General features: G+C 65.3%; 60 protein-coding genes. 13 read left to right on the top strand and 47 right to left on the bottom strand.

The features are described 5' to 3' along the window. The first annotated feature begins 167 nt into the window (after window positions 1–167). On the top strand, window positions 168–512 hold the full coding sequence (locus tag F6X53_RS11290) for a hypothetical protein (protein ID WP_151000113.1): 345 nt from the start codon (window positions 168–170) through the stop codon (window positions 510–512). A 105-nt stretch (window positions 513–617) separates the two neighbouring features. Here F6X53_RS11290 and F6X53_RS11295 read toward each other — a convergent pair whose 3' ends face one another. After that, on the bottom strand, window positions 618–2,276 hold the full coding sequence (locus F6X53_RS11295) for an OFA family MFS transporter (protein ID WP_151000114.1): 1,659 nt from the start codon (window positions 2,274–2,276) through the stop codon (window positions 618–620). Window positions 2,277–3,509: 1,233 nt separating this feature from the next. On the opposite strand from F6X53_RS11295, the gene F6X53_RS11300 reads away from it, so the two are divergent. Continuing rightward, complete coding sequence (locus tag F6X53_RS11300) at window positions 3,510–8,591, top strand: tandem-95 repeat protein (protein ID WP_151000115.1); 5,082 nt, start codon at window positions 3,510–3,512, stop codon at window positions 8,589–8,591. Window positions 8,592–8,658: 67 nt separating this feature from the next. On the opposite strand, the gene F6X53_RS11305 is transcribed toward F6X53_RS11300, so the two are convergent. Continuing rightward, window positions 8,659–9,951 (bottom strand): Y-family DNA polymerase, encoded by a 1,293-nt coding sequence (locus tag F6X53_RS11305; RefSeq protein ID WP_151000116.1) that lies wholly within the window; start codon window positions 9,949–9,951, stop codon window positions 8,659–8,661. Next, window positions 9,948–10,403 carry a LexA family protein gene (locus F6X53_RS11310; RefSeq protein WP_151000117.1) on the bottom strand — a complete coding sequence of 152 codons (456 nt, stop codon included), beginning with the start codon at window positions 10,401–10,403 and terminating at the stop codon, window positions 9,948–9,950. Before F6X53_RS11310 ends, F6X53_RS11305 begins: the two co-directional genes overlap by 4 nt. 120 nt (window positions 10,404–10,523) lie before the next feature. On the opposite strand from F6X53_RS11310, the gene F6X53_RS11315 reads away from it, so the two are divergent. The 5 genes from F6X53_RS11315 (at window position 10,524) to F6X53_RS33660 (ending at window position 12,590) form a co-directional block, all read left to right on the top strand. Then, entirely contained in the window at window positions 10,524–10,772 is a 249-nt protein-coding gene (locus F6X53_RS11315; protein WP_151000118.1) for a DUF6894 family protein, read from the top strand. 11 nt (window positions 10,773–10,783) lie between these two features. After that, window positions 10,784–11,038, top strand: a complete 255-nt coding sequence (locus F6X53_RS11320) for a hypothetical protein (protein ID WP_151000119.1) — start codon at window positions 10,784–10,786, stop codon at window positions 11,036–11,038. Window positions 11,039–11,165: 127 nt separating this feature from the next. Further along, window positions 11,166–11,810 carry an SOS response-associated peptidase gene (locus tag F6X53_RS11325; protein ID WP_151000120.1) on the top strand — a complete coding sequence of 215 codons (645 nt, stop codon included), beginning with the start codon at window positions 11,166–11,168 and terminating at the stop codon, window positions 11,808–11,810. Window positions 11,811–11,873: 63 nt separating this feature from the next. Continuing rightward, window positions 11,874–12,116 (top strand): DUF2171 domain-containing protein, encoded by a 243-nt coding sequence (locus F6X53_RS11330; protein ID WP_151000121.1) that lies wholly within the window; start codon window positions 11,874–11,876, stop codon window positions 12,114–12,116. A gap of 339 nt (window positions 12,117–12,455) precedes the next feature. Then, window positions 12,456–12,590 carry a hypothetical protein gene (locus tag F6X53_RS33660; protein WP_280526022.1) on the top strand — a complete coding sequence of 45 codons (135 nt, stop codon included), beginning with the start codon at window positions 12,456–12,458 and terminating at the stop codon, window positions 12,588–12,590. 628 nt (window positions 12,591–13,218) lie between these two features. Here F6X53_RS33660 and F6X53_RS11335 read toward each other — a convergent pair. From F6X53_RS11335 to F6X53_RS11395, 13 genes are all read right to left on the bottom strand, one after another. Continuing rightward, window positions 13,219–13,653 (bottom strand): helix-turn-helix domain-containing protein, encoded by a 435-nt coding sequence (locus tag F6X53_RS11335; protein ID WP_151000122.1) that lies wholly within the window; start codon window positions 13,651–13,653, stop codon window positions 13,219–13,221. Continuing rightward, window positions 13,634–14,119 carry a hypothetical protein gene (locus tag F6X53_RS11340; RefSeq protein WP_151000123.1) on the bottom strand — a complete coding sequence of 162 codons (486 nt, stop codon included), beginning with the start codon at window positions 14,117–14,119 and terminating at the stop codon, window positions 13,634–13,636. The genes F6X53_RS11335 and F6X53_RS11340 overlap by 20 nt, the downstream gene beginning before the upstream one ends. A gap of 447 nt (window positions 14,120–14,566) precedes the next feature. After that, window positions 14,567–15,862, bottom strand: coding sequence for a DUF4214 domain-containing protein (locus F6X53_RS11345; RefSeq protein ID WP_151000124.1), 1,296 nt, complete (start codon window positions 15,860–15,862; stop codon window positions 14,567–14,569). Window positions 15,863–16,398: 536 nt separating this feature from the next. Beyond that, the gene (locus F6X53_RS11350; protein WP_151000125.1) at window positions 16,399–16,707 is read right to left on the bottom strand and encodes a hypothetical protein; all 309 of its coding nucleotides are present in this window, start codon (window positions 16,705–16,707) and stop codon (window positions 16,399–16,401) included. A 306-nt stretch (window positions 16,708–17,013) separates the two neighbouring features. Then, window positions 17,014–17,574 carry a hypothetical protein gene (locus F6X53_RS11355; protein WP_151000126.1) on the bottom strand — a complete coding sequence of 187 codons (561 nt, stop codon included), beginning with the start codon at window positions 17,572–17,574 and terminating at the stop codon, window positions 17,014–17,016. Further along, entirely contained in the window at window positions 17,574–17,852 is a 279-nt protein-coding gene (locus tag F6X53_RS11360; RefSeq protein ID WP_151000127.1) for a hypothetical protein, read from the bottom strand. The genes F6X53_RS11355 and F6X53_RS11360 overlap by 1 nt, the downstream gene beginning before the upstream one ends. A gap of 79 nt (window positions 17,853–17,931) precedes the next feature. Further along, window positions 17,932–19,194 (bottom strand): peptidoglycan-binding protein, encoded by a 1,263-nt coding sequence (locus F6X53_RS11365; protein ID WP_151000128.1) that lies wholly within the window; start codon window positions 19,192–19,194, stop codon window positions 17,932–17,934. 50 nt (window positions 19,195–19,244) lie between these two features. After that, window positions 19,245–19,430, bottom strand: coding sequence for a hypothetical protein (locus tag F6X53_RS11370; protein WP_151000129.1), 186 nt, complete (start codon window positions 19,428–19,430; stop codon window positions 19,245–19,247). A 271-nt stretch (window positions 19,431–19,701) separates the two neighbouring features. Beyond that, window positions 19,702–19,911, bottom strand: a complete 210-nt coding sequence (locus F6X53_RS11375; RefSeq protein ID WP_151000130.1) for a hypothetical protein — start codon at window positions 19,909–19,911, stop codon at window positions 19,702–19,704. A gap of 39 nt (window positions 19,912–19,950) precedes the next feature. Then, window positions 19,951–20,295 (bottom strand): hypothetical protein, encoded by a 345-nt coding sequence (locus tag F6X53_RS11380; protein WP_151000131.1) that lies wholly within the window; start codon window positions 20,293–20,295, stop codon window positions 19,951–19,953. A gap of 9 nt (window positions 20,296–20,304) precedes the next feature. Next, on the bottom strand, window positions 20,305–20,793 hold the full coding sequence (locus F6X53_RS11385) for a hypothetical protein (RefSeq protein WP_151000132.1): 489 nt from the start codon (window positions 20,791–20,793) through the stop codon (window positions 20,305–20,307). Window positions 20,794–20,805: 12 nt separating this feature from the next. After that, window positions 20,806–21,432 (bottom strand): hypothetical protein, encoded by a 627-nt coding sequence (locus F6X53_RS11390; protein WP_151000133.1) that lies wholly within the window; start codon window positions 21,430–21,432, stop codon window positions 20,806–20,808. Continuing rightward, a complete protein-coding gene (locus F6X53_RS11395) occupies window positions 21,429–21,965 on the bottom strand; it encodes a hypothetical protein (RefSeq protein WP_151000134.1) in 537 nt (178 codons plus the stop codon). Before F6X53_RS11395 ends, F6X53_RS11390 begins: the two co-directional genes overlap by 4 nt. 111 nt (window positions 21,966–22,076) lie before the next feature. On the opposite strand from F6X53_RS11395, the gene F6X53_RS11400 reads away from it, so the two are divergent. Beyond that, the gene (locus F6X53_RS11400) at window positions 22,077–22,328 is read left to right on the top strand and encodes a hypothetical protein (RefSeq protein WP_151000135.1); all 252 of its coding nucleotides are present in this window, start codon (window positions 22,077–22,079) and stop codon (window positions 22,326–22,328) included. Between the two features lie 167 nt (window positions 22,329–22,495). Here F6X53_RS11400 and F6X53_RS11405 read toward each other — a convergent pair whose 3' ends face one another. The 15 genes from F6X53_RS11405 to F6X53_RS11475 all read right to left on the bottom strand — a co-directional run bounded on the left by F6X53_RS11405 (window position 22,496) and on the right by F6X53_RS11475 (window position 35,751). Next, window positions 22,496–23,041 (bottom strand): hypothetical protein, encoded by a 546-nt coding sequence (locus tag F6X53_RS11405; protein ID WP_151000136.1) that lies wholly within the window; start codon window positions 23,039–23,041, stop codon window positions 22,496–22,498. Further along, the gene (locus F6X53_RS11410) at window positions 23,038–23,520 is read right to left on the bottom strand and encodes a DUF4376 domain-containing protein (RefSeq protein ID WP_151000137.1); all 483 of its coding nucleotides are present in this window, start codon (window positions 23,518–23,520) and stop codon (window positions 23,038–23,040) included. Before F6X53_RS11410 ends, F6X53_RS11405 begins: the two co-directional genes overlap by 4 nt. Beyond that, window positions 23,505–25,382 (bottom strand): glycine-rich domain-containing protein, encoded by a 1,878-nt coding sequence (locus F6X53_RS11415; RefSeq protein ID WP_151000138.1) that lies wholly within the window; start codon window positions 25,380–25,382, stop codon window positions 23,505–23,507. The genes F6X53_RS11410 and F6X53_RS11415 overlap by 16 nt, the downstream gene beginning before the upstream one ends. Continuing rightward, window positions 25,379–25,960 carry a hypothetical protein gene (locus tag F6X53_RS11420; protein ID WP_151000139.1) on the bottom strand — a complete coding sequence of 194 codons (582 nt, stop codon included), beginning with the start codon at window positions 25,958–25,960 and terminating at the stop codon, window positions 25,379–25,381. Before F6X53_RS11420 ends, F6X53_RS11415 begins: the two co-directional genes overlap by 4 nt. Window positions 25,961–25,978: 18 nt before the next feature. Beyond that, the gene (locus F6X53_RS11425) at window positions 25,979–26,542 is read right to left on the bottom strand and encodes a DUF4376 domain-containing protein (protein WP_151000140.1); all 564 of its coding nucleotides are present in this window, start codon (window positions 26,540–26,542) and stop codon (window positions 25,979–25,981) included. 10 nt (window positions 26,543–26,552) lie between these two features. After that, the gene (locus F6X53_RS11430; RefSeq protein ID WP_151000141.1) at window positions 26,553–27,842 is read right to left on the bottom strand and encodes a hypothetical protein; all 1,290 of its coding nucleotides are present in this window, start codon (window positions 27,840–27,842) and stop codon (window positions 26,553–26,555) included. Window positions 27,843–27,926: 84 nt separating this feature from the next. Further along, window positions 27,927–28,856, bottom strand: a complete 930-nt coding sequence (locus F6X53_RS11435) for a YmfQ family protein (protein WP_151000142.1) — start codon at window positions 28,854–28,856, stop codon at window positions 27,927–27,929. A 110-nt stretch (window positions 28,857–28,966) separates the two neighbouring features. Beyond that, window positions 28,967–29,359: a hypothetical protein gene (locus tag F6X53_RS11440; protein ID WP_151000143.1), complete on the bottom strand. Its 393-nt coding sequence runs from the start codon at window positions 29,357–29,359 to the stop codon at window positions 28,967–28,969. Next, window positions 29,359–31,113 (bottom strand): hypothetical protein, encoded by a 1,755-nt coding sequence (locus F6X53_RS11445; protein ID WP_151000144.1) that lies wholly within the window; start codon window positions 31,111–31,113, stop codon window positions 29,359–29,361. The genes F6X53_RS11440 and F6X53_RS11445 overlap by 1 nt, the downstream gene beginning before the upstream one ends. Before the next feature lie 19 nt (window positions 31,114–31,132). Continuing rightward, a complete protein-coding gene (locus F6X53_RS11450; protein ID WP_151000145.1) occupies window positions 31,133–32,227 on the bottom strand; it encodes a baseplate J/gp47 family protein in 1,095 nt (364 codons plus the stop codon). A gap of 3 nt (window positions 32,228–32,230) precedes the next feature. Beyond that, window positions 32,231–32,722 (bottom strand): phage GP46 family protein, encoded by a 492-nt coding sequence (locus F6X53_RS11455; protein ID WP_151000146.1) that lies wholly within the window; start codon window positions 32,720–32,722, stop codon window positions 32,231–32,233. Continuing rightward, window positions 32,719–33,483, bottom strand: coding sequence for a phage baseplate assembly protein domain-containing protein (locus tag F6X53_RS11460; protein ID WP_151000147.1), 765 nt, complete (start codon window positions 33,481–33,483; stop codon window positions 32,719–32,721). The genes F6X53_RS11455 and F6X53_RS11460 overlap by 4 nt, the downstream gene beginning before the upstream one ends. Window position 33,484: 1 nt before the next feature. Next, entirely contained in the window at window positions 33,485–34,579 is a 1,095-nt protein-coding gene (locus F6X53_RS11465; RefSeq protein WP_151000148.1) for a phage baseplate assembly protein, read from the bottom strand. A gap of 2 nt (window positions 34,580–34,581) precedes the next feature. After that, a complete protein-coding gene (locus F6X53_RS11470; RefSeq protein WP_151000149.1) occupies window positions 34,582–35,253 on the bottom strand; it encodes a hypothetical protein in 672 nt (223 codons plus the stop codon). A gap of 3 nt (window positions 35,254–35,256) precedes the next feature. Further along, entirely contained in the window at window positions 35,257–35,751 is a 495-nt protein-coding gene (locus tag F6X53_RS11475) for a DNA circularization N-terminal domain-containing protein (RefSeq protein ID WP_151000150.1), read from the bottom strand. A 103-nt stretch (window positions 35,752–35,854) separates the two neighbouring features. Here F6X53_RS11475 and F6X53_RS11480 point away from each other — a divergent pair, with 103 nt between their 5' ends. Both F6X53_RS11480 and F6X53_RS11485 read left to right on the top strand, forming a co-directional pair. Beyond that, complete coding sequence (locus F6X53_RS11480) at window positions 35,855–36,916, top strand: type I restriction endonuclease (protein WP_151000151.1); 1,062 nt, start codon at window positions 35,855–35,857, stop codon at window positions 36,914–36,916. A gap of 41 nt (window positions 36,917–36,957) precedes the next feature. Then, entirely contained in the window at window positions 36,958–37,347 is a 390-nt protein-coding gene (locus F6X53_RS11485) for a hypothetical protein (protein ID WP_151000152.1), read from the top strand. Here F6X53_RS11485 and F6X53_RS11490 read toward each other — a convergent pair. The 15 genes from F6X53_RS11490 to F6X53_RS11560 form a co-directional block, all read right to left on the bottom strand. Continuing rightward, window positions 37,344–39,779, bottom strand: a complete 2,436-nt coding sequence (locus F6X53_RS11490; protein WP_151000153.1) for an erythromycin esterase family protein — start codon at window positions 39,777–39,779, stop codon at window positions 37,344–37,346. The genes F6X53_RS11485 and F6X53_RS11490 overlap by 4 nt on opposite strands. Before the next feature lie 145 nt (window positions 39,780–39,924). Continuing rightward, window positions 39,925–40,221: a phage tail assembly protein gene (locus tag F6X53_RS11495; protein WP_151000154.1), complete on the bottom strand. Its 297-nt coding sequence runs from the start codon at window positions 40,219–40,221 to the stop codon at window positions 39,925–39,927. A 4-nt stretch (window positions 40,222–40,225) separates the two neighbouring features. Further along, window positions 40,226–40,591, bottom strand: a complete 366-nt coding sequence (locus F6X53_RS11500; RefSeq protein ID WP_151000155.1) for a phage tail tube protein — start codon at window positions 40,589–40,591, stop codon at window positions 40,226–40,228. Between the two features lie 29 nt (window positions 40,592–40,620). Further along, complete coding sequence (locus tag F6X53_RS11505; protein ID WP_151000156.1) at window positions 40,621–42,147, bottom strand: phage tail sheath C-terminal domain-containing protein; 1,527 nt, start codon at window positions 42,145–42,147, stop codon at window positions 40,621–40,623. A gap of 6 nt (window positions 42,148–42,153) precedes the next feature. Further along, a complete protein-coding gene (locus F6X53_RS11510) occupies window positions 42,154–42,384 on the bottom strand; it encodes a hypothetical protein (RefSeq protein ID WP_151000157.1) in 231 nt (76 codons plus the stop codon). 11 nt (window positions 42,385–42,395) lie between these two features. Next, the gene (locus F6X53_RS11515) at window positions 42,396–42,938 is read right to left on the bottom strand and encodes a hypothetical protein (protein ID WP_151000158.1); all 543 of its coding nucleotides are present in this window, start codon (window positions 42,936–42,938) and stop codon (window positions 42,396–42,398) included. After that, complete coding sequence (locus tag F6X53_RS11520; RefSeq protein WP_151000159.1) at window positions 42,935–43,303, bottom strand: hypothetical protein; 369 nt, start codon at window positions 43,301–43,303, stop codon at window positions 42,935–42,937. Before F6X53_RS11520 ends, F6X53_RS11515 begins: the two co-directional genes overlap by 4 nt. Window positions 43,304–43,309: 6 nt before the next feature. After that, window positions 43,310–43,573: a hypothetical protein gene (locus F6X53_RS11525; RefSeq protein WP_151000160.1), complete on the bottom strand. Its 264-nt coding sequence runs from the start codon at window positions 43,571–43,573 to the stop codon at window positions 43,310–43,312. Between the two features lie 2 nt (window positions 43,574–43,575). Next, the gene (locus F6X53_RS11530) at window positions 43,576–44,607 is read right to left on the bottom strand and encodes a major capsid protein (protein ID WP_151000161.1); all 1,032 of its coding nucleotides are present in this window, start codon (window positions 44,605–44,607) and stop codon (window positions 43,576–43,578) included. A gap of 5 nt (window positions 44,608–44,612) precedes the next feature. Further along, entirely contained in the window at window positions 44,613–44,981 is a 369-nt protein-coding gene (locus tag F6X53_RS11535) for a head decoration protein (protein WP_151000162.1), read from the bottom strand. A gap of 2 nt (window positions 44,982–44,983) precedes the next feature. Further along, on the bottom strand, window positions 44,984–46,249 hold the full coding sequence (locus tag F6X53_RS11540; protein ID WP_151000163.1) for a S49 family peptidase: 1,266 nt from the start codon (window positions 46,247–46,249) through the stop codon (window positions 44,984–44,986). 12 nt (window positions 46,250–46,261) lie between these two features. Further along, a complete protein-coding gene (locus tag F6X53_RS11545; protein ID WP_151000164.1) occupies window positions 46,262–47,908 on the bottom strand; it encodes a phage portal protein in 1,647 nt (548 codons plus the stop codon). Further along, window positions 47,908–48,150 (bottom strand): gpW family head-tail joining protein, encoded by a 243-nt coding sequence (gene gpW, locus F6X53_RS11550; RefSeq protein ID WP_151000165.1) that lies wholly within the window; start codon window positions 48,148–48,150, stop codon window positions 47,908–47,910. Before gpW ends, F6X53_RS11545 begins: the two co-directional genes overlap by 1 nt. 14 nt (window positions 48,151–48,164) lie before the next feature. Then, window positions 48,165–50,228 (bottom strand): terminase gpA endonuclease subunit, encoded by a 2,064-nt coding sequence (locus F6X53_RS11555; protein WP_151000166.1) that lies wholly within the window; start codon window positions 50,226–50,228, stop codon window positions 48,165–48,167. After that, entirely contained in the window at window positions 50,188–50,751 is a 564-nt protein-coding gene (locus F6X53_RS11560) for a terminase small subunit (protein ID WP_151000167.1), read from the bottom strand. Before F6X53_RS11560 ends, F6X53_RS11555 begins: the two co-directional genes overlap by 41 nt. A gap of 194 nt (window positions 50,752–50,945) precedes the next feature. On the opposite strand from F6X53_RS11560, the gene F6X53_RS33970 reads away from it, so the two are divergent. Continuing rightward, window positions 50,946–51,350, top strand: a complete 405-nt coding sequence (locus F6X53_RS33970) for a 4-fold beta flower protein (protein ID WP_373876002.1) — start codon at window positions 50,946–50,948, stop codon at window positions 51,348–51,350. A 119-nt stretch (window positions 51,351–51,469) separates the two neighbouring features. Here F6X53_RS33970 and F6X53_RS11565 read toward each other — a convergent pair whose 3' ends face one another. Beyond that, complete coding sequence (locus F6X53_RS11565; protein ID WP_151000168.1) at window positions 51,470–52,048, bottom strand: hypothetical protein; 579 nt, start codon at window positions 52,046–52,048, stop codon at window positions 51,470–51,472. Window positions 52,049–52,277: 229 nt separating this feature from the next. On the opposite strand from F6X53_RS11565, the gene F6X53_RS11570 reads away from it, so the two are divergent. Further along, a complete protein-coding gene (locus tag F6X53_RS11570) occupies window positions 52,278–52,580 on the top strand; it encodes a PilZ domain-containing protein (protein ID WP_151000169.1) in 303 nt (100 codons plus the stop codon). Window positions 52,581–52,811: 231 nt separating this feature from the next. Then, window positions 52,812–53,048, top strand: coding sequence for a hypothetical protein (locus tag F6X53_RS11575; RefSeq protein ID WP_151000170.1), 237 nt, complete (start codon window positions 52,812–52,814; stop codon window positions 53,046–53,048). The last annotated feature ends 184 nt before the right edge of the window (window positions 53,049–53,232 follow it).

The raw sequence follows: 53,232 nt of genomic DNA on the forward strand, positions 1-53,232 counted from the left end.
CCCCGGGAGCGCGGCCTCGGCGATGCCCCAGCCATGTCGGGGAATGGTTAACGCGGCGTTAACCACGCCGGAGCGTACGGCACCGTCCGGGCCAGGCGGGCGCTCCGGAACTCCGCCGAGGCCTCGCACGTCGTCTCGCAGGATCGACACGAGCCCGGAGAACCGCCATGCGCGCATCAATCCTGTCCTGCCTCCCCATCCTGGTCGGCATGAGCGCGCCGGCCCTGGCCCAGGGCCTTCCCAGCGCGAACCTCAACAGCATCAACGATTCCCTGGCCGCGATGGGGCAGGCCAACGCCGTCCGGCAGCAGCAGATCACGAATGTCGACACCCTGCGGATGGACGCGCAGCGCAACGTGCTGTTCCAGCCCCAGGACGGCGCCGCCGCCCCGGTCATCCTGCGGAACGGGCGCGGCTTCGGCCCGGCGGGGCCGCGCCACAACGGGGGCGTTCGGGCCGGCCGCACCGGGATCGACCCGGGATTGGACCGGGGCATCTGCATCGGATGCTGAGGCCGGGCGCCGCCCGGCCGGCGGCCTGCGAATTGCCGCGATCGACGGCTCGATCGCGGCAAGGTCGGTCACGGCAAGATCGGTCACGGCAAGATCGGTCACGGCCTATCGGAACAGGATCAGCGCCTTCGAGAGCGTGATCCAGATGCCCCACAGGATGGGAAGGCCGACGACCGCCCAGGCGAGCATCGCGGGGGCGCTCAGCCCGCCGCGCCCGATCCCGAACGAGCCGGACGCAATCGCGCCGGCCGCGGCACTCTTCGTCTCCAGGGCCGCCACGTCGGCCTCCTCCATGAACCAGTGGCGGGCGAGGGGCCGGATCAGCAGGTTCGCCACGAAGCCCACGGCCAGGAAGCCGGCCAGGATGTAGAGGGTGCGCCCGTAGAGATCCGCCCCCTGCACGCCCGCCGCGGCCTGCACCTCGCGGATCTTCGTCACCACGAAGGGGCCGACGATGCCGGCGGTGGACCAGGCGGTGAGGAGCCGCCCGTGGATGGCGCCGACGAACTGCGTGCCGAAGACATCCGCCAGATAGGCCGGGATCGTCGCGAAGCCGCCCCCGTACATCGACAGGATGATGCAGAAGAAGCCCACGAACAGGGCCTGCGAGCCGATGCCGGCGGCCCAGGGCGCGGCGGCGTAGAGCAGGCCCCCGAGGGCGAAGAAGGTCGCGTAGGTGACCTTCCGGCCGATCCTGTCGGAGAGGGAGGCCCAGAAGAAGCGGCCCAGGATGTTGAACAGGGACAGGAGGCCCACGAAGCCGGCCGCGATGGCGGCGATCTGGGCCTTCTGGCCGGCATCGAGCGCGCCGAAGCCGACGCCCGGCAGGCCGATCAGCACGCCGCCGAAGATCTCCTGGAGCATCGGCGAGGCCAGGGCCAGCACCCCGATCCCGGCCGAGACGTTGAGGCAGAGCACCAGCCAGATCAGCCAGAACTGCACGGTCTTGTGGGCGTCGTCGAGATGGACGTGGCCGGAGGCGATCATCGCGTTGCGGGCGGCCGGCGGCGTCCAGCCGTCGGGGCGCCAGCCCGCCGGCGGGACCCGGTAGCCGAAGGCGCCGCCCAGCATGAACACGATGTAGCCCAGGCCCATCAGCGCGAGGGTCTGCCACACGCCCGCGGTGTCGGCGGTCTTGAAGGTCTTGATCAGGCTGTCGGCCAGGGGCGAGCCGATCATGGCCCCGCCGCCGAACCCCATGATCGCCATGCCGGTGGCCATGCCGCGCCGGTCCGGGAACCACTTGATCAGGGTGGAGACGGGCGAGATGTAGCCGAGCCCGAGGCCGATGCCGCCGATCAGGCCCATGCCGAGCCAGATCAGCCAGAGCTGGTGGACGTAGACGCCGGCCGCCCCGATCAGGAAGCCGCCGCCCCAGCACAGGGCCGCGACGATTCCGGCCTTGCGCGGGCCCGCCCGCTCGAGCCAGCCCCCGAAGAGGGCCGCCGAGAGGCCGAGCATCACGATTCCGATGGAGAAGACCGTGACGAGGTCGCTGACGCGCCAGTCGCAGGTGGTGGTCACGAGGGCCGTCATCACGCCCATGTCCGGGCAGGACGCGGCGCTCGGGCGGCCGACGCTCAGCGCCCGCGAGAGGGGTAGCCAGAACACCGAGAGGCCGTAGGCCATGCCGATGCAGAGATGGATGGCCAGGGCGGCCGGCGGCACGAGCCAGCGGTTGAAGCCGGGCTTGGCGACGATGTTCTCGCGCGACAGCCAACCCGGCGGTGCAACCGCGCTCCCGTGTGAAGCAGCAAGATCCATTCAATCCTCCCACGCCGACCTGTCCCGGTCGTGGGGGATCCATAGCAATTCAATTGCGCGCGGCCCAGCTTCGAATACGATCTGGGTGAGGATTTAATCCGCCGATACCGAGATCGACAGAATATTTTTGTCGGATACGATCCGGCGCCCGATCAGCGGGGAGGCTCAACCTTGTCGGATCGCCGTGACATCGTGCCTTGCAGCGCCAGGACAAAAGACGCCCGGGCGTCGCGCGCCATCCTGCGCGCCGCTGGCGACGGCGATGCTCTCAGGTTGGGCAAAGGCGAAACTTCTGCGCGGAATTTTGGCGGGCCCGTCATGCGGGCCGCCCGGAGGGCAGAAGCGCCTCGGAGAAAAACGCTCGATGCCGAGGTTCGATCGACGCCTCGACTGTTCATCGAGGGGAACGAACTGAGCGCTTGAAGGTATTTGGCTCCCCGAGCAGGACTCGAACCTGCGACAAAGCGATTAACAGTCGGAGCGATGTCCTTGAAATATCTTGGCTCTGTTACCGCTCGAGCCGAGCATCAAGGTGCGCATGCACGCGGCCTCGTTACAGGCGGCAACGGTGGTGCTCATCGTCGCCGAGGTCCAACACGTAGCTTACGGACCATCCCGCAGCAGTTCGCAGGGCACCGGTGCGCCGCGGATTGACTCGATATCTCCAGTGCCCGATCCGCCCTGTCGCGCGACGGCCACACTCAACTTTTTTTGACAAGTTTAGTACTAATCCGTACCGGATTTTCAACCATAGGTGGTACGAAGCTGCCCGTATTACAGCGCCCGTCTTGGTTATCGGGTCTGAGGGGAGTCCACAACGTGGCAGCCGGCACCAGTTTTCAAATTCCGACAAGCGATGCCGGCGATAGTCGGGATCGTTCCGGGAGTCTAGCTCATCTTCCCAATGGATATACTGTAGCCGCCTACTCACATGACAGCGACGACAGGCAGGGAAACCCAAGTGGACTTGGCATTCGCATTATTGGTTCGGACGGATCTCCTATAGGCGCCGAGTTCATCGATGCAGTGGGCGGCGGAAGTGTTTATGATCCTCAGGTGGCGGCGATTGACAGTAGCCACTTCGCTGTGGTTTGGTGTGATTATTCAGGTAGCACCCCTCAACAGTATGGCGCGATCTATACAGTAACTGGCTCGACGGTAACAGCAGGCGCTGTGCGTCAGATCAGCGCTAGTCCCTTGTCGGACAATGGTTCTGCCGCGTCAGTTGCTAGTTTGCCGAACGGCAATCTTGTCGTCGCGTGGACGCAGTATGCTTCTGACTTCACAAGCGCGCAGGTTGTTGCTCGAACCTTCGATCCCGGCCTCAACCCGCTTTCAGCAGAGGTGCAAGTCAGCGAAACGGCGCAGCCGAGCCCGACAGGAGTGCAGGTTGCAACCCAAGGTAACAATGTCGTCGTGGCATGGTCCCAGAACCAGCTCGATAGTAAAGTTCATACACTGGCATACGAATTTTCAGTCAACAATGATGGAACAGTTCCAGCATTAGCTCCAAATGATAAAGACATAAGTGTTGGTTCCAGTCTCCGCGATGTGGCTTTCCTTGCCAACGGCGACGTCCTGGTAGTCTATAATGGCGACGGTCCCACCTCGGGCGGGCTTGATGCCAGCGATACTCTATCGGCCAAAATTTATGGGCCGGGGCTAAGTGGAAGTCCGTCCGCATTTGCAGTGTCCGCCAACGTCGGCAATACGGGAACATCAACGGCGCAGGCTGTTGCGTTCGCAAATGGTGGCTTTGGTGTCTACTGGGCCCAGGGAACGTCTGGCGATCCGCAGAATCTAGACTTGTACCACCGTGTATATGATAATGATTATGTAGCGACATCTGCGCCGCTTCTCGTTCATCCGACCACTCCGAATGACGACGAGCGAAGCCCGCAGGCTTCTGTCGACGAGAATGGTAATGTGATTGTGCTTTGGGAGCCGAACAGTAATACTTTGTACGGTATTTATCTCGCCAATCAAGATCCAGACATGGTAGTCAATGTAGCGCCGACTGCCGAAAATGACACTCTCACGGTAGACGAAGATAGTGGTGTCACGATCGTCGACGTGTTGGCCAACGACAGCTCGGCGCCGGACACTGGCGAGACCCTGACGGTCACCACCGTCACGCAGCCAGCCAGCGGTGGGAGCGTGACGCTTACGGGCGGCGTGGTACGTTTTACGCCGGGCACCGACTTCAACGGCACGACGAGCTTCGGATACACTGTCTCGGACGGGAATGGCGGCACTGACACAGCGACAGTCAACGTCACCGTCAACGCGGTGAACGATGCGCCGACGCTCAGCCTATCACAGACCAGCGACACGCTGGCTGAGAACGCCGACACCTCAGCCCGCATGAAGCTTGCCGACATCACCGTGTTGGATGCCGACTCCGGCACCAATACCGTCGCGCTCACAGGTGAAAGCTCCGACCGTTTCGAGATCTACGATGGCGCCCTCTACCTGAAGGCTGGTGCCAGTCTCGACTTCGAGACGGCCCAGAGCCTCAGCGTCACCGTCAGCGTCGACGATGCCACCATCAACGGCACGACGCCTGAGGATAGCGAGACCTTCACGCTTACCGTCACGGACGCGAACGATGTGCCTGTGACAACCGGACTGACCAGCACCCTAACCCTGAACGAGGACGGGCCGGCGACCGCACTGTTCACAACGCCACCCACCGTTTCGGACGGCGACAGTGAAGGTCTGGACGTAACCCTGACCCTCGCCGACCCGAGTGCAGGCAGACTTACTGGTCCCGGCCTCTCGGCGCCCGGAATTCCCGGCGTTTACTACCTCTCTGGCTCGCCGGCGGGGACCGCAGCATTGTTGGCTGCGGTGCGGTTCGAAGCGGCTGCCAACTTCAACGGTGAGACCAGCGTGCAGGTTGTGGTCAGTGACCGCGACTCCACCGTGTCCCAGCCCAGCGGCACCGTCAGTATCACTGTCAACGCGGTCAACGATGCGCCGACCGCTACGAACCTGACGCAGCCGCTCACCGTCCAGGAGGATGCGGCAGCCACCCCACTGTTCACCGATGCGCCCACTATCGTGGACATCGACAGCGCCGTCGTTACCGCCACCCTGACGCTTGCCGATACGGCCGCCGGCAGCCTCACGGGCGCAGGCGTCGACGTGAACGGCGCCTACACCATCACCGGTGCACCGGCGGCGGTCGCGGCGGCGCTGGCCAACGTCAGCTTCCTTGCGGAAGCAAACTACAGCGGCAGCACCTCGGTGGCGGTCGCCATCGACGACAGCCAGAACGGCCCGCAGGGCACCAACCCGACCGGCACCATCAGCGTCACCGTCAACGCCGTCAACGACGCGCCGACGTTGAGCCTGTCGCAGAACAGTGACACGTTGGCCGAGAACGCCGACACGTCAGCCCGCATGAAGCTTGCCGACATCACTGTGTTGGATGCCGACTCCGGCACCAATACCGTCGCGCTCACAGGTGAAAGCTCCGACCGTTTCGAGATCTACGATGGCGCCCTCTACCTGAAGGCTGGTGCCAGTCTCGACTTCGAGACGGACCAAAGCCTCACCGTCACCGTCTCCGTCGACGATGCCACCATCAACGGTACAACGCCCGAGGATAGCAAGACCTTCACGCTCACCCTCACGGACGTCAATGACGCGCCCACAGCCACGAGCAACCTGACCCAGACCGTGACCTACACGGAAGGGGATGCGAGTGTGGCGATCGATGACATCGTGGTCACCGATTTGGACGCAGGTGAGGTGGTTACTGCCACCCTCACCCTGGCTAACCCGGCCGCTGGCACGCTTAGCGGCGTGGGCACAGGCGTAGAGGGTGTCTACACGGTCTCCGGCAGCGTCGCCCAGGTCAACACCGCCCTGGCTGCTCTCGCTTTCGCGCCCGCGACCAACAACGATCTCGACACCACGATCAGCGTGTCGATCAGCGACGGTGAGGCTCCGGCGATCACCGGCACGATCACCCTCGATGTCACGCCGGTCAACGATGCACCCACGGCTACGAACAGCCTGACCCAGACCGTGACCTACACGGAAGGGGACGCGAGCGTGGCGATCGATGACATCGTGGTCACCGATTTGGACGCAGGTGAGGTGGTTACTGCCACCCTCACCCTGGCTAACCCGGCCGCTGGCAGCCTCAGCGGCGTGGGCACGGGCACTGACGGCGTCTACACGGTCTCCGGCAGCGTCGCCCAGGTCAACACGGCCCTGGCTGCTCTCGCTTTCGCGCCCGCGACCAACAACGACCTCGACACCACAATCGGCGTATCGATCAGCGACGGTGAAGCCCCGGCGATTACCGGCACGATCACCCTCGATGTCACCCCCGTCAACGACGCGCCGGCGCTCACCTTGGCGACGACGGGCACGGCTATCGAGGGGCAAGCAACGGTCATCGACGCCAACGCTGCAATCAGCGACGTGGAGCTTGACGCGCTGGCTGATACCAACGGCAACTACAACGGCACAACGCTCACAGTGAGCCGCCAGGGTGGCGCCGATCCGCAAGATGTGTTCGGCGTCGGCGGCGGCTACTACATCGCAGATGGACAGCTCCTCAACCCTGAGGGCGATCCGATCGCCAACGTCACCAACGGCAACGGAACGCTCACGATCGCGTTCGGCGGCCACGCGACTATGGTCACAAACGCGACCGTCAACGCCGTTCTGCGCGGTCTGACCTACGAGAACACCGACCCCGCCCCACCCAACACGGTGACGCTTGCCTACACCTTCTCGGACGGCAACGATGGCACAGCCGCAGAGCAGGGCGCAGGCGGTCCGCAGACCGCGACCGCGACCACCACGCTCACTATCGGCGAGATCAATGACGTGCCGGTGGTCACTGGCGAGACGCTAACACCGATTGCCGAAGACTCGGGTGTGCGCACGATTTCGTTCGCTAGCCTGCTAGCCAACGACACGGCCGGTCCCGCGAACGAGAGCGACCAGAGTTTGACCATCACGGCCCTCAGCAATGTGGTGGGCGGTACCGCCGCGATCCGCGGCACTGATGTTTTGTTCACTCCAGACACCGACTTCAACGGTCGAGCCAGCTTCACCTATACCGTCACCGATAACGGTACGACGAACGGGGTGGACGATCCGCTGTCCAGCACTGCCATCGCCTCCTTCGCCATCGAGGCAGTCAACGACGTTCCAGTGCTCAGCGGCGACAGGACGCTCTCGGTTCAGCGTGCGGGCACGGTCGTGCTCACCCAAGCTGACTTGACCGCAAGCGATCCCGACACCCTTGATGGCCAGCTCATCTACACGGTCATCGGCACCACTCGCGGCAGCGTGCTCCTGGACGGCAACGTGGCCTCACGCTTCACACAGGCCGATCTGGACGGTGGCGACGTTAGTTTCCAGCAGGACGGCAGCTCGGACACGGCTGCTGGTTTCACCGTCACGCTCAGCGACGGTTTCGCGACCCTCGATCCTGCGACGGTGAGCGCCATCGTAGCTCTCGATCCCCCCGATGAAGGAGGGCCTTCGCCGAAGCCCGATCCCACGCAATTTGGCGCTGTCGAGACTAACGCAGCTAGCCAGCCGGGCGGCGTGTACGCACTCTACGAGGCTCTGCTCGACCGCGCTCCCGACCCGCTCGGGTTGGAGGGCTTCACCGCCGCGTTGGAAGCCGGAGCGAGCCTCAAGGACGTGGCGAACGTGATATTGCTGTCGCCCGAGTACGGCGAAGCTGCAGCAAGCACCGACACCTTCATCTATGATCTCTACAGTAATCTGCTGAACCGTTCCCCTGAAGCTGCTGGGTTGGAATTCTTCACCAGCGAGCTCAACGCAGGCGTCAGCCGAGCAGAAGTGGCGGTGCAGATTGCCACCTCGACCGAGGCACAATCCGTTCTTCGGCCAATCTTCGAAGCTGGTGTGTTCGTGCCGGATGCAGACGAGGCAGCGGTCGCGCGGTTGTACTACGGCATCCTCGGGCGGACGCCGGAGGCGGGCGGGCTTCAAAGCTTCACGGCTGGTGTGGAGCAGGCCGGAGCGACGGGTGGCTCGGCGGGAGCAGGGCAGGCGCTCTCAGCGGTGGCGAGTGCGATGCTGTCGTCTGGTGAATACCTGTTCGGACACGCTGGCCAGTCCGATGCGGATTTTGTGAACTCGCTTTATGAGCAAGCGCTTGGGCGTGATGCGGAGGCAAGCGGTTTGCAGGGCTGGACGGACGCGCTGACGCATGGCGCGAGTCGAGCGGACGTTGCTCTCAGCATTGCGCAGAGTCCCGAAGCTCAGGTGCACCTGAGCAGTCAGATCGAGTCTGGGTACTTGATCTTCGGGTAGAGCCGAGGCTGTTACATTCTTCAACGTGGAAGGCTGCGAAAAATCGCAGCCTTCCCTCACCTAAATCTTAGTAGGCCTGTGCTGTTGGTAGCTCAGCAAGTTGGGTCGTGTAGCGCGGCGTGCGCATCTCAAACTTCGTGCTCCAGGCGCGCTTCTCCTCCAGGCCGGCTCTGGCAGGAACCACGCTGCCGCGCCCAAATCGCACGTTGCAGGTGTCGATCGCAGCCATCAGCGGACCGGAGCGCTCCCGGTCGAGCTGTCCGATCAGCGCCCGCGGGCTGGTCTCCAACAACATGAGGTCCGTCGTCACCACGCCGGCCTTGCTGTAGCGCCAGGGCCGCTCGCCAGGCTCGCGCCACGTCTTCTCGACACCAAGCCGCGCCGCCTTGATCAGCGCCAGCGTGTCGTTCGTCGCTTCGGGCAGCGTGACGGTGGTCGAGACCGAGCGCATCGGCTCGCCGCGATCATGCTCGCTCGTGTGATAGAAGACGCTGACGTGGTTGGTGCCGAGCCCTCCCCGCCGCAGCTTCTCGCCGAGCCGCGTCGCGTGCGCCGCGACTGCCTGTTCCAGCGTAGCGCGATCCTCAATGCGCTTGGAGAACGAGCGGGTGACCGCACAACCCTTGCGCTGAGCCGGCAGCAGTTCGAGCGGCAGGCAGGCGAGGCCGCGCAGCTCATGGATGATGCGCTCGCCCACCACCGTCATCGCCTTGCGGACCGGGCGCGGGTCGAGATCGCGCAGGTCTGCCACCGTATCGACGCCCATGGCTTCAAGCTTCGCGAGCGAGGCGCGCCCGATGCCCCAGACTTCGCCGACATGGACGCGACAGAGCCAGGCCGCCCGCTCATCCTCGTCCGAGAGGTCGCAGACGCCGCCGAGCTCGGGGATGCTCTTGGCGATGTGGTTGGCGAGCTTGGCCAGCGTCTTGGTCGGGCCGATGCCGACGCAGGTCGGGATGCCGGTCCAGGCTCTCACCGTGGCGCGCAGATCGCGGGCGAGTTCCAGGCGCTCACGCTCGCGCACGTCCGAGAGGTCGAGGAAGCTCTCGTCGATCGAGTAGATTTCCACCCGCGGTGAAAAGTCCCGGTAGACCGCGTTGGTGCGGGCCGACATGTCGCCATACAGCGTGTAGTTCGAGGAAAATACGCGCACGCCCTGGCGCCGGCATAGGTCGCGGATCTTGAAGTAGGGCTCGCCCATGCGGATCCCGAGCGCCTTGGCCTCGGCCGTTCGGGCGATGGCACAGCCATCGTTGTTGGACAGCACGATCACCGGCACGGCCGCGAGCTTCGGATCGAACACCCGCTCGCAGGAGCAGTAGAAGCTGTTGCCGTCGATCAGCGCGATGGCGCGGCTCATCGCACGAGCCCGGCGCGGGCGATGTGCCAGCGGATCGAGAAGCGCACGACGCCCCAGATCTCGCCGTCGGCCATCTCCTCGACCGCGAAGGCGGGCAGGTCTGGGTTGTCGAAGGCGAGGCGTGCGACGTTGCCGTCGATGACGAGGCGCTTGATCGACATCTCACCGTCGATCGCCGCGACCACGACGCTGCCGTGCCCGGCCTTGAGGCTACGGTCCACTACGGCGAGGTCACGGTCGAAGATGCCGGCGCCGCGCATACTGTCGCCGGAGATGTTCCAGGCGAAGGTTGCGGGTGGGTTCGGCGCGAGCCAGCGCGGCAGCTCCAGCGCGCCTTCCAGGAAGTCGTCGGCCGGCGAGGGAAAGCCGGCGCAGAGGCACTGGCCCAGGATGGGGATGTGGACAAGCGCTCCCGAGCCCGCGGCCAATTCGCCGATCCGATAGACGTCCACGCCTCGCCCCGGTACGAGAACAGACAAAGAACAAACACTATGGGCCTGCCAGCTTCAATCCGGCCCAGCGAGCGATCGCGCGAGCCTGTGCATGCCTGTGGACAGCGTTGAGGAAAGCGAATGCCTGCCGATCGTTACCGCTTTCACTGCACCGATGGTCGGCACGCGGTTTTTGATCGGACCGGCAAGCGGGTGGCCGATCCGCTGCTAATCTGGGGTCACGCCGAGCGCGTCGCGCGCGAGGTCATTCAGAGCTGCGGCGGCCGCCTCGATTGGGCGGGTTGGATCGTCGACGTTCACGACAGCAAGGGCCGACACGTCGGCACGCTGGATTTCAAGGATGTGCGCGACGAGCGCCAAGCGGCTTAGGGACAGCGATCATGGGTATGAAGACGACTTTCCTGGTGCAGACGTTCGTGATCAAACGGAAGAGGCTCGGTCCGGGCGAGCGGCAGCTCGCACCGACGGAGAGCGGAGCGCTGAAGCGCGCCGAGGCCATGGCCGGCCGGAACCCCGGCACCGCCGCGCTCCGGATCGTAGCCGACGACGAGACGGGCGAGCTGGAGAGCGCGACGATCCTCGGTCAGTTCGGAGAGGTGCCGGATGATTTCGCGGAGGGGCTAACCGGCGGCTGAGGGCGGCAGCAGGCAGGGCGACAGGATGGCCTTCAGGCCGAAATCCGCAGCGAAGACAAAGGGCGCGAAGTTGGTATCGGCTGCTCATGCACTTGAACCTTAACCACTGTCCCGCGACGATGGCCGCATGTGCAACCTCTACAGCCTGAACAAAGGCCAGGACGCCATCCGCAAGGCGTTCGGCCTTACGGAGGACCGAACCGGCAACTTGCCGCCGCTACCCGGGATCTTTCCCGATCAGATGGCGCCGGTGGTGCGCCGGCGCGATGCCGGACGTGAGCTTAGCATGATGCGCTGGGGCTTCCCGCCTCCGCCGAAGGTCGGCACGCAGCCGGTCACGAACGTCCGCAACGTCGCCTCGCCCTACTGGCGGCCGTGGCTGAAGCCGGAGCACCGCTGCCTCGTGCCGGTCTCAGCCTTCAGCGAGTACGCCGACACCAAGCCGAAGAAGACGCCGGTGTGGTTCGCTCTCGACGATGATCGCCCGCTATTCGCCTTTGCCGGCATCTGGCGCCCGTGGACGGGCGTGCGCGGGCCGAAGCGCGACGAGCCGGTCGAGGAGGAGCACCGGCTTTACAGCTTCCTTACGACCGAGGCGAACGGCGTGGTTGGCCCGGTGCACCCCAAGGCCATGCCGGTGCTGCTGACCACCGAGGACGAGTGGAGCGCGTGGCTCGAGGCGCCGGCCGAGGAGGCGCTGAAGCTGCAGCGGCCGTTGCCCGATGCGATGATGAAGGTCGTCGCGCGGGGTGAGCGGCGGGACGTGGGCTGACCCGAGCTACCGGAACATCATCTCCGGCGCCTCGTTGAGGCCGCACGGAAAGGGAGATGAGACATGGTAGACGCCGACCAGATTCGGGAACATGCGACCGTCGTTGGTTCGGACGGCGAGCACGTCGGCACCGTCGATCACGTCAACGGTGGCGAGATCAAGCTGACGAAGAGCGATGCGGAGGCGGGCGGGCTGCACCACTACATACCCCTGGACTTCGTGCAGTCGGTCGAGGGCGATCAGGTCCGCCTTAGCAAGCCGGCTGACGAGGTGAAGCGGGAGTGGAGCACTTCCGGCGCGGCATAGCCTGCACCGCCCACTCTGCTTGCCATCAGCAAGCGCGGTTGGCGCCAAGAAGCGGACCGAGCCAACGTTCGAGGAAGACCCGGCCCGCCTGTCCGACCGCAAGGGGGAAGGATTCGCGGGCAGACGCTGGATGATGGGAGCGGCGCAGTTAGCGGGTCGTTACCGCCGCCGGGTTCAGTACCAGCACCCCAGGCATGACGAAGCCCACGCGGCGAGGCCGGCCGGATGAGGCGGCAAGCGGATTGCGACCTATCCGGGTTGATCGGCACAGTGGGGAACCGGAACTACGCCCTGGCCGGAGGGATAGCAGGATGAGTGCATAGGACCCTGCTTGACGCCATGGCCCCCTACCTCCGCGCTGTCATCGCCGTCGCCCTCGTTGCGGTCATCCTCGCGCTCCTGGCCACGTATCTCCGCACCGGACCGATGAAGAGCACCTTGGAAGATCCGCCCGCGAAGACGGGGACACCCTGAGGTGCGGCTGGCTGTCCTCCGCTCAGATGCCAGCCCAGACGTGACGAAGCCCGCGCGGTGGGTGCCGATAGGGCTAAAGGGTGAGCACGGCGGATATTAGAAGCGACAACAGCGCGAATAACTGAGGGAAAAAGCGCGAATGAGCCTCATGCCACTATTTTTTCCTCAAATATCCTGACTAGGCGCTCCATTCGATGCGGATGTCATTATCTGTAGTGCGCCTAATCTTATTGTCCCGTCTTCAGTTTCGCAACGAACGCGTAGCAAACCAGGCGAGCTAATGACGAATGGAGAAAGAACGAACTGCGCTTGAGTACTTATTACTCTATTACTGTCTTTTACGACCGGTTGACTGTTGACATAGGTAGCCTGCTCTTCAGGCGACGGGAGCCCGGGACTCATTTCCGCAATAACGTCTTCATTCATAAAGATTTTGAAATTCGTTTTTTCTATTGGCCTTGTGGATACTCTTATCAAGAAAGCGCTAATGCACAATCTGACTAAAGTAACTGGAAATTGATCCGCAACGACCATCCCGCCTTGATAGCACCCAACATACGTGAGTTTGTTTCCAACTTCATGCCGGATGTCATCGGAAAAAATTGAGTATCCAAATGTTTCCATTTGCCTAGTCCACTCCGACGCTCACACTCGCTGCGGGCCTGCCTGTTGTGGACTCGCCACTAGCCACACTAGAAAAAGCAGATGTCCCACTTGAGTTGAGGCCTTTTACAAGCACAGGCCTTGCAGGCCCCGTTGACATCGCGCCGGTAAAATAGTTAACTTCTTTAGTTTGCTCAGGCTTTGATAATGAAAACTCAATATCTCGATCAAGGGCCCATGCAAGCTCCGCCACCGACCTCAGCGTTAAATTCGCTTCGCCGCTCAATTGACGATTAATCACGGATCGATTAACGCCAAGTTTGGTCGCGAGCTTTTGTTGGTTAAGGCCAGAGCTCTCCCTCTCCTCAACAACAGCTTTCTGCAGCTCATTTCTAACTCGCGTGATGAAGCGCGCGGCTTTGCGGCCGCGGCTGCCTACATCAAATCGAAATGACGTCATTGGGATCTATCCCGGTGATACAAAGCGCTTCTTGTAGGCCCATGGCTTGCCGGATGCGGGCAACCTCATTGAGATAGCCGTGATAGAGATCGTGATCTTTGACACGATCCGCCCACGCGCCAAAGACTGCAAGGAAGCAGTCCCTTTGCAGAAACCAACCAAAGATCCTCAGATCGGGGGTCTTGAGTTCCCAAACAGACGATCGAGAGGGCCGAAGGATGCGGAACTGTCGGGTATGATTGAGCGGCGCTCCGCTAATATAGTCAGCGAACAGGGCGTCAAGCTGCTCCGCAGGGGAGAGCTCGAGGCCGAGTGGCGACGGGTCTGGAGACCCTAAAAGCTCTGTTAGCCATTCCAAGAATCCCGGCGTTCCGAACAGCATGCGCTGAGGTTGATCGCGTCGATCAAGCTCCACCTCGATGGAGACGATCTGCCCGCCTTCACGCAATTTGGCTACTGTTGCCATATAAGTCAACGGGCTGGGAGGGGCCGACGCTCTCAGGATGAAGCGTCCGTTTCCAACATAGCGGCCAATCTACCCGATGCTAGGTGGCCACGCTTCCAGCGCGAAGTGCGGCGCCTCCCTTGCTCATTCGGCCGCTGCCTCTCCTCCTTTTTCCCTGCTGAAGAAGAGCTCGCATGCTGAGCGGCCACCAACGAAAAGCCCCGCGAGCCGTGAGGCTGCGGGGCAAGTTGGCGATTGAGCTGGCCTCAGGAGAGGGTCCGAAACAGCTCGGTCTCTGCGGAGCCAGAAAATTGCCTCCGCCGCCGCAGGTTGGCACGGCATGGCATCCGTGCAAATTGCCCTGCTAAGCTCGTTGGTCGTAGTTGTTGAGGCGCAAGCGGAGTAAGTCCATCAGAAAAGCCCCGCGAGCCTGAGGCTGCGGGGCTGGTTGAGTGTTCCAGATGGTGATCAGATCAAGTGCCAACCCAACTCGATCTGACTGACGTGGACAGTATGCGCCTCGGCGCTGTCCGAGAGTTGCACCGCCAGATCAGCCCGTGAGGTGCCGCTGTCGAGGCGTGCCGTCCAGAACTGCAGGCCGTCCGCATCGGCATGCCGGCCCAATGCGTTCCCGTAGAGCGCGTCCACATAGGCGTTGTTGGCCAGAGAGCCGTACTTCGCTTGGCTCTCCGGGGTGGCGAGGAAGGCCTGAGCGAGGCCGCTCAGCGCGCCGCCTTGCTCAAGCTGATGAGCCCAGAACTCCAGGCCGCCCGCATCCGGGGCTCGATCGAGCATGGTATAATACAGCCGTGCTACATCGGCAGCCTGCGCGTCCGGCACGAACAGGCCAGCGCCGAACACCGGCTGCAAATTGCTTAAATGCTCTTCGGAAAAGACGAAGCCGTTCGCCACGTCGATGCGCGCGGCATTGTTATTGAGCTGCTCGGTCCAAAAGGAGAGACCCGCGCTGTCGGCATCCCGATGCAATGTGGCTTGGTAGAGCTGCTGTACGAAGGCCGCATTATCGAGCGCGCCAGCCCGTGCTTGCCCCTCTGCCGAGAACAAAAACTGCTGGCCTACATCGCGCACGGTGGTGCCGTGCTCAAGTTTATCAGCCCAGTACTCTAGCCCAAGCGCATCCGGCGCGCGCCCGAGCAATCCGTCGTATAGCGCATAGACCTGACCGCCCAAACTATGCGCATCAGTCGTAACCGTCCCAAAATAAGCTTGGTTTTGTAGATTTGGAGAATTAAAATCAGGCGTCAGCGTGTACTTATAAATGGAATAATCGATAGGTAAAAAGACGCTGTCATTGACATCTATTTTGAGGTCAAAGCCGGTGCTCACATTTCCAAGCTGCGATGTAGAAACCGAGAACTCGACAATTTTTCCGTCAGCGCTAAAGACTGCAGGCAGTGGACCTGCCAGAAAGGCCCCGAAATCAGTTCCGCTGTATAAGTAAGGCTTCCCGTCTGCTGCAAAATTGATGAAATACTCTGCGCCAGTGCCCGAGCCATCGTAGGCTTGGCCGCCGGTCGTATCGGTGTGATCGGTGTTCAACCAGAAGGTTGTGTTTGGCCCAATAGCGACAGCTGATTGAAGTCCAAAAATGTAGTTGTCGCCCTGCAGAGTGCCATAGAGCGCGTAATTTGCAACGCCAGTTCCGGGCGTATCAAGACGCTGCGTGGCCTGCCAATCTGCGAGAGATCCGTCAGCTACGATAGGCATTGGAATCACTCCACGCACATCGATCTCCGCACTCACGGCCAGGTCGAGCTTTAGCCTACAAAATCGACATTTCTTGCCGATCTGACACGAGCGCTTGTATGAAGATATATGCCCGTTTTTTCGGATCCAAGGGTTCTAAATTGTGAGTATATGAACAGTAAACAGTACTAACATGTAGTCCATTTGGTGTAGCCATATTTACAGAATCGGAAGGAACAATTTGCGTTTGTCGCGACTGGAATAGGAAAGCCGGACGATTTGAGTGTGCCGGGCTGCCCGAGGTTGCGTCACCGTAGTAAGCCGGGCGGTCAGTCTGCCGGCGCCCAGGAATGAGCGCAACAAAAAGCCCGCGCCGGCGATGGAGTGCCGGGCGGGCTGAGGTTGTGTCGGAACGAGATGCAAGGGAATGATCTCGCGAGATGATGCTGCGCCTTGGGCGCCTCGTCGGCAATACGGCGACGCTGCTCATGAGGAGCTATGGTGAGCGCAAAGGTACTAACAGTGACGAAAAAACCCGCCGCGGCGAACCGGGCGGGCTGAAGGCGATCACGGCTCGAAGCCAGGTAAGAGAACTAGGATTCAAACACCTTCGTGCTGTGCCATGTCGCCTGACTATCGGGTTGGTTTCTGTCGAACGTGATGCCAGTTAAGCGGCCGTCCAACCCGAAACTACCATTGTATTCTCCCTTTGATCCATTACTCCAATCAATCACAAACAAAAAACCGGTATCTGATACGCTGCCGTTTCCTGTTCCGCTGACGCTTCCGTTGCTATGAGTTCCAACGCCTTGCAGCCTATCATCATTTTGTTGCAGTCTAAAATTGACAATTGGTCCATTGCTCTGAACCGCGTTCCAATTGCCGCCGACGTTTTTCGACATGACATGCCTCCTACAAGGGCGAGATCAGACTGGATCGATCAAACGGATATGACTTCAGCGTGATTATAAGTGCTGTTATATTCTGGAGGCTAATCAATATTCAAAAGGATATATGTGACGTGGATCACAGACATGAGGATGCCTTGATCACGCTCAAGCGCAGCGCCGATCCCTGCTTTGAAAATTGTTTGGTTCGACTGAGCGGCCAATTTGCAGATCACCCCCACCGATCCCGCATCACCGCTGCGACCGCGAGGCCGATGAGGATGCCGGCGAGGAGCGCCACGGCGAGGTGGCCCGAGTTGGTCATTGCTCACTCGTCCGGCGCGGCAGAATCTCGAACTCCAGTGGCGGCAGCACGCTGACGATCGACCAGCCCAGTGCCCGCTGCAGTGGGTTGCAGTCGTAGGCCAGGACGCCATAGAGCCGCCCGCGTCCCGGCATTGCGTCGAGCGGGATGAAGGGACCGATCGTCTCCTCCTCACGGCCCATCTCGCCATAGGCGTCGAAGCGCTCGGCCTCGTAGTCCAGGCGCCGGCCGCCGCCGTCGATCATCCACCAGCGCCGGGTCAGTTCGCACTGGCGGTCACGCTGACGGATGCCGTGGATCAAGATACGCTCGCCGACATGCACCTGCCGGTTCGGGTTCACCACCTCGCGCACGATCTGCCGCACCGGAACAGCACGGTCGACCACCATGGAGAAGATCCAGGCCAGCGCAATGAGGATGGCGCCGTAGTAGATGACGTTGAGCACCCGCTGCACGTTGGCCTGGCGGCGGGACGGACCGTAGGCGAGTTCGATGGCGCGGGCGTAGATCTCGTCGGTGCGGTCGAGTTCGGGCATCGGAGGCTTGTTGCTGTCCATCAGTGCGGCACCCCGCCCTTCACCAGCACGAGGCCGAGCGCCGCCGTCAGGACCGCGCCGAGGATCGCCTTCACCAGCCAGCTCACGTTGTTCTTGAGGCCGGCCACGTCCTCGGCAACCTCCCGCAGCTCGGTCTTGGTGGCGTAGACGTTGCGCAGGTCCTCGCGGATGCCCCGGACGTCGCCCAGGACGGCGTCGACCTTCTCCTTGGTCACCGCCATGTCGATCTGCATCTTGACCCAGGCCGCGTCGTCCGAGGTCGGCTGTTGATCCCCCATCAGCTTTTCTCTCGGCGCTTGAAGACGCAGGAAGGCAGGGCGGTGAACACCTGCGTCGGAAGGTGCGAGCGCATCCATCTCACCGCGACGCCGGGCGACCGAACAGGCTGCCGAGGATCCCGCCGAGGCGCGGACCGTCCGGCGCCATCGCCACCGGCGGGCTCGGTGCCGGGTCGGGCTCGCCGTTGTGCAGGCCGGTTCGCTCGGCCACCACGCGCGCCTTGACGATGCCCTGGGCGGCAAGCGCGTTGTAGATGTTCAGCAGGATGATCAGGACCGGCGCCACCCAGGGCGGGAGGAAGCCAAGGATCAGGCTCGCCGGGAACGGCAGGCTCGACAAATCGCCCTGCCAGTTCTGCGCGAGGTACTGAAAGACGCCCATCGCGCCGAGCACGATCTGCCAGACCGAGGACCAGGTCACGCGGCTGCCCTGGATCGCGATGATGGAGCCCTGAGCGCGGAGGTCGGCAGCAGTGGTGCTGGCGCGGGCCGCCGCGATCTTGCGGGCGTTCGCGTCGTCGTCGAGCGCGGCCTTCGATTGCGGGCCCCAGTGCCCATCGGCGGTGATACCGGATTGGGTCTGCAGCGCGATCAGAGCGCCGGCCGTGGACGGCCCCCAGATGCCATCGACCTTGCCGACCATGTAGTAGCCGAGATCGCGCAGGCGCTTCTGGATCGCCTCGATCTCGTAACGGGCGAGCGACTTTTCGGCCCAGTTGCCGGTGGTGACGGACATGCGGTCGCTCTTCGGTTTGGCGGGCGTGGCTGGGGTCGGAGTGGCCGTGACGCCGAGCTCGGTCTTCGCCCGCTTCAGCGCGGCCTTGCGGTCGGCCAGCCCGTTCGTGCCGCCGTTGATCTTCTTCGTGACCGCGACGACATCATCGGCATCGGCCAGCGCGTTCAGCCCGCGCGTGTCCCAGAACCAGAACGCCGCCATCAGCGCCCAGGGGAACTCCTCGAGCTTCTCGGGCTCGGCCTCGAAGTCGGGAGCCTCGGGGTAGCGGCGCTGGATCCAGGCCGTGAAGGCGCGATAGTTGTCCCGACCGGTGATCTGGATGGGGCCGCGCCCGCGGTAGCGGCTGCCGTCGCCGGGCTGCGTGTTCCCGAGGTCCTTCCGGCCCTCGTAGCGCTTCTGCGCTGCGGTCGGCCCCCAGATCTCCCGGACGTACTTGAATCCGGCGCTCTCGTGCGCGAGCTGCGCGAAGAAGTGCGCCTGCCGCAGCGGAGTCGTGAGCCCGAAGGCGGCGGCCAACGGGTTGAAGCTCTCCGCGATCTTGGCGGCGAACGGCGCAGTGCCGCCCGCGATCGCGCGCAGCTGCGCGGCCGTGATGGTCCCGGTCATCGGGTTCTCGCATTGTCAGGAGACGCGCGGCGACCGGCCGGCTCGGGTGTTCAGAAGTCGCCGAGTGCCGTGGCAAGCGTCAGAGCCACCGCAGTGAGCGCGAAGCACACGCCAAAGAGTATCGCGAGATCGCCGGCCGCTCTCTCGGCGTTCGACTGGCCGCGCTCGCCGAGAATGGCGCCCCAGACGAGCAGGAGGGCCGCGAAACCTGCAAAGAGGGCGGCCGGGATCAGCATAGGGCACCGCCGAGCGAACGCAGGATTATGCGCCCTGCGACGCCCGTTTGACTATGTGTCGCGTCACTCTCCGACCCCTGAGCGGTGCGACAGGCGGGCCGGTCGTTTGCCAACCGATCGCGGCCGGCCCGCTGCCTTCAAGGCCGGGTCTCAGCCGGGCAGGTTCAGCCACATCACGGCGACGGCGATCAGGAGCGCCGTACCGGCCGCGAGGGCATGCGTGATCAGCTCGCGGCGGCGCGCGGCTTCGAGCTCGTCGGGCATGGCCGGATCACCTCTTGCGCCGCTCGCACACCGTCTTGGCGTAGCGGCCTTCGATCTCGTCCGGAGACCGCGCCAGGGTCGCCATCCCACCCATCAGGCAGGGGAACGGCGTCGGCATCGTGCCCAGCACCCGGACGTCGAGCGCGGTGTCGCGGGAGCAGTCCTGCGCCGCGACGGAGGGCGCGCAGATCAGGACGACGGCGAGGATGAGAGGCATGCGGTCAGTCGCTCTCTTCGGCGCTGAGGTGCGGCGCCGCTACCGATGCGCCACGATCGTCCAGGCCATGGCCGTGCCGGCGATCGCGATGGCGGCCGTGAAGCCGATCTGGACCGTGTTCGGCGCCGTGACGGTGGCGTAGGCGATGTTGAGCCCGGCCGGCAGCGGCAAGGCCGGCGTCGCCGTGATGCACTCGCCAACCGCGAGCACGTCGCCCGCGATTTTCGGCGTGACGGTCACCGTCGAGGTGCCCTGCCCAATGAGCAGGAGCGCCGGCAGGTTGGCAGTTCCTGTGAAGAAGGCGTTCGCGTTGATCGTGTCGCCGGGCTGCAACCGCTGCGGAAGGCCGTCACTGCCAAGGACAAGCGGGGGCCGCGCGGCCATGGCGCCACCTCAGAGCAGGATCGGCAGCTCGACGTCGACCTCGAGCTCCGTGCTCGACAAGGCCGAGCCGATGCAGACGTTGACCTGGCCGGCCGTGGTCGGCGGGGTGGCCGTCAACTTCCCGGGGTTGGCCGCGTCGAGGAAGTAGTAAGCGCCGACCGCGAGGCCGCCCGTGGTGCCCGCGACCGCATCCCACTGCGCCGTGGTGCCGGCCAGGATGCCGCTCTGCGCGATCGATCCTGTGGCGCCGGCCGCGATCGAGGCGTCGTAGACGAGGCCCACGAGCTTCGCGCTCGCCTTGGCGTTGGCTTGGCCGCGCTTCACCGCCGTGCCGGACGAGGCAAAGACCGGCGTGCCGAAGGGCAGCACGGTGGCTGTCTCGCCGTTCGCCGCCACGCGCAGCGAGGGCGCGTTCGTCGGCACCGAGACGGCATCGCCCGGCTGCAGGACCTGCGGGAGGCCGTCGTCGCCGAGGACCAGGGGCTTGCGAAGTGCCATGACGTGTCTCCTTCAGAGCAGGATCGGATCGGCTTGGATGAAGGCGAGGGTCTGCGCCGCGATGGCGTTGCCGACGCGGACGGAGCACTGGCCGGGCAGGATCGGCGGCATGACTGCGATGCCGCCCTCGGGCGCGAGGAAGTAGGTCTGGCCGACGGCGAGCGACGGTGTGCCGGCCACCTCGGTCCAGTCCGGCAGGGTGACGTAGGTGCGGACACCGCGGCCCGCGAAGCCGGTCCCGACGTCCACGGCAGCAAGCCCGACGACGAAAGCGAGCGGGTAGGTGTCGGCCCGGGCAATCCGCAGCGTGCTGTCGGCGCGGGAGAGCGCGACCGGCATCCCGGCGGCGATGTCCTCGCCTGCGGCCGCCGTCACGGTCGGCATGCGAGCCGGGGCGCGATTGCACTCGTCGGAGACGTAGGCGAAGGCCTCGTCCGGGCCCTCGAAGCCGCTGCCGTCACGCCGGGCGTAGTCGGTCCAGAGCGCCGCCACGAGGGTCTGATCGGCGTTGAAGATCTGGAGCGTGATCAGGTCGCCGACCCGGCTGGCCACCAGTGTGCGGCTCGGGAAGGCCGCGTTGACCATGCTGACGAAGATCGCGCCCCGGTCGGCATCGTGGAAGACGCGGATCTGGCTCATGCGGCGGGCCGGATGCTAGCGGGCGCGACGAGCACGGTCTCGCTCGTGACGAGCAGCGGCACGTTCGAGGTCAGAAACAGCGCGCAGCCGTTCGCCAGGAAGCCCGCGAGCACCTGGAGGCGAAGCCGGAACGTGGTCCGCTCCGGGATGCCGGCGCCGTTGAACAGGGTCTGGGAATCGGACGCGACCGGGCCGAGCGTGGAGCCCACGTCAGCATCGGTCCGAAGCTGTCCGCCCGCGATGGTGGCTGTGACGATCAGGTTGACCGTCACGTCGATGAGGTCGCCCATGGCGCGGCCGATGAGGCGGTTGTCGGACCAGAACGTGTGTCCGGCGAACGGTGCGTTGAGCAGGTCCTGCGTCAGGCTCGGCGTCGGCACGAACCGGACCTGCTGGCGGACCCCGGCCGCGAAGCTGTCGTCAGCCTCGACGCTGCGCTCGGTGTAGGTGACCTGCCCGAAGCCGGTGTTGAGACCGGGCGCGCCAGGACGCCCCTGCGGCGGGAAGGCGAGCGGGGTGAGCGGTGTCCGCATCAGGGAGCTTTCTCCGTCAGGGCCCAAACGCCTGTCGGAATTGGTGCGGGCAAAAGACATTTGTGAATGCCGCCCTGGATCCACGGCGCTTCAGTGAGCCACGATGTCTGCATGCTGAAGCGCGCGCTCGTGCAACCGGAACCCGGAATCGTCACGTTCCAAGCGACTTGGGCGGCGGCACTTGGCGGTCGCGAGCAGGCTCAACTCGGTTGGGTCGATGGAAGTCTTGCTGTGGTCTTGCTTCCGGCCGTGCCGGGCTGGTTTCTTCATACCGGCTTCGGCCCGTGTGACGCGGAAGGCCTCGTGTTTCACACCCTCGCCGAAGCGCGTGAGTGGATCCTGCACCGATACGCCCAGAGCTGACGGGCTCCCTACGGCCGGAAACAGCCGGAAACCAAAATCGCGCGGGCGTGATTGGGCGGGGTTGGCCGGCGGGCGTATCGCGGTGGCGGCGCCGCACGAACCCCCATTGGCGCCGGTAACTCCTAACTCACGGCGGCCACTCCCTTGGCCGCCGTTTTTCGTTCAGATCACACCCAGGTCGGCACGCCGTCCACGATGCGCAGCGCCTTGCCTTCGTCCGCGATCGGATCGAAGGCGGGATAGGCCGGCACGCCCTGCGGCCCGAACGCCATCGGGGCGGTGACGATGCGCCCGTCATAGGGCTGCGCGTCGATCAGCACGGGTGAGAAGCCCGCTGCCGCGGCGATGCCGCTGGAGTTCGAGCCGGGCAGCACCTTCAGGCGCACGCGCCCCAGCCACTCGATGTAGGCCGGGAAGGCCGGATCGGGATGGCGAAGCACGTCGCCCACCACGTCGGTCGGGGCCGAGATCCGCCACGTCCGGTCCTTCACCCGCAGGTCGAGCGCGAAGTAGGCCGGGATGGCGCCCGAGGCAGGCATGAAGGCCAGCGTGCCCGCCTCGCTGTCGGCCGTCGCAATCGGTGGGCCGCCCAGGATCGGTGTGAGCGCGATGGTCAACAGCGTGCCGGAGAAGTCGAGCGGATCGCCGGGCGCCTGGAGCGGGATGGCAAGGCGCCAGTCAGCCGTGTCGATGACGGAGGTGCGAAGCGTCATGGCCACCCCGCCGTGATGTCGATGGCGTCGAGGGCGGCCTGATCGGCGGCGGCCAGGATCGCAGCCGTCAGCGCCTCCTCACGATCAAAGCAGGCCTGGACGTGCGCCCGGGCCGTCATCGCGGCGAACTCGATCGTGGCGGCGTCAAAGGTCTCGAACTGGCCCGGCGCCACCTTCCAACGGATACTGAAGCCGGGGTCCTCCTTCGCGCTGGCCTGAGCCGCGGTGAGGTAGAGGATCGTCTTCTCGTCGGTGGCGAGCGGGGCGCCAGCGAGCGACGTGCCGCCAACCTCGTGCTGCCAGCGGGCGATGGCGAGATCGGCAAGCTTGCGCTGACGAGCATCATCTAGCGACGGTTGGGCCGGCACCTCACGCCAAAGGCCGGGGTGCGCCACGTCGAGGAAGTCGCGATCGGCAACGATCCGGTTCCGGACGACGCCATGCGCGTCGAGAATTTCGGCGATCACAGCGCGCTCCATTCAATGAGGATGAGGCCGGCCCCGCCGTTCCCTGACCGGACCGCGCCGGCGGTCGAGACCCACTGGGTTGCGACGCCTCCGCTGCCGCCGCCGAGGCCGCCGGCGGCACCCTGCGGCGACCCGGATGCACCCGTGGCGACACCAGCGCCGCTGCCCGCGAAGATGCCCCCGACCCCGGGCGAGAGCGAGGCCGCGCCGAGGCTGGTGACACCATGTGCGCCGCCCCCGCCGCCGGATCCTCCGAGGTATCCCACGTTCGATCCTGAGGAGTAGCCGGACCCGCCCCCCGACCCGTAAACGGGAAGCGTGAGAAACCCGTACGAATACGTGACTGACGCCGCGGAGGCCTGCGATTGGCTGATGCCGTCGATGTCCGGGCCGCCAACGTTGCTGGTATTCAGGGCGACCGCCGTTCCGGGCCCGAATGCGCCACCGCCGCCCGTGAAGACACTGGTCGCTGTTGCGTCCGCGCTCTTCCCGCCGACCCCGGCCCCTCCCGTCGCCGCGAGCCCCGTGGTGATGTTGACGCTGCCGCTCGCGTAGGCGACCCCGAACCACGCGACCGCGCCACCGCCCGTCGCTGCGACGCCCGAGGTCGAGGTCGCCGGCCCCGATCCTCCACCGGTGTAATTGTAATCGCCGCCGGTCGCCGTCCCGCCTGTCGCCCCAGGCACGGTGCCGCCCGCCGTCGAGGCTTGCCCGGGGCCGCCGCTGTTGGCGACGACGTTGAGGCCGTTCCCGGTGAAGGACGAGACGCCGCCCGCGAGGCCGGCCTGCGAGTTCGTCGTCGGGCTGGCGGCCAGCGTGACGCCGACGCCACCCGCTCCCAGCGTTGCGGTGAAGGACTGGCCCGCAGTAGCGCTGAATGACTTGATTGCGAGGCCGCCCGCCCCGCCACCCGTCGCGGCGGCGGGGATGCCGCTACCCGCGCGCGCAACCCCACCCGAAGCGCCGGGGCCGACCACCGTGACGCGCGCCCGGCAGTCGAAGGGCGCCGTCCAGGTCTGACTCGCTTTGAGGATCAGAACATTGTCGAACCGAGTGGTCTTTGCAAGACGGTCGATCGCCGCCCTTGTCTTGGCCGACGTCAGATACTTGACGTCGTCGGTGCCGGCCTGGGCCTCGGCCGTGGAGGCCTTCGCCGCGGCGGCGAGTTTAGCGTCCAGGGCGACCTGTAGCCCTGCGATGTCCGCGACTGCGTAGTCGCCCGTCTGCGGCACCACTGTGCCGGCGCGCCCGTTGAACGAGGATACCGCGCCGGTCACGGTGGTATAGGCGGTCTGCCAAGCCAAGCCGCTCCAGGCACGCATGTCGTGCGACGTCGTATTGAAATACAGCGCCCCCACGGCCAGCGGATTGCCAGCGTTGTCGGTCGCCGGGCTTGTTGTGAAGGCGCCGAGATACTTGGTTCTGAAGTCTGCGTAGCCCGCAGCCGCGGCAGTCACTGTGGCGGCCGCCTGCGCGGCACCGGCTGCGGATTGCTCAGCGGCCGAAGCCGATTGCGCTGCCGCAATGACGTTGTCGCTGCTGTCCGAGATCGCGAGGCTGACGAGATAGTCGTTCGGCTGATCCTCGTAGGGAGTCAGCGTGAAGTACGGTGGTTGCCCCTCGGACAGCTTGGTCGTCGGCCCAGCATGGAAGCGCGGGGTGAGGCCGGGCACGCCGCGCGGCAGCGTAACCCTGAACTTCTTCCCATTCGTCAGTGTGATGGTGGCGAAGGTCGGGCCCTCGTCCTGCTCAATCAGGGCAATCCCGACGCCGTTGAGCCCGGACTTGCCGGCAGGCGAGCCGTAGCCAAAATTGCGGTTCTGGTCGTCGCCCGGGACCGGGACGGCCTGGATGGTGCTGAAGTCCGCCATCACGCAATGCCCTCGTCGACGACCCAGAGGCCGTAGCGAACCCGGTCTCGTCGCCCATCCGCATGCGTGGCGACGAGGTCGTAGCGGTAGAGGCCGAACGCGACCGCGCTGGTCCGGCCGGGCGGGATGGCAAAGGCGACCCCGCCATTCGCCTCATTGGTGATGGAGATCTCGCCATCACCGCTTGAGGCCGAGAGGGTGGCGAAGCTCGATGTCAGGTTGCCGAAGTCATCGACCGGCTTGATCGCGAACTCGACCGTGCAGCCCGTGAGGTCGTACGGAACCTGCGTCCAGGAGGCCAAGTAGGCCACGACGATCCAGCGCGACGCGCCCTTGCTGTCCAGGTCCGACTCGAAGTCGTTGCCGCTGGTCCAGTTCGGATCGCTCGGGTTGGGGCGCGCGACATACAGGTCGCCGAGATAGGTGCAGGTCGAGCCCGGACCGTAGGCCGTGCCTCGGGCCCAGGCAGGCACGCCACTCCAGGGTGCCGATCCGGGACGGCCGAGCATCAGCGAGAACGCGCCGTACCAGCCCTCGTTGTTGGCGACCCGGAAGTTGTCGGTGAAGTCTGACAGAGCCATTGCCGCTGGGCCTGCCTTCTACGCCTTGACCGCGTCGAAGGCGGCGTCCACGTCGGCGTAGGTCTTGAGCTGACCGCCCAGCAGCGGCAGGAGCTCGCTCTCCTTGTTGTAGAGTGCCTGGACGTAGCCGAAGGCCTTGGTGACGGCGTCCTGCATCTCAGCGTTCGTCGCCGCCCGCGGCGTGCCGTCGGCGAACTTGAACACATCCCCGTCCTTGCGCAGGCCGGAAGAGATCGCCAGCAGCGTGTCGCGCAGGCCGTCCCGGTCCTCGCGCGCGATCGACAGCGGGACCTTCTTGTCCTTGCCGATGGTGACGGTCACGGTGCCCTTCTCGCGGTCGTAGCGCACGGCCGCAGCATAGGCCGCGAGATCCGGCGACGGCGCACGCATCGGACGCACGTCGCGGCTTGGATCGGCAGGGGCAGCCCCAATGCGTTCGAGGTCGAAAGTGGTCCCGGCGAAGGGGACGACGATGGCGCCCGGATATGCGCCCTCCGGCACGGTTGTCGCATCATCGTGCGTGGCGATGACGAGATCGTATTCGACGTCGTCCACGACGCCGGGCTTCACGACGAGCTGCATGGGTCAGGCCTCAGATGATGATGGAGCCGTTGTTGCCGGACGCGCCGACGGCGGGGCTGGCGACGGTCGGCGCGGTGGCAGTCCCGCCGATGCGGATGATCTGCGAGGAGTTGTTCGCGACGTAGGCGAAGGTCGTAGAAGCGCCGGAGGTGTTCACCGCGCTGATCTGCGCGAAGTAGAGCGCCTGGAAGCCGTACGGGCTTCCGCTCGAGACGCAGCCGTCGGCCCGGATGAGGCCGGGATTCGAGGCGAAGTAGCCGGCCTGCCCGTTGTTGATCGCGGCGCCGGAGGCAGCGAGCACGACGATGGCGGCGTTGCCCTCGACGCCGTACTGGCCGTTGGCGCGGGCGTAGACCGGCGGTCCGGCTGTGGAGAAGTCGCCGTCGGCCGTGACCACGCCGCCGCCCGTGACGGACAGGCCATCAAGCGCGTTCGACTGGCAGCTCAGTGCCGCTCCAGCCTTGAGCGTCATCGTGCCGTTGTTGCCCACCACCACGCCATGCAGGCCGGAGCCGAGGAAGTGGCAGGTTCCGTAGAGGGCGGTGTCGGAGAACAGGCTCAGCAGACCGCAGTTCTGGGCGTTGACACAGGAGACCCGGGTCAGCGTCTGACTGCCGTTGAGAAGCCTCAGGATGTTGACGCCCGTGCCGGTCTGATCGCTCGTCAGCAGGACGTCCTGCAGGTTACCCAGGTTGCCGATCACGGTGAACGAGGTGCCGTTCGCGAAGAAGAGCTCGGACGAGTAACTGTTGCGCAGCGCGTTGAGGTTGGCCGCCGTGTCCGAGGCGCGTGCCGGCGCGCCGTTGCCCGTCGAGGTCAGCAGGTTCGGGTTCGGGATCGGGGCATTGAGTGGAGCGCCTTTGATGAAGACCCGGCTGCCATCCTTGTGGCTGAACACGACGTTGTCGGTGTAGACGAAGTGGCTGATGCCCGTACCGATCGCGATCTGAAACGTGACCGAGCCGGTCGGCAGAATGCTGCGCCGTGAGAGCCACGAGAAGGCTGCGTTCAGGTCGGCGAAATCTCCGCCAAAGCCGTGCACCGTCTTCGTGATGGGCGTATCGACGATGATCGAATTGCTGCCCGAGAACGCGATGATCGGGATCGCCTCGGCCAGCTGGGTGAGATTGTTGTTGGTCGGTGTCAGGCCCGCTTCGGTGATGACGTTGATGATCTCTCGCTGCGGGAACTCCCAAGCCTTGGCATCGGCGATGCTGCCCTGGATGCCGAGCTCGACGTTGCCGTTCTGGTAGGAGCCGTCCGGGTTATCCGGCTGGTCGAAGGGCTGGACGTATCGCATGGGTGTTCAATCCCTCGGATATGGAGGAGCGCGACCCGGGGAGCGGGCCGTGGGAGATGGCAAAAGGTGTCGGGTTGGGCGGGCTCAGAAGGCCGAGATCGGCAGGCCGCCGTAGTGGAACGTCACCCGGCTGTGAGCGGGCTTCCAGCGCTCGAATAGACATTCCAGATCGCGAGCGCGGGTGTATTCGAGGTGATGGCGCTCACCCGCACGCGCAGCGCCGGCGCGGAACCAGTCGTGCGGCGGGCTGATCGCGAGATGATGGTCGGTGCCAGCCCGGCCGCCGCTCAGACCGCTGCGGAAACACGTGAAGGTGCGGGCACCGACGATCACGCGCCACCAGGCCCGGTGCCCCGCGTCGCCGGCATGCCAGCGGTAGGGGCCAACGATCTCAAGATCCGTCGGGAGCCGCAGGTGCGGGTCGATGCCGGCCTGGGCACCGCTCGCACCGGCGCGGAAGTAGCGGCGCGAGCCTGTCGTGGGGCGGGTATCTCCGGCCCGGCTGACGCCACCCTGATACGGTGACCACTCGACGATCTTGACCTGGTACCCCAGGGCCGCGGCCAGACCGTAGAAGTAGGCCCGGCTTTGGCCACCCAACGCCGTCATCTTGGCCAGCAGCGCGTCGCGCCGCGCCTCCACGGTCGTGGGCACCACCGTACAGGTGTCGGGCAGACCGAAGGCCCGCTCCCACTCGGACAGGAGCTCCGTCGTGAAGCGCGGGTCAGTCTCGATCTCCAGCAGGTCCGCGGCGCGGCCATCCACGCCGCCCCAGATCTGCCCGAGCCCGGAGACGAGGCCCATAAGGGTCGACTTCGGATCGCGCGGCCAAGCCGCGCCGACCGGCAGCAGCGCGGCGAGGGCCTCGGCGTAGTCATCGCCGGAGCGCCGAACGAAGCGGTCTTGGCCAGATATCCTTGTGCGCGGACGGTTGGCTCCGTCTTCATCGAGCGTATTGAAGCTCCAATCGACAGTAGGAACCGTGCCGTCTGCTGAAGGGAAAATCAGGTCCACGACATCACCATTCGGCGAAGAGTCCTGCCAACGATTGTCCGCAGGCTCGTGTCAGGTTGGGCGCGCCGCAGCGAGGGGTGAGCGCTACGGAGCAGAGACCTTCCTGCGGCTCAAAGAATTGCCCACTCCACCCAGCGGGCGCGCAGGTATTCGGGCGTCCATTTCGGGTCCTGCGCCGCCAGGGCGACGCGCACGACCTCGACCAATGGGTTCGCGAAGGCATAGGCCTTCGCACCCTTGATCAGCAGCACCGCTTCCTTGCGCTCGGTCGGGCTGCCGGTGTCGTCGTCGGGCAGCATGTCGACGATCGCCTGGAGGGCGGCCGGGATCGTTCCGACCGAGACGAAGGCCTCGCACTCCGCGAAGGTGAAGACCCGCTCGCCCCAGAGGCCCCGGCCGAATTGGCGGTCGGAGATGTCGGAGAGCGGCGCCGGGAATACCGGCAACGGCTCACCTTCCGGCGTGCGGATCGCGCCGGAAATCGGATCAATCGTGCTGGGCATTAAAGGCTCGCCTGATTGACAAGGGCTGTTCTGGAAGCCGCGGAGCCGCTCCCGCCATAGAGAGGAGAGCCGACCCCCGTTGCGAGGTTGAACATGGAGCAAATGCCGCCGGTCGCAGAGCCGCCCGGACTTCCGGCCGAGCCAGTCCCGACACCATTCCCGCCGAGCCCGCCATCGCCGCCGGTCACGTCGATGCAATTCGTCGCCGTTGTGCCGGTCAGGAACCGATAAACGATCTGAACCCACCCGCCCGCGCCGCCGCCACCGCCGCCGCCGCCGCCGCAATTCCCGGCGGCAGGGGTGCCGCCGTTGCCGCCGTTGCCGCCCTTCGCCTGAATTGAGCCGACGCCTGTCGACCCGCTGCGGTTGATCGTCCTGGCAAAGATAAAGACGATGGGTCCTGCGGAGCCGCCGCCGCCGCCGGAACCGCCAATGTTGGTGCCGTCTCCACCGCCGGCCGCGCCGCCTGATCCGCCAGCAGCGCCACCAGTCAGGAGTGTATTGCCGCGTAGGGAGTCCATCTGCGGTCGCCGCAGGCGATAAGTTGGGCCGTTGGATTGGATCTGCGCAGCGCCACCCGCGAACCCGCTTCCCGCCCCGCCGGCCCCGCCGGCATAGCAGCTTCCACCGCCAACCCCGCTAACGAGAGCCCCATTCACCGCCGCCGCGCCGGCCCCCGTTGTGCCGACCCGTCCAACGATTCCGGCTGGCGCTCCGCCGAAAGAGTTGGGCGGTATCGTAGCGCCAGCCGCACCGCCTTGCGTCGGCGTCAGGGGTGCACCGCCTGGATTCCCATTGAAGCCGATATAGCCTGTTGTCAGCCCGGAAATATCAAGTGTGCCGAGAACGTGCAGCCTGAACCCATTCGTGATTAAGGTGGCCGACCCGGACAAGTTTACATTGTTGTAGTAAGTATCCCTTGTAAGTGTAGTTGTGCCGGACGACTGAGAAATGCTCCCGTCCGATCCATCCCCGAACCAAATCAAATCCGTCGCGAGCGCGTCCGAGGCACCGCTCGGCAGGTTCAACAACTGCGAGCCGTCGACGGCCGGGAGCTTGGCGGCCCCGTCGAGGGCCACGACGTTGCCCGCCGCCGTACCGGGCACCAGCGTGAGCAGCGAGCGCATCGCCGCGTAGTTCGCCGCCTGGAGCAGCGACCGCGCGTTGGTGGAGGCGTCCGAGAGCGCGGAGACCGTGTGCGTGTGCGAGAGCGCCGCCTTGCCGGCGAGCGCCGTCGCCATCGTGGTGGCGAAGTTGGGATCGTTGCCGATCGCCGCATCGATCTCGGCGATGGTGTCGAGGGTCGAGGGGGCCGCGCCGACGAGGAGCGCGATTGCCGCGTTCACGTCGGCCAGGGACACCGCGCCGAGCGCCGTCCGGCCGGCGGCCTGATCCGCGAGCGTGAGGAGCGAGCGGCCGAAAGCCGTCGTCGCGAGCGCGGCGATGGCGGTCAGGTCGGCGTCGAAAGGCTGGACGGCGGAACCGATAGCGCTCGCCTGCAACGCCCCTACGATCCGGGGATCATTGGTGTCAGCTTTGCCTGAGACTGCACTGAGAAGACCTGCAACGACACCGCCGTCAGCAAGTGTTCCTGGAGTCGTTCCGATAGGCCGGGAATCGACCATCTGCTTGAGAAAGTGAACGGCTTCCTGGACGCTCGCGAAATTCGCATTGACCTTCTGAAAGGCCACGCGCGGCTTGTCGCCGGTCCCGTCGTTTGCCGTCAGGCCGACGTTTACCGATTGAATGTCCATCAGCTTCGATTCCGTGCAGTCAGCCGAAGCTGATCGATCCCAGCGTCGCGAGGCTGGCATTGGTCGGCATGACGTGGTCGTCCATGTCGAGGTGGAAGGAGACCACGCCGGCCGCTGCGCTGATCGCCTCGGAGACCCATGCGGCGAAGATCGTCTGCGCCGCGACCCGACGGCCGCCGACGGCGCGCGCAGGGGCTGCGCGCTCAGCCAGCATGGCGGTGACGCTCGCCGCGATCGCGTTGCGCGCCGCGGCTGTGTTCGGCGTCAGAGCGCGGACCCGGAAGCCGATCGGCTCCGTCACCGGCGCGCCGACATAGAGATCCTGCACGGTGACGGGGCGCCGCTCGTCGAGGTAGGCGCGTACCGTCGCGATGTCATTCGGATTGGGCAGGCCGCGCGAGCCGGCGCGCAGGTCGTCCATCATGAACCGGACGGCAAGACTGCCGGGGCCCATCTCGTGCGGCGAGACCCAGACCCGCGTCACGCCCGGGACGTCACGCGCCCAGCCGATATAGTCGTCGGCATCACCGCCCTGGGGCACGCGGCGCATGCGGAACAGCACGCGCTCGCGCAGGCTGTCGTCGCTCTCGGTGTCGATGCCGGGCTGCAGCGCGGTGAGCGTCGCGGTGGCGTTGACGCCGGCCACGGCGGTGGCGAGCGAAAGCGAGGTGCCGACCGCCAGATTGGCGGCGGAGCCCGCCGTGATCGCCCGGATCGGGACGGGCGCCGGGCTCGGCCCCACCGTGAGCGCCTGCGTCGTCTCGAAGGTGGCGCCGTTGCCTCCAGCGAGCTGCGAGCCGGCCGGAAGCACGGTGCCGGCGATGCCGGATGCGACGGCGGTCCCCGTGGCGAAGGTCGCGGCCTGGCGCCCGCCGACGTAGATGTTGGCCCAGCGCTCCAGGAACTCGCCGCCGGCGCCACCCTCGTCGGGCAGGAACTCGACCGCGAGCCGGGCGATGAACTGGTAGGCCCCGAAGGCGAGGCCCGCGTTGTCGTCCGAGAGTACCCGCGCGCGGGAGTTCGGCGGCAGGTCCGCGCCGCCGGTGAGATAGGCGGCGAGAAAATCACGGCTGAGGCCACGGACCTCCGGAAGGCTCGGGATCTGAAGGGGCATGCGCTACGCTCTGATCCCGGTCCAGAGGTCCTGAAAGCGAAGCGAGATCTCCGGCTCGCTTCCGCGGAACAGCGTCACGTCGGCATCGATCCGGTCGAGGCCGACGCGGGTCGCCAGCACCGAGAAGCGCGTGCAGATCCGCTTGTCCTTGAAGGGCTGGATGGCTTCCCGGATGTAGGTCTCGATGCGGGCGATCAGCGAGCCTTCGCGAGCGCCCGCGCCGGTGATCTTGGCGCGCTCCGCGAGCCAGAGCCGCGTGCCGATCGGCCAGCCGTCCCAGATCGTGTCGGCGTCCGTGTCGGCCCACCAGCCCCGGCGATCGTCGCTGTCGGGGTTCGGTAGCACGTCGTCGGCCTTGGCGCGGCGGTCGGTGCAGAGCGCGATGACCACGCTCGCTACGAGCTCGCCGGACCCGTCCGTCTCCGTGGCCGGCCCGAGCAGCCAGTCCATGGTGATGGCCTCGGGCGCGGTGATGATGCGGAGGTCGTCGCTCACTTCGCCTTGGCCTTCCTGGCGAACGGCTCCTGCAGCTTGCCGCCGAGGCTGTCCCTGGTGTCCTCGGTGGCGATTTTCTTCGCGCCGTCGGAGCCGCCGACGTAGACGTCGCCGTCCAGGATGATTTTGCCGTCCTTCATGGTGATGGTGCAGCCGCCGGCGCTCAGCACGAGCGTCTTGCAAGTGATCGTGCCGGCGCCCTTTGCATCGACGGCGTAGGAGCCGTCCTTGTCCATCGTGACCGAGACCTTCACGTCCTTCTCGGCCGTGACGTCCGCGCCGTTGTTCTTCTTCTGCTGCCCCGAGCCGCTGCCCTGCGAGCCCTGCTGCTTCTCGGCGGCGACGCGGTGCACGACCCGCTTGGGGCTCTCCGCCATCATCGAGTCCTTCCCCATGTGGAGGTACTGCTTGAAGGCGTCGTGGAAGCCCGTTTCGCCGGCCTGGAGGCCGTTCAGGCGGAAGCGGCGGTCGGCGGCCGGCATGGCCATGGGATGCGAGCGGTTGCCCATTAGCCCCATGATCAGGACCTCAGCCGCTCCCTTCATCATGCCGCCCTTCGCCTGCTCGTCCGTGGTCTTCCCCATCGGGAAGGCTGTCATCCCGAAGGGATGGACGTGCTCGATGTCGGTGGACTGCTCGTCGCCCATGATCTTCGCCCCCATGGTCTGCATGAAGGGGCTGTCGTTGATGCTGTCGACCACGGCGCGGGAGATCCCCATCGCCGTGCGATCGCCGTTGTAGCGCGTCGTCGTGCGGTTCACGTCAGGCTCCGGTGAAGCCGGGAATGTTCGGCGTGCCCTCGATCTGGCCGCCGCCGTTGAAGCGCTCGGGCAGGACCAACCCCAGGGTCGAGACGGTGCCGCCCGGCCCCTGTCCTGACGTGACCTCCTGGATGGCGAGGCTCATGCGGTCGTTCGTGAACAGCATCGGGCTGTACACGGTGACCACGTCGCCGATCTTCTCCAGCCAGAGGCTGCCGTCGTCCTTGTGCCAGCCCTGGACGGTGACGTTGACGTTGATCTGCGTGGCGATGTTCTCGCCGTTCTCGCGCTGGGCGCGCATCTTCATGTCGTTCTGATCGCCCGGCATCTCGGCCATGATGACCAGCGGGGCATGATCCTTCACGGCAGAGTTCGTGACCTGCGCCGAGACATCCCGCGAGTCATCGCCGAAGCGCTCGTTGTTGCCGGTGTTCTGGCCTTTGGCCTCGACCATCGAGAACGCACCCTCGTAGTTGAAGACCGCCGAGGCCGACTTGATGTTGCGGCCCTCCTCGAGATCCGCGATCGACTGTGCGCCCTTGCCCAGGCGGTATCCGACGATGTTCCCGTTGGGGTCGTCGAACAGGTAGACGTTCCGCATGCGGCAAAGTCGGTCGATGAGCGCGAACACGGTCTCGCCGACCTGCACGTTCACCCGTTCGAACGGCTTCTCGGCGCCTGGGGTGTCGCCCTTCAGGTAGAACTTCACCCCGAACGGCTTGAGCGCCGAGTTGGCGATCTGCTCCAGGCTGTAGTTCTTGAACTCGCCCGGCTTCGCTTCGACCGTGGCGCGGGCGATGGTGGCGCTCAGCGATGAGCCGGCGATCTGCAGCCCATGCTGCTTGTCGTCGTAGGCCGGTTGCCGCGTGCGAATTTTGCCGTCGATGACGAGCCGGCCGGCGAGGTAGATCTTGGCGGCATCACCGATGGCGAGCTTCATGCCGGCCCAATTCGGGGCGCTCTCGATCGGGGACGCTGCCGTGAAGGCGAAGCGGGAGAAGAGATCCTGACCGCTCCGCGTGACCGACATGCTCTCCCAGTCGGCGTAGCGCTGGCCGTTGACCTCGATCTCAGCGATCTCGCGCGCCTGGGGCATGGTCAGGCCGAAAGCGCTTGGCCCGAAGCGGGCATGAACAGCGGGGACCAGGCGTCGTTGCCGACAACGAGGTCGTCAGCCCGGCCAGCATCACCGTAGAGACGCTGGGCGAGAGCGAGCGCGGGCATCGGTTTTGCTGTGGCGTAGGTGACGATGCGCGGCAGCGGCCGAGCCCGGGTGGTCAGGTCGCGCGTGACGGCTGCGTGAAGGGTGACGAGCACGCGATAGGTGTCGCTATCCAGCGCATCCATCGTCTCGTCTTCGGCGGCCCCGAACACGGCGTTGATCTGCGCCTGGGCCGCCAGCACCGCGTCGCTGGTCTTGAAGTCGGTCGCCGCCACGCAGCGCGCCATCTGGATCAGGCAGCGGCGCGAGGCGTCCTGGCGAACGAGGCGGGCAGAGGCTCCGACGAGATCGAGCGCGGCGATCTGGTTGCGGAGGCTCAGGAAGCCGGTGAATGTCGCCCCGGCCGCGAAGGCGGCCTGGAAGCAGGCGAGCATGCGCGCCGACAGCGTAGCGGATCGCAGCAGGCTCTCGGCTTCCGTCGTAACCGCTCCGGTGAGGCGGCGCAGATCCGCGCCTGCCGTGCCCGTCGCCGTTGGCGGAAGGCCGCGCAGACGCGTGCAGATGCTGGCGATCAGGCTGACCGCCTCCTGGGTCTCAGCAGGTGTCATGGTTCAGACTGCCGTCGTGCCCTGCGTCTGCTGGCGTGTCGTGGTGGCCGTCACTTGGCTGTCCGCAGCGTCAGCCGCCGAATTGACCTGAGATTGGGTCGAGGCGGTCACCGTGAACGCGCTGGCGGCGCCGGCCTCCAGGAAGTTCATCGAGATCTCGACGAAGCCGCCGCGCTCCCGACGCTCGACAGCCGAGTAGGGACCGGGCTGGACGTCGAACTCCCCTGCCGTCGGCAGGATGAGCAGCCCGGGACCTTCAGCGTGCAGCGCCTCAATCAGCTCGTCGCGCGCGAAGAGGAAATCCGGCCCGACGAGATAGCCAGTGATGGTGAAGCCCTCGCCCTTTCGGCCCATGTCCTCGGCGTAGGGCAGGTCTCGCTTCGGAAATTCGTGGAGGAAGGATCGCCGGCCACCGGCGCGAGCCGATTCCTCGATATGGAACTCGACGCCCCGGAAGGAGGCGGGGCGGAGGCGGTCGCGCCAAGGACTTTCGGCCATTGCGTGCTGATCTCATCAAGGCGCTACGCCGACAAGAAAATCGTCCTTGACGACCGATCTTGCCGGTGATGGTTTGGTACGAAATCGACCCAGGGAGAGAGCCGTGTCCGTCGACGAAAAATTGAGAACCATAGCTGAGCGCATCAAGTCGCATTCCAGCGCGATGCTGACCGAAGAAGCAGTCAAGACGTCTGTCGTTCTCCCATTCCTGGCCGCACTGGATTACGACGTTTTTAACCCGAATGAGGTGATTCCAGAGTTTACTGCTGATGCCGTTGGGAAGAAGGGCGAGAAGGTCGACTACGCTATCAAACTTGATGGAAACATTCGGATATTAATCGAATGCAAGCCAATCACTACTAATCTTGATAAAGTCCACCTTGCGCAACTTTACCGATATTTCTCAGTTACAGCTGCCAAGTTTGCAATATTGACCAATGGAAGGACGTTCCATTTCCACACTGACTTGGAGGCGCCCAACAAACTCGACGAGCGTCCATTCCTGACATTTGATCTCTCTGATATGCAGGCCCAAATCGTCACAGAACTGCGCAAGTTCTCTAAGGGCGAATTCAGCATCGAAGGCATCCTGCAATCTGCTCACCGGCTGAAATACACCTCCGCGATCAAAAAGGAGATCACGAGCTTAATGGAGGCCCCCAGCGAGGATTTTGTTCGCCTCTTGGTGGCCAATCTCCAAATGGGCCGTTTCACCGCCGCGGTGCGTGAGCAATTTACGCCAATGGTGAAGGCGGCATTTCGCGAGATTATCCGAGATTCAGTGCAGGCTCGACTGTCGACGGCTCTTGCAGACACTGAGGTCGCCGACATCGCAGCAGAAGTGCCGCAGGTCGGGGACGAGGAAGAACTCGTCACAACCGAGGAAGAGCGTGAGGGCTTCATGATCGTACGGGCGATCGTCCGTGACATTCTGAAACCCGCTCGCGTCGTTATACGTGACCAGAAGAGTTACTGCGGCATCCTGGTTGATAACAACAATCGGAAGCCACTCGCCAGAATGCATTTCAATCGCTCGATTAAATACATCGGTTTGTTTGACGGTGATAAAGAAGATCGTGTGAAGATAGATACTCTTGACGAAATCTATGATCTTGCGGACCGTCTGCGCACCACCGCTAGCGCCTATGTAGAGCCGGTTTCCTGACAGCCTCCCCACAACATACTCACAAGCGTAGATGGAGCAGCATGCGCACCGTCCTGATTGCCCTCCCCCTGATCCTTACGCTGCCCGCAGTTGCCAGAGCAGACCCACCATCACGGGTGGGCACCTGCTCTGCGACCGTCATCAAGAGCATCGGCACACGCTTCGAAGACAAGTTGGTGAAGCCGAAGCCCGACGATATCGACAATGGGACTACGGTCGCGCTCGTGAACGGCACCTATGGCGTTTCGTATGAATTCGTCGATGCTGTCTATCGGTCGAAGCCCGGCGATCGGGTCATCACCTGTCTTGTCTCCGTCCCCAAAAACTGCCCGAAGGGTGACGATCGTGGGCGCATGTACACCACGACCAACCTGCGCACCCTTCAGTCTTGGACGATGTCCGACTCCCAGCATATGTGCGGCGGCGCTTAGTTTTCCTGACTCGCCTGGGCCATGGTCGCTCCTCGGTTCAGGCGCACATCACGGAACAGGTTGCCGCTCGCTGACGTACTGACCCGCGTGTCTGGCCCTGGGCGAGCGACGTGCACCTCGACCGTGCCATTGTTCTCGACCCTTGGACCGCCCATGAGCGGCGACCGGAAAGCGCGATCCATCAGCGATTGACCGCCATCGCCGCCAAGGCCCAACCGGTTTCGATCGGCCGCAGCCTGCCGTGATCGATAATCGGCAGCGAAGTCGCTGTTACCGCCTGTCTCAAATGCTCTGCGCGCACGTTCGCGAGCAGCGAAGCCGGCGCCGTCCGCACGCTCGCCACTCTCGGCGACGTCGGTCTTATCAGCGCGGAGGAGCGCAAGGGCCTTGCGCCGATGCGCGCCCATCTGGTTGTCGACCTTCTCGCGGACCGTGCCGGGTGCGCCGCCAGCTGCGGCGTCCCGCTGGTTCAGATGCCAGTCCGAGACACCACCAGCGTTGATGGCTCCATAAACCTGATGAATGCCCATGCCGGGCTTCACGCCGCGATCTCTCAGATAGCGTGTGACAGCCCGCATCTGTTCGCCGGGCGACATATCCTTCGTGACGCCGTACTTCCGCGCCTGCGGCTCGCCCCATTGGATCAGCCCACGATGCGTACCCCACTTCGTGGTCGGGCCGCGTTTCCAAGGATCGAACGTTCCGCCCGTCTCATAGCTGATGACGGTAGCAAGATCCTCGGCGCTGATCCCGAGGTCCTTCGCGGATTGCTTGATGCCGGCAGCCAAGCCATCGGGGTACTTCGCGGCGATGGAACCGCCCGACTCCTCGCCGTTGCCTTCCCCCCGCTGAAACCGCCGCACCGCCTCCCCGGGCCCGCCCGGCCGCGGGCTGATACGCGGCACGCCGCCGCTAGACCCGCCACGAGCGCCACCGCCTTCGGGCAGGTAGATCCCACCGCCACGGCGAGCGAGGAGGTTGCCGACCCGGCCCATGCTGCCGACCGCGCCACCACCGCCATACGCGGCCTGGTGGATGAGACCGGCGAGGCTACCGTCCGTGCCGAAGCTCTGCTGCTGCACAGTGGCCGTGCCGTCAGTAAGCTTCCGAAGGGCCTCCTCGAGATCCTTCATGCGGCGCGAGTTCAGGTCGAGGGCGTTGCGCATCTGCTGCGCCTTGCCGCGATCGCCGCTTTCCTCGGCCTCCTTCAGCACGTCGCGCAGAAGGTTGCCCTGCTCGCGCGTCGTCGTGATCTGGCCGCGCGTCTTCGCGATCTCCTCGTCTCGAGCGATCTTGTCGTCGCCGGGCAGCGGCGCCAGCTTGCGCGCCAAGGGGCCGCTGCCGCCGTCGAGGTGCCGGAACGCCTCGGCATACCGCCCCTCATTCAGGGCGCGGATGGCCTTCACGACGGCGCTCACGGATTCGAGGAGGCTCTTGATGCCCTCAGTGGCACCCTTCACGAAGTCGCTGGCATCCTTGCCGGCCTGAGCCCAGTCGATGCTTTTCAGCGCCTCGCCGACGTCGCGCACGCTTTGCCGCAGCGGTCCGGTGATGTCCTGGCGCCCGTCCTTCACGAGGCTTTCGATGCCCTTCACGAACTCGGACACGTAGGGCATCGCCTCGGTAGCGATAGCGGTGCCGAGCCTCTGCATCGTGCCGCGCAGGCCGGACATGGCCTTCTCGAAATCCTCTGCGGCCTTCACGGTCGCCGGGTCGAGTGGGCCGAGCAGCTTGCGCTGCTTCTCGATGATGTCTCTGAGGCGTCCCAAATGCTGGTCGCCGAGACGGCCGATGTCGGCGTTGCCGAAGATCTGCTCGGCGTACTTCATGCGCCCGGCTGGATCCTGGATGTGCTCCAGGCCCTCCAGCGCCTTCATCAGCGCCTCGCCGTTGTCCTTCGAGCTCTTCAGGCTGTCCGCCAGCTGATTGAAGTAGGCCCGGCCCTCGGCGGTGCGTCCCTGCGTCCGCAGGAACTCCATGATCGGGCCGATGCCGTCCTTCGCCAGCCGCATGTTCTGAGCGAAGGTCTTGATCGCGCCCGCGCTCGCGTCGGCCTCGATACCGAACTTGCCCATCACGCTCTGGAGGACGCGCAGGTTCTCAGCCGAGACGCTGGTCTCTCGACCAAGCATCGCGAGGGCCGAGACCGAGCCGCCGAGCGAGCGGATGGCGGCGCCGACGCCCGTCATCGCCGCAACGACGCTGAGGCCCGTGATGCCGATCGCCGCGAGAGCGGGGTTCAGGGTCGTGGCGGCCGTCGTGCCGGCGCTCTTCGCCGCGCTCTCGACCTTCTGGAAACCCTTGACGACGGCCTCGGTGTGCGAGGCCCCGTCCTTCGACATCGACTGGAGGTTCGAGCGCAGCGCCCGCAGGGGCCCGCTGAACTTGTCGACGACCTCGGCCACGAGGCGCAGGGAGTCGGCTTCAGCCATCAGTCTGCCTCCTCTGCTATCTCGTCCAGGACGTCGTTGGTGTGCTTGAACAGTTCGCCGATGGCAGCGGCCGGCAACTCAAGCAGCCAGGGCAGAGGTGCGCCGCCGCCCTTGTGGATGAGGCTCAGCCTGATGCAGGCCGAGATCAGATCGCCCCCGCCATCGGCACGAAAAAAGGGGTGAGCAGCCAGGCGCAGGCGACCCAGTCCTGCGGGCCCATCTGCGCGACCGACGAGGTCGGGATGCCGCCAAGCCGCGAGATCATCGCCGCCATCTTGCGCTCGTCGTGCGTGACCCGCGGCGGGTCGGACGCCATGTCGACGATCACCGGGTTGCCGACGGCGAGGATGTCGGCCCCCAGCGGATCGCGGAAGGTGATCTCGCGGATCTCCTCTCCATGTGCCTTGATCGGCTTGCTGAGGATGTGGACGAGGCCGTCCATCGGGTTAGGCCGTCAGCTCGCGGCAGGACACGCCCTCGAAGCGCACCCGGACCTGCCCGTCCTTCGTGTTCAGCTCGTGCGCCGACTTGCACCAGGCCTCCCGCAGCACGTAGGCCTTGCCGTTCGCGAGTTCCGCTGTGACAGTCGCCTCCGTGATCGCGTCGAGCGCTTCGATCGACACGTCCTCGGTGAGCGAGATGTCGCCCTCAATGAAGGGGACGCGCGGGTTCTCGCTGTAGCCGTGGACGGTGTCCTGGCCCGCGATGCCGGCGCGCTCGAACGGCGACGGCGAGACGGTGAAGCCGCCACGGAGGGGCAACTGCCCTCCGTTGACGTAGACGTAGGCGACGCCCGCGATGCGCTTGGCCATGGCTGATCCTCAGATGGTAGGAGCGCGGGTCAGGCCGCGAGCGACGAGGGGAACTGGAGGCGGAACTGCGCCTTCACGTTCAGGCGGCGGAGGCCATTCACGATGTCCGGCGGCAGCAGCACCTCGACCGTGTCAGGGTTCGTCGAACTCCGCTCCACGACGAGGTAGTTCTTGAACAGCGTCGTGTTCTCCACGATGCCGTCGATCTCCAGGCCCTCGTAGATCGCGACGATCTCGGCCTTGATGATGAGCGGCGTGACGATCGCCTGACCCGCACCGAAGCGCGTGCCGTTGCTGGTGAGCTTCACACGACCGAATTTGGTCGACAGACCCTGGCGGATCCGGGTCAGCACCTCGTCGAGCGTCGAGAGCGTCGTCGCCACCTCGTAGCTGTTGTCGGCTTGGCCCGAGGCGTTGCGCTGGTAGCTCGTCTGCTCGCGCAGGATCTGCGGGATGCCGGCTGAGGTGCCGTCGAGATCGGTGCCCTGGATCGCGAGCCCGACCTGAGCAAGGCCGTTGAGCTGAGCCTTGGAGAAGCGGCCGGACTGCGGCGCCGGAAGGCACCCGTCGAGGGTGAGGGTCTGGAGCGGCCGGGCCGGATCGGCCGAGAGGGCGCCCGCCGCCCGAGCGGCGTAGGCCGCCGTCCACTCCCAGGTGGGCGTCGGCGAGGTCGGCTCCAGCGCCAGGGGGCTGATCACGGCCGAGTTGTTGGTCGGGCCGTAGGCGAACAGGTTCGCGTAGCTGTCCCGCTTCACCGACCAGACTTGGCCGTACGACTGGCGCACCCAGCCCCAGCGCCCGGAATCCGAGAAGCCGAACTCGGTGTCCCAGAGGCTGAACGAGCCGCTGTCGTTGAACGGTAGGGCCAGGAACTTGTGTGGGCCGTCGCCGTAGTTCGCGATCGCCGAGGTCAGGTCCGGCGTGCCGGTGCCGCCCGACAGGACGTTGTCGGTCGGGTAGGTCAGCGACAGACCGGCGGGCAGGAGCTCGCCGCCGTAGAAGCCGCGGTAGCTGTCCTCGACACGGATGTCGTTGCCGCTGAGACCCTTCCACTTCGCGGTGAGCGTCACGACGGCGGACGCCGCGGCGGCGGTCACCGGCAGATCACCGGTCGCGTTGATGGCGTTCGCGATCTTGGTCGCAACCTGCGCAGTGGTGTCGGACGAGCCGACGAGGACCTGCAGCTTCTGACCCGCGATATAGAGCGGGATGGTGCCAGCAACGGTCGGGGCAGCCGCAACCGTGATGGTGCCGGTCGCCTTCACGCCCGCCGAGGGCTCGGCCACAGGCAGGAAGAAGATCGGCGTGCCGCGGTTGATCGCGAAGGCGACCTTGAACATCCGGGCGAGCATCGAGCCCTGGCCAGCGAGCCGGTCCGCGTCGGCCTGGGTGCCGACGGCGATCAGACGATCAGCCGGCGCCTGACCTGCGGCGAGCTTGATGCCGTGCAGCACCAGCCAGCGCGGGTTGACCGGCGTGCCGGCCTGGCTCGGATCGACCTCGATTGAGACGCCCGGCAGCTTCCAAGTGGGATTGATGGAGGCGAACGAGACCATTGGGCCTTACTCCTTGGCGCTGGAGCCGGCAGCCTTCTTGGGCTCGCTGGCGGGTGCGGGGGTCTCGGCCTCGTCCTCGATCAGGCGGATCGCCTTTTCGTCGCGCAGGCGGAAGGTGAAGGCATCGCGGGGCCACTCGCCGCGGCCATGCTCGTCGAGCGTGTCGCCGCAGACGTGCTGCAGGCCATAGTAGTCGCGTCGGGTCGCCTGAACGGCGACCTTGCCAGATGCGGACATCACGGTGCCTCTCAGGCTGTGGGGGCTGGAATGCGGGTCCTGATGGCGGGCGTGTCGCCGCTCGCGCCACTTGGGGTCGTCTTGAAATTCGCGCCGCGGTAGGCTGTGGGCACGAAGGGCTCAAACGACGTCCGGAACGTCACGGAGAACTCGACCCGCGCCTCGGCGTAGTAGGTCTCGCCGTCCTTCGGGAAGACGTGTGTCTCGTCGATGCCGGTGACCGCCTCGATCTCGCTCAGGAAGGTCGTGTCCGAGAGCAGAAAGCCGATCGCGTCGTTGGTGTAGCTGTGCAGCACCGGCTCGAGGTCGGATTTGCTGCCCGCGTCGATGGTGACGAGGATGCCGAGCGTCACGTCGTGGACGAAGCTCGGTTCGCCGACGTTCGCGTCGCCATCGGGCGTGCGGTTCTCGCGGCGCAGGAACACGGTCGCGGCGGGAAGCTGGTCTGCCGGCTCGATCTGCTCGCTGATGCCGTTCCGGACGGTCTTGAACGTCCCGAAGGCGAGCAGCCGCTCAAAGGCGAGATCGCGGACCTCGATTGCCTCGGGGGTCACGGGCCGGTTCCCTGCGTGCGGATGTTCTCGGCCTTCAGCACCCAGGCCTGGGCGCCGAACCCGTCATCGCCCGTGTCCTCGATTGTGAAGACGAGGCCCTTCAGGAAGGGGAGCGCGATGTTGGAGACCTTGTCGCCGCGCTGAACCTGGATCGGCAGCTCGGAGACGCGCACGCTGAAGGTGTAGTTGTCCATTCGCGTGACGTTGCCATCGGTGTCGGCGTAATCCGCGCCCTTCAGCGCATAGATCCCGCGCACCGCGAAGGCCGGCTCGCCTGGAGCCGACCGCCGCGGGGTGACCATGGCGGCGACGCCCCAGGCATCCTGGCACGCCGCCAACACGGTTGCGTCAAGGTCGATGGCCATTGGTGGTCAGCGACCCGTGCGGCCCTTGGCGGCGTCGGCCACCGCCTGCGGATCGGGCGCCGAAGTGGCGCCTGAGGCCGGCCCCTTGGGTGCGGTGTTCTCGGACACCGGGACCACCTTCGTCTCGCCGTCGTCGGCCCTGCCCTTCTCGCGTGCCGCACCGGCAGCGATCAGGGCCTTGGCCTCCTCGGTCGAGCCGACGGAGAACTCGCCGCCTGGCGCGACGTACGCGCCATCAGCCTTCACGGTCTGGATTGCGATCATCTTCATGGTCAGATCACCTTCGCAGAGAGGGACGCGTTAATGCGGTAGGGCACCACGAGCGGAGCCGACTGCAGCATCAGGAAGCGGACGGCCGGATCGGGCTGGGTCCAGGACTTCTGGAAGAAATCCGTGACCTGGAAGCCGTAGGCCTCGTCCTTGATGCCGCCGAAGTGCTGCACGCCCTCAAGCTGATCGGAGACCATCAGGAGCCAGCCGTCCGGGACGTACTTCTGCGTCGAGCCATCGTCGGCCACGTAGGAATCCGAGTAGACCCAGATCCGGAAGGCGCCAACGTTGCCCATGAAAGTCGCGCCGTACTTGTACGAGTTCGGCGCGAGATCGATCGTGGTGCTGGGCGACGAGCGGTCTCCGCTCAGAAGCTCCTTCACGTCGTCGTTCTTGCGGAACGCCTTGAACACGTTCTGCGCCATGATGACGTCGATCGGCGAGGCGCCGGAAGCGTCGCGGACCAGGCCCGCGTATTCTTCCAAGTCGTCGAGCGGCGTGTCGGTGCCGGAGCCCCAGATGTCGCCGCCGGTGAGCGTGACCGTGAGCGAGGGATCGCGGCCGAAGTTGACGACCGTCGTCGGGTACTTCTCACCGGTGACCGTGATGGTGCCGGTGCGCAGCGCGCTTGACGCCATCCACTCCATGCGGCGCCGGACCATGCGGATTTGGTCCTCGGTCTCGGTGTCGATCGTCATGAGGCGAATGGCATACGGGTCGAGACCCGCAGCGATCGGCATGCCGGGACGGCGGCGGATCGCCTTCCCGTCCTCCAGTACGCGCTTGTCCTTGATGTATGCCGGCGTGAAGCTGTTCGTCTTGTAGCCGAGCGACTCGACGATCTGGCCTTCGACCAGCGGCGAGCAGAACGGCGCAAGACGCGGCTTGCCGGTCAGGACGTCGAAGTAGACAGCCTCTTCCCGCGAGATCGACTGCTCTGCGAAAAAGGTGCTGACCAAGAACGTGCCGACGGCAGGATCGTCACGCAGATCTTCCACGACTCGGGCGAGCCGCGCAGGAGTGTAGAGGTCCATCGGGCTTACCTCGTGATGCTAGACTGGAGCAGGATGCTGAGATCCCGCAGCGGCTCGCGGGCCGTGGCGGGCGTGACGCCAGTCCCGTAGGTGCAGGCGTTCTCGTCGAAAGTGCCGCCGAAGTACGCGACGGTGACCTTGTCGCCGGCGCTGGCGTTGCAGTCTTCGGCGAGGATGACGACCGGTGCTTGGGAGCCGTCGGACGACGCCGACAGTGCCAAGGCATACTTGCCACTCGCCGTGATCTTACCGAGCACCGATCCGCGCTTGAGGTTCTGGCCGGAGACCAGAGTGATCTGGCGGGAGACGGTCGGGCTGAGCACGAGGCCGTCGTCAGGCGTGAAGGTCGCCTCCTGAGTGAAGCTCGCGAGCATATTCAGACGCTCCTCTTCTGGCGCTTGGTGGCGAAGTACGAATCCATGAAGGTGTCGGCGTCGTCCTGGCCGGCGCCGGACTCAAGTCCGACCTGCGGGTTGCCAGCGGCGGCCATAGCGGCGTCGAAGCGGTTGGCCGGCTTCGCAGTCTCGGCCTTCGGGAAGGTGCCGAGCAGCTGGACGGCCGCCTCGGCGGGCATGTCCGTCTCCAGCGCGATGTGGCTGGCCTGCGCCTCGCGGCCCTTGGCCTCGTCGGATGCCAGGATCGTCTTGATGCGGCCCCGGGCGCTCGTGGCGCCCTCTGCCTCGCCAGCCTGTCGGCCAGCCTTCTCACCGTCGGCGCGCGCGGCGGCGACGGCAGCCTCGTGGGCCTCCGGTGTAATCATGGTGTTGTCCTCATCCTGGGAGGGGGAGCAGTCAGCCGCGAATGCGGCGACGGCGTCGTCCAGCGTGCCGGTGCTGTCAGCCAGCCTGTTCGACACGGCTTCGGCCGCGGTGAAGCAGAGCGCTTCAGTGTCCCGGACCGCTTGCTCGTTCAGCCCGCGGTTGCGGGCAACTGTGGTGACGAAGGTGCCGTAGAGCTCGTCGATGCGAGCCTGGAAACGGGCCTTCACGTCATCGGGCAGCGCCTCGAAGGCGTTGCCGTCAACTTTGTGCCGGCCGGCGTAGATGAAGGTGACCTTCACCCCGGCCTGCTCCATCGCGCCGGACACGTCATAGTGGGCCGCGACGACGCCGATCGAGCCGACCCCACCGGTGCGCGAGACCACGATCTGATCGGCGGCGGATGCGATGGAGTAGGCCGCCGAGTAGGCAGCCTCATGCGCGAAAGCCCGGATCGGCTTCGTGCCGCGTGCCGCGAACATGCGGTCGACGAGGTCGAAGTTGCCGGCCACGTGTCCGCCCGGGCTGTCACAGACCAAGGCGATGCCGCGCACGGTCGGATCAGCCAGCCCGCGGTCGAAGGCGCGCTGGATGTAGACGTAGCCGGTCGCCCAGCCGCCGAGGGCAAACGAGAAGTTGTGGAGCAGGACGCCCTTCACGGGAATCTGCAACACACCATCGCGCACGACGTAGGGACGGTAGGCGGCGCGCCAATCGTCGGGTGCGGGCCAGAAGCCATCCTCGGCGTAGGCGTTGGCCTCCAGCATCTCGGCCGCGCGCGGATGCGAAGCGGTGGCGGTGAGGCAGCCCTCAAACCAGTCGCGCATCTCCGGCGCGACGAGAGAGGGCCTGGACGCGAAGCGTGCCAGCAACGGGTTCGACATACGTCCTCGCTGTCAGTCGTCGCCGCCCGCTACCGCGAGCTTTGTGTCGGCGGCGATCTCGGCCGCCGCGATGCGCGGGTTGGCCACGTGCGGCCGGGGCAGACCGAGCTCATCGGCCAGGGAATTCTCGCGGGCCATCTGCTCAAGCTGCTCGCGCCAGTCTCGCCCTTGCTCGGCGCACTCGTCCGCCATCGTGGAGATGCCGGCATCCATGCGGGCCTTGGCCGCCAGCGCTTCCTTGAGCGGATCGACCCAGCCGCGGCCGGCGAAGGTGAAGTTGCAGCGCGTCCAGGCCAGCTGGTTCGGGTAGTAGTCGTCCGGCGTGCAGTCCGGGATCTCGCCGCGCTGCACCGCTTCTTCGAACCAAAGGTCGAACACCGGCATCAGCCAGTGGTCGGTCAGGAACTGCCGAACCGAGAGGAAGTAGCGCCAGGCCTCCAGCAGGGCGGCCCGGGCCGACGAGTAGTTCGACTTCGAGAAGTCCTTGCTGGTCAGCTCGTAGCCGAGGTTGAGGCCGGCACCGACCTGCTTCAGGACGGTGGTGAAGAACTGGTCGAAGCTCGCGGCATTCTGGTTGTTCGGTGAGAAGGGCTTGAGCGAGGTGCCGGGCGGCATCGGGATGATAGCGCCACCGCGCATCTGCACGCGCCACTCGTTGATCGCGTCCTGGTAGCTGGCGAAGGCAGCGCTCGGATCGTCCAAACCGTCGGCACCGGCGCCGCCCATCATCTCAACGATAGAGGCCTGATCCAGGGGGGTCTCAAGCGCCCCGAACACGAGCGAGTTCAGGACGGCGAGGCGGACCTGCTCCACCCCGTATTTGTCCAGCATCTTGAACTGGCGGGCGACCGCCGCGACGATCGACTTGCCCCGAGTCTGACCGACCCGCTCGCTCTCATAGACGTGGAGCACGCGGCGGCGGCCGAAGGCCTGGTAGGCCGGGATGCGCTCCCAGGATCCTGCCGAGAAGGCCGACCGTAGGCTGAAGGCGTCGCCGGGGTGGGACTTCCTGATGTGGTACGCGACCGCGGCCGTGGTGATCGGGTCAATCTCGACGCCGCCGCGCAGTGTCGGTGTGTCGGCGCGCCCATTCGGGTTGGACAGGCGGGCCGGATCGACAAGCTGCACGCAGGTGTTCCAGCGCGAACCGTTCCGCTTGGTGTAGAGCGGCAGCGCCAGCCCCTCACCATTCGCCGCAAAGGTGCGGGCGAGCAGCCGGGTCGAGACGTGGCCGTTGTAGCGCAGGCCGGCATCGAACCAGTCGGTGTCGAAGAACGAGGAGAACTTGCTCTCGACGACCTGGGACCATTCCGCGACCCACTCCGGCGTCTTGCCGAGAGCGATGCGGTCCGGGTTCGGCTTGCACCGGATCCGCGGCCCGATGACGTTATCGACGAAGGTGCGCTCGGCGCCGGCCGCGATTCCGTTGTTGCGGGTGAGGTCGTCGACCCGCGCGTTGATCGTGTCAAGCTCAGGCAGCAGCGCCGCATCCGGTGAAATGCGGTAGTTGCTCCAGGTCGCCATGTCGCGCGCGGCGAGCGAGGCGGCATGGTGTGCAGTCTCCACCTCGGCAACAGCGGACATCGCAGCCCGGCGCACTGTAACACCACCGCCGATGCCCGGCCGCTCCCGGTGGATCCAGGGGACGTTCGCCGACATCAGAAGCTCAGGTGGATCGGCGCGCGCCGCGGGATCCGCACGCCTTCGAGCGTGGCGATGCGCTGTCGCAGGGTGTTGATCCAGATGGCGAGGTCGTCACGGTTCGCCTGCATGAACGTTGCAGACTTCCCCTCATAGGAAACCGAGACCGACTTCTTGCCGATCATCAGTTCGTGCTGAGCCTGCTCGGCCTCGGCGAGCCACAGGCGCAGCTTGAGCAGGTCTGCGACCGTGTCAGCCATCAGGTGTCCTACGGTTACAGGTACGGGTCGGAGGCGGCGATCACACGGGGACCGCGCCGTCGTGGGGCGCCCTGCGATGCGACCTGGGCACGTTCCTGCCGAACCTCTGCCGAGCCGCGCATCGGATCAGTCGTTTGCATCTCAACGACCGCTTCCCCGTCCCGGACATCCGTCTGAGCGGGCGCGCTGGGCATGCGCCCCATCACGACGTAGCGGCCAGAGAGAGCCTGTAGGCCACAGACCGCGACGTAGGCGTAAACGAAACAGACGCCGACCTCGTGCGCGGCCTTGGGCTTCACCCACTCGGTGTAGCCCTGCCGGCGAACGACCAGTTTTTCGCGCGTCAGCTGCTCGAAAAATTCGGTGTCTACGGGCCGAGCCCCAAGGGCAGGCTCGACCGGAAAGTGAACGTGCCGCGGTCCAGGTTCACCGATCGCAAGCGAGCCGTATGCCCAATCGCGCGCTGCATTGCCGCCGATCATGAACCACGAGTTTCCGAGCTTCGATGATGGCGTTCGCGGCCACACCTTACTCCGATGACCACGCGCCTCGGACTTGCCCTTGATCGCCCAAACGTGACGCCGACGACGCTCGTTGCAGAAGGCGTAGGTCTCGGCCGTGTGGTGACCGCCGGAGTCGATCGCTGCTGCGCGGATGCGAAGCAACGAACCATCCGGCCTCCTGAACTCGCGCCGTAGCAGCCGGTCCAAGTTGGCCCAGACTTCCACGTCGGCTGGATCACCTGGGATGACGAAGTGCCCGATCAAGGCGCTTTCGAGCCCTGGGCCCCACCCATAAACCGCCGCCTCGATGCGGGCATTGCCGCCTGACTGAACGTCGCCGCCAAGAGTGAGGTATTGCACCCACGCCGGGACCTCGGCGCCAAATTCCTCCTGGCGCTCCAGGAATGCGCCGGGCTTGATCTCCTGCCCGTAAGTCAGCTTGTAAGGCAGACCAAGACGCAGGTTCCGGAATGGCTGAACGAGCGAGGCGGGATCTTCCTGTGCGTCGATCCACTCTTGGGCGATGACTGGCCAAGCCGCGTTCGGGTTCAGCGACATGCCCGTCCAGAGATGGAAGCCAGCATGCCCGGGGGTGCGAGGCCGAGCCGTCGGACGCCACTCGCCGCGGGCATCCATCCAGGACTTATGACTCTCCTGGATGATGCAGCCGCATAGACCCTGATACCAGACCGACTTCAGCGAGCCGTCCTCGTTCAGATCGTACTTCAGGCCGTGGGGGCTCTCCTTGCTACCCCAATCCAGATATTGCCACCCGTCGAGATGGCCCGCCGCTTCAGAGCATTGGGGGCACGGAACAAAGTACCGGCGCTGATCGCTCTGCAGCCAGAGCTTCCAGATCCGCGACGTCTCCTCGAGAAGGGGCGTTGATCCGCGAACCTGCTTGCGGTTCCAGAACGTCTCACCGCGGGTCCAGAACAGCTTGAGCTTATCGCCCTGGGTCTTGGCCCCGGGAGTCCACCCCTCACCGTCGACCTCATCGGCGAACTGGAAGCGGGCCGAGTAGCGGCGGAATGCGTCATCCGAGGCCGCACCGACAACACGAATGGATGCACCGTTAGCGAGTTGAAAGAACGTCGCCTTGTCCTGTTTCTCTCCCCTCTTCACCGGCCGGATCAGGCCAGTGAGAACGGGCGTCTCGCGGAGCATGGGGCCAATCTCGCCCCCGCCGAAATCTTCAGCGTCATCCTCGACCGGTTGCGCAACCGCGCACAAAGTCGGGTCCTGATGAAGGTGGTAGCCGAGCGCCAGCGTGGCGCAGCGGGTATAGCCAACACGGGCCGCCTTCAGGACAGTGACCAGCGGGATGCGCGGATCGCACATCGCGTCGAGCAGCCCGCGCTGATAGCCGTAGAGGGTGACCCGTCCGCTCTCGGCACCCGTGCCAGAGGGGATGCGGCCGAAATCCTCGGCCCATGCAGATCCGCTGAGCCGATCCTTGAACCGTAGCGCGTCGCCGAACAAAGCGTCGAGCGAGGCGAGGTATTCCGTGAAGCCGACGCCATAGTCGCCGCGCTTATGCTGGGCGATCCGATCCGCTGCCGGCATCATCGTCATTGCTGCGCGCCCTGGCCCACCGCTGGGCGAGATCATCGCGAGCGGAATCAAAGGCCCTGTTCATTTCGGTATGCGCCAGGTCTTCGATTTCAGGGGCGCTTGTGATGACGGTGGCGCGTGCGGCGATTTTGGATGCGGCGTTCGACAATCCAGTCTTCAGCACTTGGCAGAACATCGTCATCACGCTCTCGGCGTCGCGACGTGACACCACGTGGCCCAACGCTATGTCCGCTGCGATCTCTGCCGTGATGGCCGCAGCGACTGCCTTCCGGCGATCCGCCTCTTCCTTCAAGACCTTGTCGCCTTCACCGGCGTAACCCGCCACCGCACTCTCGACCGCGCGCTGCATGCGCCAGTCGATCACAGCTGCGGAATCGAATTTCCACTCACGGCCTTTACTTCCGCGCTCCAAAAATGGGCAACCTATCTTGATCCACCCATCGACCGTAGGAAGGCTTACGCCACAGAGACTTGCGAGGTCCACGCGGTTGAGTTCGCGACCGTCAATCGAGGATCCAGACATAAACAAAAAATCCGGATTTCAGAATTCTTAGAGGGTGAGAACCTGAACTCGTGCGGACCCTCGACACCTCCCCCACCCTGGAAGGACCCGCCGAGGTTCGTTTCTCGGGTCCTGGTCGCGCGATTCCTTAGCGCCGACTGCACGTTCCAGATGCTTGGCCCCTGAATGGGCCATCGCCCATCAATGCGAGCGGTATGGTATCGTACGCAGAATCAAGATGGAGGACGCTCGTGGAGCCGCTGTTTTCGCCCAGTTGTCAGCTCGTGGGCTGGATCACCCCCGATGCGTTCGTCTGGGACACGCAGATGAATCCGGTTGCATTCCTCGCGGGCGAAAATGCGTGGACCATGCGAACTCTGGCCTGGCTCGGTCCGGTGCAGGATCTGACGTGCATGGATCAGAGCGGAAAGCCCGTAGCCTGGAGCTCATCTGGATCCGTCTGCAGCATGGGCCCGCCGCTGCGGCCCATTACACCATTGCGCCCTCTAAACCCATTGAAGCCACTCAAACCTTTGAACCCGCTGCAACCGCTGCGTCCCCTGACGCCCTTGGGAGGATGGTCGCGCATGACCTTTCAGCAGTGGTTGGCCGGGCAATAGGCCGCGGGCGCTCGGTAGACGGTAGCGCTAACCCTCCTTGCGTCCTGCTCTCCCGCTCCAGGGCCACAGAGGTCGCCAGCACCCTGCGCCGATTCAGCGGCTCCAACGCGTCGAGCGCATCACCGCCTCGTCGCCATGGCCTGAGCCACCGCCTTCGGTAGCTCCCGCCACATCTCTTCCCTCATGAACCGGGCGAAGTCCTTACGGAGCGGCACGTCAGCCTTCACGCGGCTCGAGGACTGAAGCTTGAACATCAGCTGCAGGCGCTGGTTCTTGCCCTTGCCCACGGCCTGGAAGATGAGGCCGCCCTTCACGACCTTGCGCTTGAGCTCGCCGGGTCGCTGGCTGGCTACGACACCCTTCGAACCGCGCCGCACCCGCGAGGTGGGGATGGCGAAGCGACCGCGCGCTGTCTTCGTGCCGCCCTTGTCGTGCAGGTTGAGCGACGCCCGTCCGAGCTTGTCGACCAGGGCGACGCGCAGGTTGTCCTTCTTCGAGAACTCAGGGGCGAGCGCCGCCTTCAAGAAGCCCCGGTTCCGCACCGTGACGTGCGAAGGCCAGGTCTCACCGGCCAGTCGGTTCTCCGCGTTGAGCACGGCGCGGTTCAGAGTGCGGCTGATCGCGTAGGGGATCTGATCTGAAGCAGCGCCGACGTTGCGGGCTGCCTGCTCCAACGCACTCAGGTCGAAGCTGATCACCTCAGCCCCATCTCCCGCATCACCGCCCCCGGCATCTCGATGGCGGTGAGCGCCATGATCTCCCAGGCGCACCAGTAGAGTTGCCAGAGGTCGGAGAGGGTGGGGTTGCCGGGCATCAGCATCTCCTAACCGCCACCTGCCCTCGAAACGGCCAAACGGTCGGCATTCAGTCTTCCGAAACGCGCATGCATCAGAAGGACCGGATCGAACCGCGACCCAACTGCAGACCATGCCTCCCGAAGACCTGCCGGAAGCGGCCACCCGACCTGAGAAGCGCAAGGGCGGCGATCGTCACACCACGATGAAGCTGGCGACGATCCTGCTGCAAGACGGTGAGCAGATCCCGTGTGTGCTCAGGGACATGTCGGTGTCGGGGGCCAAGCTCGGCGTCGCGCGACGGCACGTGCTGCCCGAGAGCTTTGCGTTGAACTTCCCTGGCCGCGACCTGACCTGCCGTGTCCGCCGTGCCTGGAGGCGTGGTGACTTTGTTGGCGTCACGCTGCTGGACGAGAACGAGCCGGTGCGCGAGTAGGCTCCTGCCGCGCTGCGAGCGCCGCACAAGCCGCGTCGGTGAGTTGCCGGATCAGCTCGACTGCGCGCTCAGGCGTGACCTCGACGGATCGTCCTCCCCGCTCATCCCCGATCCGGATGCAGACCTTGTCGCCGGAGGCCTGGGCTGAGGCGGTGGGGTGCATGGGCAGCCGTAGAGCGGGACTAAATTGTCACCGTATGCGTTTTACTCCACAAAGCGGCAGAGGCTTCGATGGACGCGGCGACGATCGTAATGAACAACGAGGTGGTCCGGCAGGGTGCGGAGCGTATGCTTCAGCAACTTCGGTCCGAGGGGCTAGAGTATCGCTTGTGGGTCACTGGAACAGATCGTGGCAGCACCGTGCATGTTCGCGCTCCAAGCCTCACTCCTGAGATGAAGACCCGCATCGCCAATGTACTGAAAGGGCAAGCGGTCATTCTCGATATCGGAGACGGGGGCTCGACGTAGCCATAGCGTAGCAAAGCCCCGGGCGATTTATGCTCGGGGCACAAGCCTTCACAAGCCTCGGTGATGCCGTGGGCCGGTTTCGGGGGACACAGCCTGCCGAAGCAGTGGTCGAGGCGGTCTAGCAGGGTGTTGAAGAAGTCCGTGGCGTGGCCGAGCTGGGCGTGATTCACTCCTTCCCGGAAGC

This window comes from Methylobacterium soli, assembly GCF_008806385.1.
In the GTDB taxonomy this organism is placed as follows: Bacteria; Pseudomonadota; Alphaproteobacteria; order Rhizobiales; family Beijerinckiaceae; genus Methylobacterium; species Methylobacterium soli.

What these genes read in the sequence shown, in the direction of transcription:
- F6X53_RS11575 (WP_151000170.1), top strand. Translation starts at nt 52,812, where the DNA reads ATGGACGCGGCGACGATCGTAATGAACAACGAGGTGGTCCGGCAGGGT.
- F6X53_RS11510 (WP_151000157.1), bottom strand. Translation starts at nt 42,384, where the DNA reads ATGTCCGCATCTGGCAAGGTCGCCGTTCAGGCGACCCGACGCGACTAC.
- F6X53_RS11320 (WP_151000119.1), top strand. Translation starts at nt 10,784, where the DNA reads ATGGGTATGAAGACGACTTTCCTGGTGCAGACGTTCGTGATCAAACGG.
- F6X53_RS11370 (WP_151000129.1), bottom strand. Translation starts at nt 19,430, where the DNA reads ATGCTGATCCCGGCCGCCCTCTTTGCAGGTTTCGCGGCCCTCCTGCTC.
- F6X53_RS11450 (WP_151000145.1), bottom strand. Translation starts at nt 32,227, where the DNA reads ATGCCCCTTCAGATCCCGAGCCTTCCGGAGGTCCGTGGCCTCAGCCGT.
- F6X53_RS11350 (WP_151000125.1), bottom strand. Translation starts at nt 16,707, where the DNA reads ATGTCGAAAAACGTCGGCGGCAATTGGAACGCGGTTCAGAGCAATGGA.
- F6X53_RS11340 (WP_151000123.1), bottom strand. Translation starts at nt 14,119, where the DNA reads ATGGCAACAGTAGCCAAATTGCGTGAAGGCGGGCAGATCGTCTCCATC.
- F6X53_RS11295 (WP_151000114.1), bottom strand. Translation starts at nt 2,276, where the DNA reads ATGGATCTTGCTGCTTCACACGGGAGCGCGGTTGCACCGCCGGGTTGG.
- F6X53_RS11505 (WP_151000156.1), bottom strand. Translation starts at nt 42,147, where the DNA reads ATGGTCTCGTTCGCCTCCATCAATCCCACTTGGAAGCTGCCGGGCGTC.
- F6X53_RS11410 (WP_151000137.1), bottom strand. Translation starts at nt 23,520, where the DNA reads ATGGAGCGCGCTGTGATCGCCGAAATTCTCGACGCGCATGGCGTCGTC.
- F6X53_RS11485 (WP_151000152.1), top strand. Translation starts at nt 36,958, where the DNA reads ATGCGCACCGTCCTGATTGCCCTCCCCCTGATCCTTACGCTGCCCGCA.
- F6X53_RS11305 (WP_151000116.1), bottom strand. Translation starts at nt 9,951, where the DNA reads ATGAGCCGCGCCATCGCGCTGATCGACGGCAACAGCTTCTACTGCTCC.
- F6X53_RS11395 (WP_151000134.1), bottom strand. Translation starts at nt 21,965, where the DNA reads ATGCGGACACCGCTCACCCCGCTCGCCTTCCCGCCGCAGGGGCGTCCT.
- F6X53_RS11355 (WP_151000126.1), bottom strand. Translation starts at nt 17,574, where the DNA reads ATGGACAGCAACAAGCCTCCGATGCCCGAACTCGACCGCACCGACGAG.
- F6X53_RS11560 (WP_151000167.1), bottom strand. Translation starts at nt 50,751, where the DNA reads ATGTCTGGATCCTCGATTGACGGTCGCGAACTCAACCGCGTGGACCTC.
- F6X53_RS11360 (WP_151000127.1), bottom strand. Translation starts at nt 17,852, where the DNA reads ATGGGGGATCAACAGCCGACCTCGGACGACGCGGCCTGGGTCAAGATG.
- F6X53_RS11525 (WP_151000160.1), bottom strand. Translation starts at nt 43,573, where the DNA reads ATGAAGATGATCGCAATCCAGACCGTGAAGGCTGATGGCGCGTACGTC.
- F6X53_RS11315 (WP_151000118.1), top strand. Translation starts at nt 10,524, where the DNA reads ATGCCTGCCGATCGTTACCGCTTTCACTGCACCGATGGTCGGCACGCG.
- F6X53_RS11385 (WP_151000132.1), bottom strand. Translation starts at nt 20,793, where the DNA reads ATGGCACTTCGCAAGCCCCTGGTCCTCGGCGACGACGGCCTCCCGCAG.
- F6X53_RS11470 (WP_151000149.1), bottom strand. Translation starts at nt 35,253, where the DNA reads ATGACACCTGCTGAGACCCAGGAGGCGGTCAGCCTGATCGCCAGCATC.
- F6X53_RS11535 (WP_151000162.1), bottom strand. Translation starts at nt 44,981, where the DNA reads ATGCTCGCGAGCTTCACTCAGGAGGCGACCTTCACGCCTGACGACGGC.
- F6X53_RS11520 (WP_151000159.1), bottom strand. Translation starts at nt 43,303, where the DNA reads ATGGCCATCGACCTTGACGCAACCGTGTTGGCGGCGTGCCAGGATGCC.
- F6X53_RS11335 (WP_151000122.1), bottom strand. Translation starts at nt 13,653, where the DNA reads ATGACGTCATTTCGATTTGATGTAGGCAGCCGCGGCCGCAAAGCCGCG.
- F6X53_RS11465 (WP_151000148.1), bottom strand. Translation starts at nt 34,579, where the DNA reads ATGCCCCAGGCGCGCGAGATCGCTGAGATCGAGGTCAACGGCCAGCGC.
- F6X53_RS11400 (WP_151000135.1), top strand. Translation starts at nt 22,077, where the DNA reads ATGCTGAAGCGCGCGCTCGTGCAACCGGAACCCGGAATCGTCACGTTC.
- F6X53_RS11440 (WP_151000143.1), bottom strand. Translation starts at nt 29,359, where the DNA reads ATGCCCAGCACGATTGATCCGATTTCCGGCGCGATCCGCACGCCGGAA.
- F6X53_RS11530 (WP_151000161.1), bottom strand. Translation starts at nt 44,607, where the DNA reads ATGGACCTCTACACTCCTGCGCGGCTCGCCCGAGTCGTGGAAGATCTG.
- F6X53_RS11365 (WP_151000128.1), bottom strand. Translation starts at nt 19,194, where the DNA reads ATGACCGGGACCATCACGGCCGCGCAGCTGCGCGCGATCGCGGGCGGC.
- F6X53_RS11405 (WP_151000136.1), bottom strand. Translation starts at nt 23,041, where the DNA reads ATGACGCTTCGCACCTCCGTCATCGACACGGCTGACTGGCGCCTTGCC.
- F6X53_RS11290 (WP_151000113.1), top strand. Translation starts at nt 168, where the DNA reads ATGCGCGCATCAATCCTGTCCTGCCTCCCCATCCTGGTCGGCATGAGC.
- F6X53_RS33970 (WP_373876002.1), top strand. Translation starts at nt 50,946, where the DNA reads ATGGTATCGTACGCAGAATCAAGATGGAGGACGCTCGTGGAGCCGCTG.
- F6X53_RS11325 (WP_151000120.1), top strand. Translation starts at nt 11,166, where the DNA reads ATGTGCAACCTCTACAGCCTGAACAAAGGCCAGGACGCCATCCGCAAG.
- F6X53_RS11430 (WP_151000141.1), bottom strand. Translation starts at nt 27,842, where the DNA reads ATGCGATACGTCCAGCCCTTCGACCAGCCGGATAACCCGGACGGCTCC.
- F6X53_RS11445 (WP_151000144.1), bottom strand. Translation starts at nt 31,113, where the DNA reads ATGGACATTCAATCGGTAAACGTCGGCCTGACGGCAAACGACGGGACC.
- F6X53_RS33660 (WP_280526022.1), top strand. Translation starts at nt 12,456, where the DNA reads ATGGCCCCCTACCTCCGCGCTGTCATCGCCGTCGCCCTCGTTGCGGTC.
- F6X53_RS11545 (WP_151000164.1), bottom strand. Translation starts at nt 47,908, where the DNA reads ATGTCGGCGAACGTCCCCTGGATCCACCGGGAGCGGCCGGGCATCGGC.
- F6X53_RS11495 (WP_151000154.1), bottom strand. Translation starts at nt 40,221, where the DNA reads ATGGACGGCCTCGTCCACATCCTCAGCAAGCCGATCAAGGCACATGGA.
- F6X53_RS11330 (WP_151000121.1), top strand. Translation starts at nt 11,874, where the DNA reads ATGGTAGACGCCGACCAGATTCGGGAACATGCGACCGTCGTTGGTTCG.
- F6X53_RS11380 (WP_151000131.1), bottom strand. Translation starts at nt 20,295, where the DNA reads ATGGCCGCGCGGCCCCCGCTTGTCCTTGGCAGTGACGGCCTTCCGCAG.
- F6X53_RS11390 (WP_151000133.1), bottom strand. Translation starts at nt 21,432, where the DNA reads ATGAGCCAGATCCGCGTCTTCCACGATGCCGACCGGGGCGCGATCTTC.
- F6X53_RS11425 (WP_151000140.1), bottom strand. Translation starts at nt 26,542, where the DNA reads ATGCAGCTCGTCGTGAAGCCCGGCGTCGTGGACGACGTCGAATACGAT.
- F6X53_RS11420 (WP_151000139.1), bottom strand. Translation starts at nt 25,960, where the DNA reads ATGGCTCTGTCAGACTTCACCGACAACTTCCGGGTCGCCAACAACGAG.
- F6X53_RS11490 (WP_151000153.1), bottom strand. Translation starts at nt 39,779, where the DNA reads ATGGCTGAAGCCGACTCCCTGCGCCTCGTGGCCGAGGTCGTCGACAAG.
- gpW (WP_151000165.1), bottom strand. Translation starts at nt 48,150, where the DNA reads ATGGCTGACACGGTCGCAGACCTGCTCAAGCTGCGCCTGTGGCTCGCC.
- F6X53_RS11475 (WP_151000150.1), bottom strand. Translation starts at nt 35,751, where the DNA reads ATGGCCGAAAGTCCTTGGCGCGACCGCCTCCGCCCCGCCTCCTTCCGG.
- F6X53_RS11555 (WP_151000166.1), bottom strand. Translation starts at nt 50,228, where the DNA reads ATGACGATGATGCCGGCAGCGGATCGGATCGCCCAGCATAAGCGCGGC.
- F6X53_RS11570 (WP_151000169.1), top strand. Translation starts at nt 52,278, where the DNA reads ATGCCTCCCGAAGACCTGCCGGAAGCGGCCACCCGACCTGAGAAGCGC.
- F6X53_RS11540 (WP_151000163.1), bottom strand. Translation starts at nt 46,249, where the DNA reads ATGTCGAACCCGTTGCTGGCACGCTTCGCGTCCAGGCCCTCTCTCGTC.
- F6X53_RS11500 (WP_151000155.1), bottom strand. Translation starts at nt 40,591, where the DNA reads ATGGCCAAGCGCATCGCGGGCGTCGCCTACGTCTACGTCAACGGAGGG.
- F6X53_RS11375 (WP_151000130.1), bottom strand. Translation starts at nt 19,911, where the DNA reads ATGCCTCTCATCCTCGCCGTCGTCCTGATCTGCGCGCCCTCCGTCGCG.